This is a genomic window from Veillonellales bacterium (genome assembly GCA_039680175.1).
Lineage (GTDB): Bacteria > Bacillota > Negativicutes > JAAYSF01 > JAAYSF01 > JBDKTO01.
On sequence record JBDKTO010000067.1, the window covers coordinates 1 to 57,671 of the forward strand.

The window sequence follows — 57,671 nt, forward strand, 5'->3', positions numbered from 1 at the left end:
TATAAACAGCTCGCTTATTGACCATGCTCCTAAGCGGACCGACATTACCGCTTATAAAATTCCGGCAAATGATATCGCGGCAGAATTGGGGAATCCCAAGGTAACCAATATGGTGGTTCTTGGCGCAATCATTGCCGCTGCCGGAACAGTGAAGGCCGAGTCAGTACGTAAGGCCTTTGCCAAAATATTTGCGAAAAAACCGCAGCTGTTTGCAATCAATGAAAAAGCAATTCAAAGCGGTATTGATTATATTTCCGGTAAGCGTTAAGTCAAAAAATGCTTTGGCTAAAATGCCAAAGCATTTTTTGTAAATTAGTATACGTCTGCCTTCACTTAGAAGAGAAGGATTCTTATTTTGTTTAGCGAACATAGTGTAATGTAAAATTCTAAATTTGAGGTGGTAGATTTAGGTGTCCGATGTCCTCATTGACATGGCCATGATAGAAGCAGTAACAAATGTCATTCCCTCCGCATTTCTAGCTGTGAATATCTCCGGCAGAATATCCCATGCATATATCTCCCGGCAGTCACCCAACGTACTGCAGCGCCTTATTGGCAAAAAATTCCATTGGGGAATCAATAGGGTATTCCACAGTACAACCGCCGATACTGTTCTTGAATATTACGAAAAATGTCTTCAATCTAAACAGCCTGTTGAAATAGCAAAATTAAAACATATAGATAGTCATGGATTACTAGAGTATTTAAACTGGCAATTTCTTTTTGTTCTTAGCTGTAACAGTGTTGTAATCTATGTCCGTAATATTACTGAAAGTGTATTAATTGAAGAAGAGTTTACGGATATATCGGAACAGTATGAATCGGTTAACCGTGAATTATATGAGGCTATGTCAAAATTGGATCTTCATTTAATGGATATCGAACAGGCACATAAAAAAATTGCCGCATTATATCGAGTAACGTCAATTGTACAAAAAACAGTAAATGAACAAGAGGTTTTGGAAGGAATTCTGGATGGTATTAATCGTGAGTTAGGATTTAACGATGTTGCTATTATGCTATTGGATGAATCCGGTAAAGCGTTAAAAGTTACTGCCTATCGTGGGTGCCAGGATATGAGTATACGAATTCCATTAGGAACAGGAATTGCTGGTCATTCGGTTTTAAGCCGGGAATTAATATATGTTGATGATGTCAGTAGAGACACGCAATATAATATGATGGATGAACCTGCCAATGGTAATAGTGAAGTTGCTGTCCCCTTGATCGTAGGCGATAAAGTGCTTGGTGTGTTAGATATTAGAACGGAAAATGCTCGAACGCTGCAGCCCTATGATCTTGATTTATTGCGTTCTCTGGCAAGTCATATTGCGATGACAATTGATCATGCTAATCACGTTTCTTATATTGAAAAGCAAGCAATAACCGATGGACTGACAAATTTATATAATCATTGCCACTTTCGGACAGTACTAGCTCAAGAAATTAAGCGAGCGAATCGCTATAATCGTCCATTAGCCATGCTGATGATTGATATTGATTATTTTAAGCATTATAATGATACTAATGGGCACTTAATGGGTGATGAGGCGTTAGCTACGGTTGCGGCTTTAATAAAAGAAAGCTGTCGTGATGTTGACGTTGTTGCCCGTTATGGCGGCGAGGAGTTTTCCATATTGCTGCCTGAGACCACAGTAGAAGAAGCCAAAGTGATAGCAGAAAGAATTCGCTTGTCAGTAGAGGCACATACATTTCCTAATGAAATAACTCAGCCTAATGGAAAGTTAACGATAAGTATCGGCGCAGCGGAATATCCTAAAAATGCCAAATCCCTGGTAGAGCTTATTGATTATGCGGATATGGCTTTATATCATGCAAAAAGCTCAAACCGTAACTGCATTTCTATTTACCATAGTTCATAAGTTTATTGCAATCTCCTGAAGACGTACCTTGCATTCCATACATAATAGTGAATATGTGGTGATGGAAAAATGTTGTCCCAACAAAATTCTGTTGATAATTTAAAATCTTTTTCATTGGCGGGAACTGAGCAGGAAATTAAATTTATTACTACTGTTCTCGATCTTCCGCCTCAGGCTGCAATTTTAGATTTATATTGCGGTTATGGCCGTCATGCTATTGAATTGGCGAAACGCGGCTACAATGTAATTGGCATGGATGCGACACAAGCTTTTTTAGATATGGCAAGTCAAAAAGCTCGCGAAGAAAACGTTAACATTGTTTTTCGTCAATGTGATATGCGAGAGTTAGACTATACGCGAAAGTTTCATGCCGTAATTAATATGTTTGCTGCATTCGGCTACTTTTCCGATAAAGAAAACCAAATGGTACTGCAGCGAATAGCCAATTCCTTAAAGGACGAAGGATTATTCCTTATTGATTTATTGAATCGGGATTGGATGGTCCGCAATAACCTGAATCGTTATTGGCGCGAGCCAAACGGCGATTGTGTCTTGTCTTATAAAGTGGAGTTAGTGCATGGCATTGCCACAATGAAACGGCAGCTTATAAATCAAATAACTGGCGCGAAGACGCAATATGAATTTACTTTACGAGCCTATTCTCTTACGGAAATGGCTTCTATTTTACAGCAAAGCGGTTTTCAAATCCAAACTACTTACGGTGGATTTGATAAACGAGAGTATGGTCCGGATACCCCGAGAATGATTATCGTGGCCACACGGCAATAAAAACACTGTTGAAAGGTTATAAAGCCGATTCAACAGTGTTTTTTGCACCATATCCGCTTCTTATGTCATAACATATACAAGAGATATAAAGGGGAGGATAGGATGCTGGTAAAAATTGGTGGCAGAAAACTATCATCAATACTGGGAAAAAGAGTTGGGCTTGCGCTAAGCGGGGGAGGAATTAGAGGTACAACACATATAGGCGTGCTAAAAGCTTTGACTGAAAATAATATTCCAATTGATATTATTTCAGGAACGAGTGCAGGAGCAATTGTAGCAGCGATGTATGCTTGCGGTTACACTCCACGGCAAATGCAGCAGATTGTTCATACTATTAAACCATCACAATTAATTGATCTAAAAATTACGGTAACTGATCTTTTTAAACACGGCGTAAAATGGTTTATGAGCGGGATGTTCCGTTTTTGGTCTGTATTACCAACAGGAATGATAAAAGGCGATAAAATTGAACAATTTTTTTCAGAGATATGGCATGAACATACCGTCCGGGATACGAAAATTCCAATTGCAATCACTGCTGTAGACATTAATTCAGCTGACACGGTGTTTTTTACTACACCGATTCCCGGCAGCCGGGAGATACTGAATGCCCGCTACTACCACAACACTCCGTTGACGGATGCAGTCCGCGCCAGCATTTCTATACCGGGGATTTTTTTCCCTAAAAAATACCGCAACATGACATTAGTGGACGGTGCAGTAAAAAACAATCTGCCTACTGACATTCTGCGCCACATGGGAGCGGATGTTGTTATCGCTGTTGATTTAGGCTATGCAGGACAGCCAAATTATGATATTAAAACTGTGGGAGAAATAGTAATACAATGTATTGAAGTTATGGGCCGCGAGGTGACTCTTCTAAAATCAGAACAATATGCCGATGTTATCGTTCGCCCCCCAATTTATGATATTGATTTTAAAGATATCAATCAGGCGGATCAATGTATAAAACGCGGTGAAAAAGCATTAAAAGAAAAATTAGCGGAAATAAAAAATTTATTATAAAAATTCCATTGTGTAAACGGCAGACTTTTCCTGGCCGGATTATGATTTTAAAAATTCAGCTATAAATTTTGTCGATTTCAACTTCCGATAATTTATAGTTATCGGAAGTTGAACGTAATTTTAAAAGGATTTTGCTAATTAAAGCCAGAATTATATGAGTAGCTGGATTGATTGCTATATTATACGAGGTGTTTCTTTATGACTATGGACAATAAAGATTTTGTTCTCCGTAAAAATGATTTTATCCAACAAAATAAAAAGCTTTCGGAAAAAAGTAAAAAACGAATGCAGAAATCCAAAGCCGAGAACACACTGCGTGCGTATGAAGCCGACTGGCTGGATTACTATGATTGGTGTTCCCACCATAATTATCAAGCACTGCCAGCCGAACCGGAAACGATCGTGAACTATATCAATGACCTGGCTGATAATGCCAGGGCGAATACTGTATCCAGACGATTAAGCGCTATTTCTGAAAACCATAAAGCTGCCGGTTATCAGAGCGATAATCCTTGTCGCAGTGGCCTTGTACGGAATGCACTGGATGCTATAAAACGGGAAAAAGGCACAATTCAGCAAGGAAAGACCCCCCTCCTACTGGAAGATTTACAAGAAATTGCTCCCTATTTTGATGATTCCGATATGATCGGAATGCGAGACAAAGCACTTATGCTCACTGGATTTATGGGGGCGTTTCGTCGTTCGGAGTTGGTTAAAATCAATGTTGAAGATTTAACATTTTCCCCTGAGGGCGTAACCATTTTAGTCCATCAATCCAAGGGAGATCAAGAAGGTCAAGGTGAATACGTTGCCATTCCCTGTAACTCCGATTCTACTGTGTGTGCTGTCGCTGCCTTGAAAAATTGGTTGCAGGCCGCTCAACTTAAATCAGGAGCGTTGTTTCGCCCTTTTAATAAATATAAGCAAATACGGGCAAGACGCTTGACAGATAAATCTGTAGCTCTCATTGTTAAAAAATATGCTTCACTAGCTGGCCGCAACGCCGAGAACTTTGCCGGTCATAGCCTGAGACGGGGCTTCGCCACCAGCGCTGCCCAACATGATGTTGACGAGCGCACTATTATGCAGCAAACACGCCATAAATCCGAAAAGATGGTTCGCAGATATATCGAACAAGGCAACTTGTTTAAGAATAATGCGTTAAATAAGATGTTTTAGAAAAACATTATTTCCATTTTATTTTATCAAATACAACCTCTTCCACCTCGTGAGTTTTAACACGGGTCATCAAATCAGCAACGGCTTCCCGCGGTGACTTTCCTTCGTATAAAGTAAGAAAAATTTGTTCAGTGATGGGCATTTCGATTTCAAGTTGTTTTGACAGCTCATAGGCGGCTTGGGTTGCTTTAATCCCTTCGACCACCATATTGCTTTCAGTTTCCACCTGTTGAACTGTTTTCCCCTGCGCCAGCAGTATTCCCGCCCGGCAATTCCGGCTGTGCCGACTAGTACATGTAACTATCAGATCGCCAACACCGGATAAACCGGCAAAAGTTAAAGGCTGAGCCCCCATAGCTATACCCAAGCGGGAAATTTCGGCAAGGCCTCTGGTCATCAAAGCAGCCTTGGTATTATCACCAAAGCCTAACCCTTCTATCATGCCGGCTCCTAAGGCAATAATATTTTTAAACGCCCCACCTAATTCCACTCCGATGATATCCGGATTGGTATAAACTCTAAAATACGGCAGCATGATTAAATCCTGGATTTTTTCGGCAACCCGGCGAACTGGCGAAGCAACAACAGTAGTCGTTGGAAATCGAAGCCCCACTTCTTCGGCATGACTGGGCCCTGAGAGAGCTGCAATCCGATCCGCCGAAGCGGGAATCGTCTCTGCTATGACCTGAGACATTCTTTTCAGTGTTGGGAGTTCCAGCCCCTTAGCAGCAGTAAGAATAAGCGCATCCTTTGCAACTGATTTTGCAATTTTCCCGGCTGTGGCCCGCACAGCCTGAGATGGCGTGGCAATAACAATTAGATGGGCATTGGCAACTGCTTCGTTGATATTTTCTGAATAGGATACAGTAATCGGCAAATTCACATCGGGTAAATATTGTTGATTTTGTCTGGCTTCCCGCATTTGCTTTACCAATGCTTCATTACGGGCCCATAATACAACATGTTCGTGCTGCTGACCCAAAACTCCGGCGATAGCAGTTCCCCAACTGCCAGCGCCAATCACAGCTAATTTCAAGTTATCATTTCTCCTTTTTGCCTTCCGGTTTGATAGCCGTGGTTTTAATTTTCAGTTCTTCACCTTTTATGAGCCGTTGTATATTCGGTTTATGACGGATGATCACAAATAAAGCAGCCAAAATACCAAATAATAAATACTCCGTTCTTTCACTAAATAACCACATAAGCAACGGCACCAAGGCAGCTGCGACAATAGATGCCAACGAAACATAACGTGTTAGAAATACAATAATTGCCCATACAATAAATACGATAACCGTTATTTTGGGAACAAGCACAGCGATTATACCCAGCCCGGTAGCTACACCCCGTCCGCCCTTAAATCCAAGAAATATTGACCAGTTATGTCCGGCAATGGCGGCAATTCCGCCGCACAATAAGGCGAAAGGCGTACCCAGGAGGAACTGCCCCACATAAACGCCGCCAATCCCTTTAGCAGCATCAGTGACAAATACCAGCAACGCCGGCCAAGATCCCAATATCCGGTACGCATTGGTAGCCCCAATATTTTTACTGCCAAACTGTCGCAGGTCAACCCCCCTTAGCGTCTTACCGATAACCAGCCCATTAGGAATGGAGCCAATAAGATAACTAATTAAAATAATTAACGCGTACATGTTCTCCCCCTTGATACAGCACTTATTCGTCTTCCTTACGTCCGCGCATGATAAGTTTGATTGGCGTTCCTTCCAATCCCAAATTTTCACGCAGTTTATTTTCTAAAAACCGCAGATAAGAAAAATGCATAATCTCAGGATCATTAACAAAAAGAATAAATGTAGGTGGTTTAACTTCCGGCTGCGTGGAAAAATAAATTTTTAACCGTTTACCACGACTTACCGGAGGAGGATTAATTGCTACCGCATCCTCAATGATTTGATTTAGAACACTGGTAGAAACTCGCAGTGAGTGCTGATCGGCCACATATTTTACTAATTCGGTTACACGATGTACTCGCTGACCGGTCAACGCCGACGTAAAGAGTACTGGTGCATATTGCATAAAGGCCAATTCATTACGGATCATCTCAGTAACGCGCAAAGATGTTTTGCTTTCTTTCGCTACTAAGTCCCATTTATTCACAACAATAATACAGCCTTTGCCGGCCTCATGGGCGTATCCGGCGATCTTTTTGTCCTGTTCCGTCACACCCTCAACCGCATCGAGAACGATCAGCACGACATCAGCCCGGTCAACGGCCCGCAGAGAGCGAATAACACTATATCGTTCTACCGGCCAATCAATTTTACCTTTTCGCCTCATGCCGGCAGTATCAATGAGTACATAAGGGACTCCGTCTTTGATAAAGTGTGTATCAATCGCATCCCTTGTTGTACCGGGAACAGCGCTGACTATAACCCTTTCCTTCCCAATAAGAGCATTAACTAATGATGATTTACCTACATTGGGACGACCAATCACAGCGATCTTAATTTGATCCGCCAGTTCATCAAGTACTGTTTCCTGCGGTAGACATTCAATCACTTTATCCAAGAGATCACCAATATTCAACAAATTAGCCGCAGAAATGGGAATCGGATCCCCTAAACCTAACTTATAAAATTCATAAATTTCATTGGCGTCTTTCATGCTGTCTACTTTATTTACTGCCAGAACAACCGGTTTGCGAGTACTGCGTAAAATGGCAGCGACCTCTTGATCAGAAGAAGTCAGTCCGGCTTTTGCATCGACAACAAGCAGGACGGCATCCGCTTCTTCAATAGCTAATTTAGCCTGATGGCGCATGGCGGTCAAAATATGATCCGCCGTCTCCAGTTCAATTCCCCCGGTATCCACTATGGTAAAATTCCGGCCTAACCATTCAGCATCCATATAGATTCTATCCCGGGTTACTCCCGGGATATCTTCGACTATGGACACTCTTTTTTTACCAATATGATTAAAGAGTGTTGATTTACCCACATTAGGGCGACCAACAATAGCAAGAATCGGTTTGCTCATAACATCACCTATACCCCTTTATTCTCCTATTTTTAAAAAAAGCAAAACGTAAAAACGTAGGATTATGGTTGCCATGCGCTAAGCAACTGCCGCAAATCCTGCGCATTATAGGCAATACGAACGGAAACATCAAGCTGCTGCGCCAGTTGATCGGGTGTTGTATTATCCAAAAAAACGATTTCACCTTTGCGGAGAGCCACACCGGGAATAATGACTCCGGTACGGGGACCGATCAAAGATTGCAAAGTATGTAAAATATCCTGCCCGGTCAGCAAACCGGTTACCGTGATAGTTGAACCAAAAAAGCAGTTAACTACCGGAACGATTCGAATCATTAGATTGGGAATTTTTAACTTTGACAACAACGGCTGCAAAATTTTTTCGGCAGAAGTCCCGCAAATAACATCAATATAATGGGGTTGTTTATATTCGAAACTCGCTGCTGAGCTACTCCGCTCCCACTCATCTAAGAAATTGCGCACCATTCCGATGCCATTTTCCAATTGGGGAAAATCATCATACATTACCGTATCCGGTATCAATAAATTAGCGGCTAAATAAAATTCATCAGCTAAATAAGCAAAAGATTTACCCGCTTCCTGCCGATACTTTTTCTGCATATCTGTAATCATTTCAACCACTTGGGCAGCTTCAGCCGGTTCAAATCCCTGCAGGTGATGACAGTTCTCCCGATAACGGCTTAAGCCTACGGGAACCACAGCCGTTGATAAAATATTCGGGTGCAGTTTATACAAATCATCAATAGTCTGCTTTAATTGCTCGCCATCATTAATACCCGGACACAATACGATCTGGGTATGAAATTCAATGCCATAATCAATTAATTCTTTCAGTTGACGTAAAATCTTATCGGCGTTTTTATTGCCTAACATTTTTTGACGCAGGGATCCATTGGTAGTATGCACCGAAACATACAACGGAGATAAGTGAAACCGTCGAATCCGGTCAATGTCCTGGGGAACAAGGTTGGTTAATGTTATAAAGTTTCCATACAAAAATGAAAGCCGGTAGTCGTCATCTTTCACATACAAGCTTTTTCGCATATTGGGTGCCATTTGGTCGACAAAACAAAAAATACATTGGTTGGCACAGCAACGAACCCCATCAAACACAGCGCTTTCAAATTCCAGCCCTATGTCCTCATCGTATTCCTTTTCAATTTCCAGGATTTCCTGTTCATCATTGACTTTTTTAATCAATAACTCTATATGATCATCGGCAAAGGCAAAACTCAAATCAACGATATCTTTTACTACTTGTCCATTTACTGTTATAATCTGATCACCTGGCTGAATTCCAAGTTCCCAGGCGATACTATCCGGCAATACACGGGAAATTACGCCGCAACCTGTCAATACTCTCACCTCGTTTCTACATATTCATTATGTCGGCTGTATTTTCCTGCAAACAAAGAAAGAGTGATGGGAAAAAGCATCACTCTTTCTTGCGGTAGCGGCATATGTTACTGTTTGTCCTCTTCCTCCTGGTTTTTCCCATCACCCTTTGTTGTTTTACTTCTCGGTCCAAAAAAATTGGTAAACTCAGTAGTCGCAAATTGTTTAAGCTTAGCCCTCGCTTCTTTGAAGCTGCCTGTACTTAAGAATAAAAATCCGGTTACTCCAACAACAAGCAAAATTAAAATCCAGCCAATCGACTTACTGGCACCGGAAAAGCCAGCAGCGGCAGTTCCCAAGCCAGTTGCACCATTAGTCGTACCGGCAGCCGCCGCGTTTTTACCAATTATGGATGGCACAATGTCGGCAAATAAGGCAATCCCCCGTTCGGCTGATTGGCGGTCATTGGTGTGCGAACCTACTTCCAGCAACATAGAGCGGGGAAATAAATCCTGGTTGTAATCACCGCCCTTGGCGAAAAAAATCCCTTTTATCAGCCCGGGATGCTGATTATCCGCTGCAGCTTTAATCTGTAATGCATAATCTTCAATTTGCTTGCCAGTTGCTCCATATTTTCCTACAACCAGCTGAACTTTGGTGACATCTTGTCCGTTAATAGTCGTTTTATATACTTCGGGCGGTGTAGAATCACGATGCACATCAAAAATAGCGTCAGGATTCTGTTTTAGCAAGTCCACCGCCGTACGGCGTGAGCGTTCATACGCCATATCATCATGAGGATCATGTTTGGCAGTAGAATGAACGACTTCCATTCCTTTGGCCTGCAGCGCAGTAGTAAAGGCATCGCCGACTTTATAAATTCCGCCGGCACCATAGACACTTTCTTGGCCGTCAGTCGGAACATAAGATTCATCAGAATGAGTATGATAGATCGCTACTTTGCCATTTGTCTGGGCTTGAGCACTACGGATTTCAAGGAATTGCTTTCCCCATCCATGGTAATTCATTCGGCCATACTGCGCTAAGTTTACTTCACCGATAAAGACAGCGTGAGCAGTATCACCTTCGATACTTTTTACTTCATATCTTTTATTATTCTCGGTAAGGCACTGATCACCTGCCTGGACCTTCCAACCGGTCAAATATACCACGTTGCCTGCTTCATCGACAATGCTATAATACCCTCCATCGCTTCGTTCGTGCGCATATCCGCCGATACAAATAAAGCAACTTAACACGAATACAATCATCGTTGCAGTAATCCTAGTCACGTTGTTCACCTCTACCGCTTCGTTCTTCTTCTGCAGGTGAATCTACTTCCTTGGATTCAGTTGTATGTTCAATCGCTTGCTTTTTATAGCGATTTTGGCCAGTAATATCTTTGCTAAATTCATACAGGCCTTCCGGACGATTCGGTCCAAGAATCGGTCCACCCTGTATTTTTTCTCTTGTTTCACCTACCAGTTCGGCAACCATAACTGCTACGATCCCGGCAATAATCACCACGTCAAACGCTCCGGCGCCACCAATGTCGGTAGTTCCCGGGATACCCAGACGCATAATCGTAATCATGTGCACTATATCACTCAATACAATACCCAGAACACCGCCGACAAAAGCGCTGCGCCGGGAACGTCCGGCCAAATAGGCTATAAGACCGGCCGAAATACCATAAATTAATTTAGGATCAAGGAACATATTTTCCGGTTCATAGGGCAAGTATCGCGAACCTAAGGATACGGCAGCAGCAACTAATACTACAGCGATAACAGCCCTAACTTTTTCAAAAGTTTCATCTGCCTTACCAATAAGCCAGATAGCAAGCAATGATGGTAATAAGGCGCCACCTACGTTAACACTTACTTCTACCGGACTTGACATTATTGGGATATCAATAAAAGTACCAATAATGATGGCGCCGATAAACAATAAGGCTTGTTTATCTGTCAGACGCATCCTGTCAAGGATCCTATGGGCTATGCCAAAATAAACTAGTACTCCAATCACCAATAGAAGAATCATTCCTATTGGCATATTCATACATTTCACCTCTTATGATATGACTTCATAGTATACTGAAGCTTATTTTGTCCGCTAGCCCATTGTTTCATACAAGAAAAGCACGGTATTTAACCGTGCCAGCCTCGCGAAGCATATTTTGTTAGATCAATATTTCGACTGGTCAACCATTCTTTGGTTTTGCCGCTAATAACCAAAGGTACTGTAGACAACTGAGCAATGCTGGTTGCACCCATTAATAACATAAACCGTTTTATATCGGTTAATAAAAGCTGAAACCACTCCAGCGTACCTTCCATTCCCAAGGAATGCAGCGATCTAAGAATCGGATTAGCCATTCCTACAGCCGCAGCACCTAAAGATAAGGATTTTACGATTTCCAGTGGAGTTCGTATGCCGCCAGACACAATTAAATCCGTATTCTGAGGCGTTAAACAGGAAGAAACTTCAATCGCGCTAATCGCTGTGGGAATTCCCCAATGTAACGTTTCAGGTGTTAATTGCGTACAGCTTCGGGCAGCTTCAATTGCTAAAAAATTTGTTCCCCCGGCTCCCCCGACATCAATGGCTTTGACGCCTGTCATCGCAATTTGGTAAGCCTGTTCCTTGGCTATACCGCAGCCAACTTCTTTGACAATAACCGGCACATCAACCTCACGGACAATTCTGGCAATATTATCCAGATAGCCGGAAAAATTCCGGTCTCCTTCCGGCATAAACATCTCCTGAGCAACATTCAGATGTATTTGAATGGCCCGGGCGCCGATCATGTCTATCGCACGCTTTGCCTGTTCAGAAGTCGCATGTGCCCCTAAATTGGCAAATACGATACCATCAGGATTTACTTGGTTGACTATGGTATAAGAATGCCACACCTCCGGATTTTCCAAGGCGGCAAATTGAGAGCCTACTGCCATAACCGAACCGCTTAACCGAGCAAACTCCGCTAATTGGGCGTTGAAAGGCTGAACATCTGCACCACCGCCGGTAATGGCATTAAGAATTACTGGATGCGGCAATGATATGCCGGCAACTGATGTGGAAACATCAATATCAGCCCAGGATATATCCGGTAGACAGTTATGAATCAGTGAAATATCATCAAACCCAGTGACAACCGGCCCGTCTTTTAGCAGCAAAGCATATTTCAAATGATCCAGCTTGCGTGATTGACGCATAATGAATCCTCAATCCTCACGCTTAAATAAATGACCAAACTTCTCACCCAAGGTAACATGAATTTCATGATGATCATCTAAATAAGATTGAAATTCACTGCGTTCGGCATCCTGCTGGGCTTGTGAAATGCTAAGGCCAATTCGTTTATTTGATTTGTCAATATCTGTAATTTTAACTTTTACTTCTTGGCCTGCCTTTACTACTTCTTCCGTATTTGTCACTCGGTGATCTGCCAGTTCAGAAAGATGCACCAATCCTTCCACACCGGGACAAATTTCCACAAAAGCACCGAATTTAGCAGTTTTACTTACTTTTCCTGTTACAATCATGCCGACGGCAAACTGCTCTATCTTGTCAAGCCAGGGATCACGTTCGGCATATTTCAAGCTTAAAGAAATTCTCTTTTTTTCCGGATCAACTTTTAGTACTTGTACAGTCACTTCATCACCCACACTGACCACATCGGAGGGTGACTTCACTCGCTGCCAGGACATATCGGAGATATGTACTAAACCATCGACACCGCCAATATCAATAAAGGCACCAAAATTAGTAATACGTCTGACAATACCTTTTATGATTTGTTTTTCAGCTAAAGTGGCATAAACTTCTGCTTCTCGCTGTTGACGTTGCGCTTGCAGCAGCAATTTGCGAGAAAGTACAATCCGTTTTTTGCCTTGATCAATTTCCAGCGGAATGAATTCCAATTTCTGTCCAACATAGGAGGATAAATCTTCCACAAATCGCAATTCAACATGTGAAGCCGGCACAAAAGCCCGCTGGTCAAAAACTGCAACCAACAAGCCTCCTTTGATTACTTCCAGCACCGTACCTTCTATTGGCTGTTGATTCTCCAAGGCAGCCGCAAGTTTCTCCCAAGCTGCTATTTCTTCTGCCTTTACCTTGGATAATTTAATAATTCCCTCGGCAGAATCCGCATCCTCTACCAATACATCAATGGTTTGTCCAACGCTAACGATATCTGCCGCATTTTCAGGAACTGGATAAGCCAATTCGGCCAGTGGAATAACCCCCTCTCCTTTATAACCAATATCAACGAAAATCTCATCTTGTCTAACGTCTACAATTGTACCTTTTACTACCATTCCTGCTTCCAATTTTGTAATATCTTGTTTTATTATTTGGTCAAATTCTGCCATTTTGCGATATACCTCCTCAATGATCCAGTCAGGTGTTGAAGCCCCGGCGGTAATTCCTACCGTATCGACTCCTTGAAAATCCTGCTGGTCTAGCTCTTCTGCTGTTTCTATAAGGAAAACCTTACCACCGGCTTGTCGGCATAGATCGGCAAGCCGGCTGGTATTAGCACTGTTTTTTCCACCTACCACGATCATCGCATCTACCTCGGCCGCCAATTGAACGGCAGACTGTTGTCTGATTTCGGTAGCAGTACAGATGGTTTTATTAATTTTGAGATCTTCTGTTTTTGTTTTTAAAATAGCGGTAATCTCTGTAAATAGTTTTCCGGCAAATGTTGTCTGCGATACAACTCCCAGGCGAGGATAGCAAGAAAGGGCCTGAGCCTGCTCCGGCGTTTCTACTACTAAAGCCTGATTATGAGTCCACGCAACGATACTTTTTATCTCCGGATGATGTGCCTCACCGACAACAACGACAGTATAGCCATCCTTCAAAAGCTGCTGAGCTGCTTGCTGCGCTTTTTTGACATGGGGACAAGTGGCATCAATAATTTTAATTCCATTTTTCTCTGCCGCAGCGTAGACTTGTGGTCCTACTCCATGCGAGCGAATAATGATCGTTCCATCGGAAACTTCAGCTACATCCTTTACTGCCCGTATTCCCTGTTCCTCCAGCTTTTTAACGAATTGAGGATTATGGATGATGGGTCCAAGTGTATAGTGTTTTCCCTCACAGCCAATGCAATTCCGGGCCATTTCCACTGCGCGTTTCACACCATAACAAAATCCTCGGTGTTCTGCTAATAAGATTTTCATGTAAGCCCCCCGCTTTTTAGAATATCTATAGTATTCGCATACAGTGAATACTATTCCTTTTTTTATGAAGGAATGACCGTGATTATTTAGTCTCACCCAGCAGCAGCACAAAAAAAGAGAGCCATAAGACTCTCTTTTAAAGCAAGTCAAGATTTTGTCGGTGCGGTCACGGAGTAATGTTAGGACGGGTATTATTATATTCGCAATAATTTGTAATTTCAGTATTCATGCCAACCGGTTTATCAAGCTTCAACAGTTCAGCCCATTTACGGAAGGAATCGAACAAGGTAATAACAACCAAAATGATCAACACAATGCTGATTATACCGTTCGTATTGCCCAGTGTATCGCCCCGCGTAAAAAACATTCCAATGTTCATAACGCCGGCGGCAATTACGGTAACGGTTAGAAATGCTAAGGGGGCCGCGGTTACCCAGGCATAAGATTTTTTCGGAGCAATCTTAAGAATAATGGTGGTCCCAATAGCCAGAGCAATAACGGCCAGCAGCTGATTGGCAACCCCAAACAACGGCCAAATGGAGGCAACATCACCGCTATACAGCAGATAACCCCACAAATAGCTTACTAATGCACTGGTAAACAGGATACCGGGCCACCAGCTGGTTTTTTTAAGGGGAGCGTACAGATAGGTGCCGATAATATCCTGTAGGATGTATCTGGCAACACGGGTTCCCGCATCAATCGTAGTCAGGATAAATAAGGCTTCAAACATAATCGCAAATTGATACCAATAGTTCATTAAATGTTTCATACCACCAATGCTGGAAAAAACATGAGCCATACCAACCGCCAAAGATACAGCACCGCCAGGGCGATGGGCCACATCCATACCAACCAAGCGGGATAATTCATTTAATTCTACCGGCGGTATATTCAATTTTGCGAATACGGCTGCCGGTGTGTTGATGGCGAAATAGTCGCCAGGCAGTAAAACTACGGCAGAAATTAACGCCATTATGCCGACAAATCCCTCTACAAGCATACCACCGTAAGCAATCATACGGGCCTGTGATTCCAATTCAATCATCTTAGGGGTAGTACCGGAACTGATTAAAGAATGGAACCCGGAAATAGCACCGCAGGCAATAGTAATAAATACATAGGGCCACCATGGACCGGGAATAATAGGTCCGCCGCCATCCATAAAACGAGTAGTCATACCCATGTGTACCGTCGGCTGAACAATTAAAATTCCAAGAGCTAAAGCGCCGATTGTTCCAATTTTCATATATGAACTTAAATAATCACGCGGTGCCAACAGCAGCCAAACTGGAAGTACGGCGGCAAAAAAACCATATAAGGGCAGTGCCACTGCTAATTGGTTTTTCGTAAAATTAAAGGCGCTGGCAAGAGCTTCAAAGGGTTGACCAGGACTCAGCCAGTGTCCGGTAAAAACAGCCCCCAGGACTAATAAAAAACCTATAATGGATCCGGAACGAATGGACCCGGGAGCGATCTTGAACATGTACAATCCGATGACAATCGCAATGGGAATCGTCATGGTCAAAGTATATAAACCCCAGGGATTCTTAAATAAAGCATTCACGACAACAATAGCCAGACCCGCTAACGCAACGATGATAATAAAAAAGATCGCCAAAGAGGTGGTAACACCGGTAAGCGGTCCAACTTCACGACGGGCAATCACTGCTAAAGACTGACCGTTATGCCGGATGGAAGCAAACAGAATAATGAAATCATGCACCGCACCGGCAAAAACAGAACCCAGCAAAATCCACACAAAACCAGGACCCCATCCATACTGAGCAGCCAATACCGGACCTACCAAAGGACCGGCACCGGCAATTGCCGCAAAATGATGACCAAAAAGAACCCATTTATTCGTAGGTACAAATTCACGCCCATCATTACAGCGATACGCAGGTGTCACATAAGAATCATTCAAGGCAAAAATTTTTGCAGAAATGAATGCGGAGTAATAGCGATAAGCCAAGACAAATACACAGGCAGAAACAATCAGCAAGAGAACTGAATTCATAAACATCCTCCTTTTTTCTTTTTTACCCGACCTGTGTGCTAAATGGCACCTCCCTTCAATTATTTTTGTAAAGTTCTGACTATTATATTTAATCATATGCGATTTTTTTGAATCCAGCAATACATTTTGGTTGAAATGCATCAAATACAGGCTGAATAACAACTATTACCGTCTTAATTACACTAGAGAGCAAATATTTTTTTTAAATAGGCAGCTTGCTGCCGGCTGACAGGCACTTCCATATCAGGGATCCCCTCCATAACCAAATTATAAGTTCCGTTAAACCAGGGGATCACTTCTTTAATTTTTTCTAGATTCACTAAATAAGAACGGTGACTGCGGAAAAAATTGTGGGATAAAAGTTTAGCCTGTAAATCCTGCAGCGCCATATTGCACTTGTAGTTCTTGTTTTCAGTGTATATACAAAGCTGTCCATCCGAGCAGCAAGCTAAAATAATATTATTTATGTTAAGTATAACAGCTTTACCATGATTCTCAATGGCTAATCTTTTCCAGGAATTTAGAACTGGATTGTCGGTTGTTCCCTTGGATCCATAAGAAAATTCTATTGGGGCATAATTCATTAACAGGCTACGAACGCGATTAAGACATTGGTCAAGCCGTCGCTGCGAAAAAGGCTTTAATAAATAATCTACCGCATCCAGGTCAAAAGCTTTTACGGCAAACTCATCATGGGCAGTTGCAAAAACCAGTAGCGGGGAGATATCCGCAGCAAGAATTTTTTCCACCAGTTTAATGCCATTCATTCCCGGCATCTGAATATCCATAAAAATCAGATGAGGCTGGCAGCGCTGAATGGAATCAAGGGCTTGTCGATAATTGGCAGCAACGCATACTAACTTTACATCCTGGTACTGGTTTAATAAATACTGAAGCTCATTACGGGCATGCTCTTCATCATCAACAATCATGACCCGGATTGTCCGTATTAATTCCCTCACGGGCTTATCCCCTCACTTTTCATAGGAATAGACAACTTAATTACTGTTCCTTTACCAACAACGCTATCAATTGCCAAAGCATATTGAGGTCCATATATTGTTTTTAGCCGCTCATTTACATTGCTTAAACCGACACCCGTTCCTTTGCCAAAACCGTGAACCAGTACTTTTTGTATAATTTCCGGCGGGATTCCTACCCCATCGTCACAGATAGTAATTTCAACATGTATGTCGGATCTTTGGGCTGAAATACGAACTGTTCCTCCATGTTCCTTAGCCTGCAATCCATGTTTAACCGCATTTTCTACTAACGGCTGTAATGTAAAGCAAGGAATTTGAGTATCCAGTACATTCTCATCGATCTGTTTTTCGATAATCAGTCTCTGACCGAATCTGGCTTTTTCCAATATTAAATAAGAATCTACATGATCCAGCTCTTCTTGAAGCGTAACAAAATCCCGTGCAGTTTTTAAACTCCGGCGAAAAAAGTCGCTTAATTCTACTAGTAATCGTCTGGCCTCCTCGGAATTGGTACGGCACAAAGAAACAATGGTATTCAGCGCATTAAATAAAAAGTGAGGATTAACCTGGGCCTGTAACGCTTTTAGTTCCGCTTTGGTTGTTAATTCCGCCATATGCTGCAGCTTTGCCAATTCCAGCTGCGTACTGAAAATTTGTCCCAAGCCCTGGGTGAATTCTATATCTAATTCGGACATGGCATCTTCTGAGGTATAATAAATTTTTAGCGTGCCAACAAGTTCTTCCTGGCAATAAAGCGGAGCAATCAATGATGATTTAAAGGGGCAGTTTTTATGTCGGCAGCCGATTTCACCGTCATGCTGGAGTTTAATAGTTTCCCCGGCTGAGAAACAGTCTCGAATATCAGTGGCAAGCAAGCTGTCACCGGCCCGATGGTGATCCTCGCCTAAACCGACATGAGACAAAACCTCATCACAGTTGGTGATAGCAACTGCTGCTGCAGAAGTCATAGTTTGAATGGCAGCGGCTACCTTACCGGCAGAATGAATCGTCAAACCTTGTCGAAAAAAAGGTAAAGTAGCATTGGCAATGCGCAGCGCTTTATTCGTCTGCAGCGCCCCAATTTTAGTTTGATGTTCTCTGGCGTTATGAACAATAATCATGAAAGTAGCGATCCCCAGGATATTTGCCAATACCATGGGGATAGTAATTTGATATACTAATGACACTGCCGCGGCATGGGGTTCGGCAAAGAATAAAATAAGGATCATACTGAGTAAAATAATGCTGATGCCAATTAGAATTCCGGTAATAAAATCCGGCGTTTTGGGTTTCATCCGCTGATGAATGCAACCGGAAATAACGCCGCCCAGTATAGTGACTACGCCGCATTGTACCGCCGTAAATCCCCCCAGGGATATCCTATGCAGGCCACTGATCAATCCGGTAACAGTACCAACCAGAGGACCGCCTAATAATCCGGCAACAATACTGCCTGTATCCCGGACATTTGCCAGTGCATCTCCCACAGGTATGCCAAAATAAGTACCGGCAATCGATATGCCGGAAAAAGCAATCACTAAAATAACCTGTTCCCGCGAAGTAATCTGCTCTTTAAATAAAGAACGAAAAGCCCGCGTTTGAGAAAAGACATAAGCAATAACAGCGATAAATGCAATACGCTGGAGTAATATCATCGACAAGCTTTCTTGCATAGTATCTTACCCCTCTTCAAGTAAGCGGGAAATTGCTTCCATCATGCGGGTACTAAGATCCTCCAGCATTTCTTTATCTACTTTCCCGGCTGCAGCATAAATTGGCTGACCAAATTTAACCCGAAACTGAGGTAAAAAACAGCCATGAGAAAATACCCTGTTCGTACCGATCACTGCTGCCGGAATAATCGGAGCACCGGCCTTGGCAGCGATTAGCGCGACTCCGGGAGCTGGGTTCCCCAGCTTACCTGTTCTACTGCGTGTTCCTTCAGGGAATATGCCCACTATTTTTCCCTGATTCAGTAATTCAATGGCAGTCCGAATAGCGGTGCGGTCAGCAATTCCCCGTCGCACTGGAAAGGAGTTCAATTTTCGAATGATCCAGCCCAATACAGGTATGTTAAACAATTCTTTTTTTGCCATAAAATAAACTGGTCGGGGACTGGGGGTGCCAATTACCGGTGGATCCCATAGACTGATATGATTAGCGGCAATGATTACACCGCCATTGAGCGGAATATTTTCCAAACCGGTAATTTCCCAGCGAAAAAGTACTGTAAACAAACAACAGAAAAAATTTCTAATCAAATTATACAATTTCTGCTCTCTCCCTGCAGATTTGCAAAATGGCCTGTACGGTTTCTTCAATTGATAAATGAGTAGTGTCTAAAAAGACGGCGTCTGGCGCTTGAACTAGGGGGGCAATGTCCCGCTCACAATCCATCTGATCCCGACAGGTAATTTCTTGTTTTAACTGTTCAAAGTCAACTTCCATCCCCTTTGCCCGCAGTTCCCGCCAGCGGCGTTCAGCCCTTTTCTCAATGGATGCAGTCAAAAACAGCTTAATATCTGCATTCGGTAATACATAGGTACCTATGTCCCTGCCGTCCATTACTACCCCGCCAGCCTTTGCCATGTCCCGTTGTAAATGCAGCATCGCCTCCCGTACTGTCGAAATTTGAGCAACTCCTGCAACCATCCGGGTAACTTCCGGGCTGCGAATTTCCAAAGTTATATCCTTTTCTTCCAGTAATACTTTCGTTTTACCACCTACATATTGTAACCGAATAGCATAATTACGGGCAATCCTGGCAATTTGTTCTGTCTGGGCGCAAGTTAGATTATGCGCCAGGGCCTGCCACGTTACTGCACGGTACATAGCCCCGGTATCAATATAAGTATAATTAAGACGCTGGGCTACGATTTGAGCCACTGTACTCTTGCCAGCTCCTGCCGGACCATCAATAGCCATAATTAACTTTTTCATAGACTCCTCCATCGCCTTCATAATGATTGATCCTGAGCCTCCAGACAAATTAAGAAGCAAAAAATCATTATATATATTTCCCTGTAAAATGCGAATATCCTCTTCGTTAAGAGAATCCTGTGGTGTAATCATAACAGCAGCACTTAATTTTTAAATTTCACCTTACCAACTGCGGTAATGGTTCCTCGACTTTCCACTATAAGTCCATTCAGGGGTGAAACCACTTTACTGCCGGGAACATTAACAATATATTGAGATGGCTGCTGTAACGCAGTGGCGTTTATTTCGACATAGTCGCCATCATAAACATGCAGCTGGACTTCACCCTTGTAGAAATCTTCCGCTTTTTTACCGTTAATAGCAGCAAAGACGCCATGATGATTTACCGGGGTAATCATACGGATAATTATGACCTGACTGTTGCGAAAAAGCTGTAGAGGATTTGTTACATTCTGCGAATCAATGATTTTTATTGGCTCATTATAGCCAGGGGGAATGTCTAAGGAAAGTTGTTCTCCCTCCAATTGGTCAATTCTTGACAATTGAACTCTGCCAGCTTGAAATAACAATATAATTTGGGAAACAAGCAGCAGGCTTAAACAAAAAAAAGTTAGATACAATAATAAACGGTCTCTTTGTTGAATCCATTGCCAATTGGAGTTTTTCACTACTTATCCCCCATCAATTTACTTATTTAGTTGTATTATGCTCACATTCTGTTCTGCCTAGTACCTCTTTCCCCTTCCAATTAGTAAGCTGCGTTCTTCCCTGCCACATATCCGGTGGAAAAAGCCGCTTGCAGATTAAATCCACCGGTATATCCGTCAATATCAATCACTTCACCGGCAAAAAACAATCCTTGTACCAGTTTTGACTGCATAGTGGCCGGATTGATCTCCTTAGTACTTACCCCACCGGCAGTAACAATAGCTTCGTTAATAGACCGTGTCGAAGTAACGGTGAAAGTCAAATGGGAAAGTGTAGCAACTAACCGAGAACGTTCTTGTTTAGTAATTTGATGCACCGGTTTATCGGGATCAAGAAAGGCTATATCCATAACCACCGGGATTATTTTTGCCGGTAATAATTCGTGGAGTGAGTTTTTCAGCTGCTTACGAGAAAATTTTTCAAAATCCCGTTGTAGGCGTTTATCGAGAACTTCTTCCGTTAATGCCGGTTTCAAATTGACTTCCAAAAGCGCTTCCTTTTTTTTACTTAGCAAGTCGGCAACCACTTTGCTGAGTGACAAAATAATCGGTCCCGATAAGCCAAAATGAGTAAACAACATTTCACCAAATTCTTCAGCAGTCTTACGTCCCTCGGTTATTACGGCAGCTGTCACATTTTTTAATGACAATCCCTGTAATTCAGTAATCCACTCCTCTGCAACTTCTAAAGGCACCAGTGAAGGTTTTAATGGAACAATATGATGACCAACCTCCCGGGCCATAACATACCCGTCACCCGAAGATCCGGTTGCCGGGTAGGATGCACCGCCGGAGCAGAGAATAACCGCATCGCTATGATAAACAGTACCCGCTGTCGTTATAATACCGGTAATCCGGTTATTTTCAACAAGGATTCGTTGAGCCCTCTGCTCAGTTAAAATTTTTACTTTGTGATTCGCCAGAACTCGAAGAAAAGCGTTGACGACATCAATTGCCTTATCACTTACCGGGAATATACGACCACCTCGTTCGCACTTAGTAGGTACATTATATTTTGCCAAAAAATCAATCATAGCCTGATTATTGAAAGCATTCAGTGCACTATATAAAAAGGACCCATTCCCCGGCATGTTCTTTATAAATGTTTGCATATCGCCGCTATTGGTCACATTGCAGCGTCCTTTTCCGGTTATTAATAGTTTTCGACCGACTTTAGGCATTTTTTCCAAAATGATTACTTCGGTATCATTTTCTGCTGCCGCAATAGCTGCCATCATTCCCGCTGCACCGGCACCAATTACAATTACTTTTTTCATTGTATTCACCTTTATATCGCAATATTTTCTTTTTTATTATAAACATAAAACCCCTATTTGTATAAATAGGAGTTCAAATTTTATTCATTTTCAGCTAACTTTTTTAGTTCCGCTATTTCTTCAGGAGTAAGGTGGCGATACTTACCTCTTCGCAAACCGCTCAAGGTCAAAAAAGCAAATTTCACCCGCTTCAATTGTTTTACCGGATGTCCGATAGTATCAAACATCCGGCGAATTTGCCGATTTTTCCCTTCATGAATGGTGATTTCTACCGTTGTAATGTTCTTTTCGCGATCAATATCCATTCGCTGCATCTTGGCCGGAGATGTCATTCCATCAGATAATTTTATTCCCATGCGTAATAAATCCAGTTTTTCTTCTGCCGGTATGCCAGTGACTTTGGCTAGGTAGGTTTTATCTATTTTTTTACTGGGGTGAATCAATGAATGGGTCAACTCTCCGTCATTGGTCATGATTAATAAGCCCTCAGTATTATAATCCAGCCTGCCGACGGGATAAATTCTCTCGGGAATATCGCGAACCAGGTCTATAACCGTTTTTCGCCCCTGAGGATCCTGACTGGTAGACATGACACCCTTAGGTTTGTATAGTAAAACATATACGCTTTTTTCGGCGGTGATAGGGTTCCCATCAATTTTAATCCGATCTCTTCTCGGCTGTGCTTTCGTTCCAAGTTCGGTGACAATCTTTCCATTGACCGAAACGCGCCCTGCCAGGATTATTTTTTCAGCTTCACGGCGGGAAGCGATACCGGCCTGACTTATTATTTTCTGTAATCGTTCCAGCATAAATTACTCCTTTTATTCAATCATTCAATAGTTCCTCAAAACGGGTTTGAACTTTACAAGTTCTAATTCTGCCATCACGACGTGTTTCCTGTTCACAACTGCCGCAAATTCCTTCACCACAGCACATCGTAGCGTTATTGGTTGCAGCCATTGGTATATTCACACCTGCATTCCCCATGGCTTCCATAATACCGTAATGCTGTTCATCCGGTCCGGCACTGACGATTAAGTCCGGTACCGAGGAAAGTTTTTGCTTTAGCAGCGTCATGCCTTCTCGTCGCAGGGATTCAACGACATGCACCTGAACTCCTAATCGGCGCATCTCATCTGCAATAAAAACTTTTCCCATATGTCCGGGAGCAAGAATAGCAAGCACTTGATTTCCCCGGCTTACCAATTTACTGGCAATCGCGAAAGCCGGCGCCTGGCCAATTCCTCCAGCTACCAATATTATCTCACCATGGGTAACATTGTCAATCCATGGCTGGCCAAATATTCCGTTATAGTAAGGTCCCCTCACCAAAAGAAGGTGCTCTTTGTCATCAAATATTCGAGCTGACTTCGGGCCTACCGTTTCCACTACTAGCTGTATCATAGTATTGGAAACTTTCATTACTCCAACTGGAAAATGATAAAAATAGGGATCCTGCGGTCGACGTAAAAATACAAACGCTCCAGTCTTATTCAGTTGATTGGTAAAATCAGCAGGAAGGGAAAGCTCCAAAAGAAAGGCAGTCTCACTAATCTGCTGCAAAAGTTTAAACTTAGTTTCTACCTCAGTCCTTATGGGAGCACTTTCCTCATCGCGCCAACGATTTTTCTTAGACTGCCAATGTTTCTCATATAATATACATACGCCGGTCCAATTACAATCACAGGTTATTTTCCCCTTCAGATGACTGCAAAATACGCAGTGATTGGTTTCGGCTAATAAACAAGGACAATATTGAGTATTAATGTCAATACAATGGCTAATTATATTATTCATATTTTGCTCTTCCTCCTAAACCAAACACATATTATATATATCCGTTAGCTTTGCTTTTGCCACACGTGCATTAATCTCTGCCCGGCTTGTAGAATATAACGATAGATCTTTCATCCGTTGAAAATATACCGACCCGGCAAATGTATAGCGCATGCGCAGCCCTTTTTCTGATGCCATTTGTTCGCGGGTAAAAGTAATAAAATCACCACTGGCCAAGCTGCGTGGTAGCTCAAGATACTGCATATCCAAACAATGACGTACAGTATATTATACAAAACGGGATGCAAAATGCATCATATATTATCACTTTATTAACTCACAGGTGTGTAATTATTCCGAGAGGTTATAAAAATAAAATGCCAATCAAAATATATACTTGTTAACCATGCTACTTTATCTTAATATCTTTACAGTCAATTCCTTCGATACATATTCTTTCCTTTTGCAGATTCAGAATATCGCCATTATATAAACAAACAAGTGGCTTAATAAAACATTTTTCTTTGGTATTAAAACCTATAATTTTTGCTTGCTGTCCATTGCTTAATATTACGCTATTCCCTATAAAATAATTTTCCATATGCTCCATGAAGGTCATACAGACAACAGGATCCAGCTTTTTAAACATATCTTCCGCCAATATGTCAAGTGCTTCTAGTGGTGTTTTTTTATGGTGATATATCCGTTCAGATGTTATTGCATCGTATGCATCAGCAATGGAAATAATTTTTGCGACAGCAAAAATCTCATTCCCGACCAGTCCACGCGGATATCCGCTACCATCCAACCGCTCATGATGCTGCCAAATACCCAGTTTAATATCATTAGAAATCCGAGCATCCTCGTTAATCATTTGATAACCTTCTTGAGGATGCTTCTTAATGACAGCGAATTCTTCATCCGACAAACGTCCTGGTTTATTCAGTATAGATAACGGAACACTCAATTTGCCGATATCGTGGAGCAAGGCGCTTAAAATTATATTTTTCAATTCAGCATTTCTGTAGTTGCACCATTTACCCAAAATCCCGGCAATTACAGCAACATTCAATGAGTGTGAAAAGGTATTATCACTATAAGACCGCATCTCGTTAAAATGCGCTATACCACCTATTGATTCAACCAAAAGAATAATTTTTTGATCCACAAGCTCATTCATTTCAGCAATTGGAACCTCGCCAAATCTTTTAATATGCCGAAATCCATGAACAATTCTATTAAGCGTTTCTGCATAACCATATGTAAACTCGGCCTTTGTCATTTGAACGCCCATTACTTGTTCCTTCATATTCTCAGCAGAGTCTTCAATATAAATAGATGACAATCCCCAATTTCTGATGCTGTCTATTTGCGATTGGTTAAGAACAATTCCTTGGGCCAATAGCTTTATTACGCCATCCTGAGCGATCACTTCTTCACCTGTACACATACCAGGAATTAAATTTTTCGTAAATATCAATTTCATAAGGAACCTCCTGATTTAACATAAAGCAATAATCAGTCAGCGTTGATATCCATTTTAACTTCATAATCAAAAATGGCACCAGCCTTTTTAGATGCTGATACCATTCTACACTTCATTTAAAGCGGCAACTTGGCAATCATAGACCATCGTCTTTAGACCCATAGCTTTGCGCCCCTACCTTTCGATAAGTTAGCCAGATATTAATAATATTTATATATATTACCATGAATGTATTCAATTGTAAAGTATAATTTTTATAATATATCTATGAAAATGTTCGAGGTAATCAGTCAATAATCCCATTCCTTTAGACGTGTGTAATGCAGATTATTTGTCATTTCATTTAACACAGCATCGTTAATCACGACCCCGCCGAAAAGCTGCAAAAAAAGAGTTTCTGTCTTATTGACTTCACATTATAGTAATTTTTATAAAGCCCCAGGAAATTTTGAAGGAAATAAGCGAAAACATTAATGAAAGCATTAAAGATAAACCATCCTGAAAATAATATATACTTTGATTATTCTTCGACTGGCCTAAAATATTGAATGTACTATTATTTGAATATTACTCAATGTTTACCACTAGTTTACAGGAATGATAATTTTAAATTGTGTCATACTAAATTATGAATCTACAGTATCCAAATTATAAGGAGGAGATATAATGCTTTTTAAAGCAAACAGCAACGAGTATTTAGCCAATAGTGTAATTGTCAGCCCGACTAATCCCCATCCGGGTGAAGATGTGAAAATCAGTTATAATGGATTATTGCCCCAAAGTGGTGCTTCCTGTATTCAGGCCCATGTTGGGTTTGGCTTTGAGTGGCAGAATACTCAAGATGTGCATATGACTAGAACACCAGCTGGTTTTGAAGCTACTGTTATAGCTAACAATAACGATGCATTATGTGTCGCTTTTAAAGATTCAGCAAATAATTGGGACAATAACAACGGACTGAACTATAATTTTAATATCCACCAATGAGTGTAAAAGCCTGCCGCTTAAACTTGCGACAGGCTTAGTTTTTATCATGCCTCTTCGGTGACAAAAAAAATCCCGACAGCATTGTGCCGGGATAAAAAGAGTGGATATGAATATTGGGGTGTCTAAGGTTTATAATAGACGGTGATTTTTAGAATTAATTTAGAATTCGCTAGCTAAAATAACAGTATGATAGGATATTAAAGCCGCAAGTCACAATTTAATACAAAAAAATCGCCCCATCCCGAAGGACAGAGCGGTAACTCTCATTTGTTGTCTAAGTGATCGGCAATACGTTTTGGCGTTGCTATTGGTTATTTATTTGAAGAAATAAAATCATGGATTGTTATATGTAAAAATTTATATTTTTTACTAACACTGCAGGGATTTATTACCAAATGTAGAATTATGGAAATCAGGAGGTGGTTATGTGCATAAAAGCACTTTATTTTTGTTAGTGGCCTGTTTAGTAGCTATGATTTAATTGAATATGCGAAAGAACATCCAAGTAAAGTAAAGTTTGGCCATGCAGGCTTGCACATTCTACTAATACTAATATAGAACAAGTTCCCTTCCGCAGTGCAAGTGAATCAACCGCGGCTTTACTTGGCGGACATATTCAAGCAGCCCTTGCGTCTCAAACTATATTCAATGAATACATAAAATCAGGCACTATTAAAATTCTAGCAACAACAGGAGCAGAACGAGCAAAGGATCCATTATGGTCAAAAATACCTACTTTTAGTGAATAAGGATACAATATAATTATTAGCAACCGATTTGGAGTAGCAGCGTCTAAGGAATTGCCGATGGAAGTAAAAACCAAGCTGCTTAAAGGATTAAAAAAGATGATCGCTGATCCCGAATTTCAAAAGGATGTAGAAGGTCTAGGGTTGCAAGTGGAATATTCTGAATTGGATGAAACTCAAGCATATTTATTATCTGATAAACAAAATTTAGACAAAGCCGTGAATGAATCAGGTGTTATCGACCTAATCAAGAGTCAAAAAAATAGTAAAAACTAAACCCATACACAGCTGGGGAGAGGGGGGTTGTTTGTTGCTGCAACTGATTCGGCCAATACATAAACGCTCACTTTTACATCTTCAATATTTATAAGGTCCCTAACCGTGCGGGTGCTATTCCCAACATAGAGTAAGCTCCCTATTAGCAACGGCCAAACTATTTCCTGGAAATTATTTGCATTAACAATAGTTGTAGCGTCCGATTTTTTCATATCGCTGCCCAGTTTGCAAATACTTTATTCCATGAAACGCCGACGGATGAGGTTAGCCCGATTTCACTTTTAAACCGCTGCCGATTTTATCTGCGATTTGCTGACCATAAACTAACATCCGCACGGAACCGTGTTCACATCGATGTAGGCTAAGTACATAGCGCTTTACTATGTGTGTCGCCATCCAAAGTCCAATCAAACGCCCCCCTCTCCTTATGAATGATTTTCCGCAGCTGTAAGTATCAGCGCAACTCCGGACCATTTTTTCCTGTTGGTAGTTGTCCAAGTTTTAAGCTGGCCGATTACTCGGCCTTTTTGAGTAAGTCCTTAGGCTCCGGGGTAAAAGCCCGTTCTAAATCATCCCAAAATATTTGTGGAGGCTTTTCCGGGGGATAACTCACTCCGTTTACAATAAAACCTTTAAAGACAATCTTTTTATCTTTCATCCTCACCCCTCCCATAAAAGATATGCGGCTGATGATTGTCCACTTGAACATAATTTTTTAAAATCGGAAAATATCCGGTAACAATTATTTATAACTTGTATTTATAACTTGGTAGGACATTTTTACTGATTACAGGAATGCTCCTCTACCCTTAACAGGATGAAATTCACGCTCAAAGCTGCTCGGGATCACTCATCCCGTCTACATCTGGTCAATCAGATTTTGAAGGTAGCCTCATCGTTCGCCGTGAGAAACGGATGAAAGCAGCGGATAAACTACTAGGAATATGTCCACCAAAAAATGATGCCAAAATATAAAAAAAGACACAGCATAATATATATGCATCTGGAGGTTATATCAATGAACGCAATATACTGCCGGGTGTCAACCGATATACAGGCCGAACAAGGGTATTCTATAGGTGACCAGATAAGAACATGCCACGCCCATGCTGCCAAACTCGGCCTAGAAGCTGTCGAATATATAGATGATGGGTATTCGGGCGAGTATCTAGAAAGGCCGGCACTAGACCATCTTAGAGATGATTTAAGGGCCAAACTAATACAGAACGTTATTATATATGACCCGGACCGGTTGAGCCGTAACCTGACAAACCAGCTCCTGCTTGCCGATGAAATAGAGAAAGCCGGCGCAAAACTATTTTTCGTCACTGGGGATTATGATGCCAGCCCTGAAGGAAGGCTATTTTTTTCTATTCGCGGAGCCATATCAGCATTTGAGAAGGCGAAAATCCGCGAACGTACTCTTCGGGGAAAGCGTTCAAAAGCACTATCAGGCAAGATCATTCAGAATGGAAAAGCCTATGGTTACAATTGGGATAAAGAAAACAGCATTTATATTGTCAACGATGAAGAAGCCGAAACGGTTAAGATTATCTACGAACTTTATTTAAGTCAGCGATTAACGGTAAAGGATATCGCAATATTGTTTCGCAGCAAGGGTATTGTAAACCGGCAGGGTAAGCCTTTCAGCATTTCCCATATTCATCGTATATTGAGCGACGAAAAATACGCCGGCACAAAGTGGTCATTCAAATATTATGAGAAAAAAATAAGCCAGTATAAAACTCATAAGACGAAACGGGACGAAAAAGAATGGATCCGAATTTCTATCCCCCCTATCGTCACAGAGGAACAATTTAGAGCGGCCGAGAAAATATTAGATGCAAACCGCAGACGCAGCCCCCGTAATACAAAACAGGAATACCTGCTCCGGGGATTTTTAAAGTGCGGCGTGTGCGGATACGGGTTGTCATCACACTACAAACTAAAACCATCGGGGAAGGAATACCGCTGGTACTCATGCAACTCAGGAACGATCGACAAAGCTCTCCACCCTTGCGGAAATCCTACTATTCAGTGTGAAAAGTTAGATAATTTCGTCTGGGAAATCTTTTGCAAGTACGCAAAACAAAAGGAAGGGATTTATTCTCTTCTGAGCGAAGAATCAACCGATAACAGCGAAAATTCCAGCAAGTTGATAAAGTATCAAGACCAGCTAAAAAAGCGTCAGCAAACGCTCACCAAGTGGGTTAGAACCGGAATGATTGAACCGGAAGATGCTGACAAAGAGATAGTAAGCATCGCAAAAGAACTGCGACAGATAAATGAAAGCGTCGCAAAATTATCTGTTCAGAAAAAGGAAAAGCAGCTCAAGGTAACAGCCAAAGAAATACTTGCGGCAAAATCATTTCAAGAGCGCCGTACCATTATAGAAAAACTAAATTGGGTGTTCGTGGTGGACAACACCGGACTCGAGACGATAGTTGAGTTTACCCTTGGTACCGTTTGAATTGTACGGCTTACCATAATAGCCATTGTGCCGCAGCCGAGTCCCAAAGTAATCGGAATCACGGCGCGCCCATTTAAGCCAAAATATTTGAATAATTTGTCAACCAGCATCGCCAACCGAGGCAGATAACCGCAGTCCTCCAGAATGGCAAAAACAAAAAAAAACGTACCGACAATTGGTAAAATAATGGCAACAGCATACCGAATCCCCAGTGAAAATATACCGTATTCTCCGACCAGCATGGACTGAACCCATTCCCAAGGAATATAATCATCTGCCATAGCTTCGGCGATAGGATTTATAATTTCGGAAAAAAGATAGGTGTCTAGATAATCAACTAAGAATCCGGCACCAAATTTACCAACAAATTGATACAAGCCAAAATATAAAATCAATATCAAAATGGGAATTCCTGTTGCCGGCTCCCGTGCCCAGCGACCTAACTGCTCATATTTATTTTCTCGTTTTCCCTGACTATATTTCACAGTGCAACTTAAAATTTTATCAATCATTTTCTGCCGTTCTAACGTCAATACACATTCCAGATTATGTTGATATTGCTCTGCCAGGGTTTGAATAATCGTTGTTATTTCAGCAATTCTTTCTTCCTGCTGTACAAATTTTAGCATTGCCTCATCCTCTTGAATCAGAAGCAACGATACCATGCGTTTTGATATTCCATAATCCGCCAGCAGTATACTGCTGATTTCGGTAATGCTTGCTTCAATATCTTCAGAAAAATTCAAATGGAGGGCCGCCCCATATTTATATTGGTAAACTTCCTGCTTCAATTTGCCAATTCCAATTTTTTTAACTGCCACAGTAGCATTTACGGGAATCCCTAACAGGGAAGCTAATCGCTCACTATCAATATGTATTCCCATTTGACGGGCCTCATCGATCAGATTAAGATTTAAAATCACCGGAAAACCTGCATCCAGCAACTGCAGCGTTAGAAACAGCATCCGGCGAATATTTTTCGCATCAATTACATGAATGACTATATCCGGATGTTCCCGGCAAAGCAATTTACGGGTTACCCGCTCCTCGTCAGTAATAGGCATGAAGGAATAGAGCCCCGGAGTATCAATAACTTCATAGGTTTTACCATAAATTCGACATTGACCGCGAGACACATCAACGGTTGTCCCCGGATAGTTAGATACCGTTACATACGTTCCTGTCAGCTCATTGAATAGTACACTTTTTCCCACATTCGGCGACCCCACCAGGACAATCTTCTCCAACTTCATTCCCCCGCCCATTCTTCAGTGATCCGATATCCTGCTATTTTCTATTCAATCGTCACCTGAAATATGAACAAAGAATGATCAATATAAAAGCGCGCATTCCGTGTGCGGAGATACGCGCTTTTATTTCCTGATTAGAGAACAGCCAACAAAGACTGAATCTGCGTAATATAATCTTCCCTGCCATAATAAAAAACTTCACCGGTACGACGCACTTTTACTTCGATTGCGTTTTCATTCATGGCTTTCGGACCAATAGTAACTTTTAGCGGATAACCAATCAGATCCGCATCTTTAAATTTAACGCCAGGCCGCTCATTGCGGTCATCCAACACGGTTTCGACTCCCGCGTCGCTTAATTCCTGGTATACTTTTTCAGCCAATGCCATTTGTCCGGCATCCTTACTGCTGATGGGTATAACAGCTGCATGAAAAGGCGCTATCGCTGCCGGCCAGATGATCCCATGTTCATCATTATTTTGTTCAATCGCCGCCGCCATCGTTCTGCTGACTCCAATGCCATAGCATCCCATAACCATCGGTTTTTCCTTGCCGTTTACATCCAAATAAGTGGCTTTTAGTGCCTCGCTATATTTTGTATGCAGTTTGAATACTTGTCCCACCTCAATTCCACGGGCAGTTTGGAGTGGAGCGCCGCAATGAGGACAAGGATCGTTTTTTTGAATCAGGCGAATATCGGAAACTATCGTAGCGCTAAAGTCACGGGCAGGATTGACATTAACATAATGTTGATCCTGCTTATTGGCGCCGCATACGGCATTATACATTCCCATAACGGTCGGATCCGCAATAATGGTGGCGTTCTGTATTCCAACCGGTCCGATAAATCCGGCGAAACTCCCAAGAACATCATGAATCGCTTTCCCCGAAGCCAGTTCAATAAACAGACAATTCAAGGCGTTTTTCACTTTGATGTCATTCACTTCATGATCGCCCCGCACCAAGGCTAACACCAAACCTTTATCGGTCTCATACGCAATTGTTTTTATGGTTTTCTCCGGTTTGATTTTTAAAAATCCGGTAACATCATGAATGGATTTTGTTCCCGGTGTATCCTTGATTGTTAGGGGATTTAACGGCTCTGCTGCCGCAGGGATCAGCTGTAGTTCAGCCTTCTCAACATTGGCGGCATAATCACACTGAGGACAATATACGATGGCCGCCTCACCGGAATCGGCGATCACCATGAACTCATGAGTACCGCTGCCGCCGATTGCGCCGGCATCCGCTTCTACGGCACGGAATTTCAGTCCGCAGCGAGTGAATATTTTAGTGTATGCATCATACATCTTTTTATAACTTATATCCAGACCGGCTTCATCCAAATCAAAAGAATACAGATCCTTCATCACAAACTCCCGACCACGCATTAATCCAAACCGCGGCCGGATCTCATCCCGATACTTGTTCTGAATTTGATATAACAGCAGCGGCAATTGCCGATAAGAACGAACATCTGTTCTTACTAAAGCTGTAATCATCTCTTCATGGGTAGGGCCAAGACAAAAGTTACGGTCATGCCGATCTTTTAACCGGAACATCTCGTCCCCATAGACACTCCAGCGCCCGGTTTCCTGCCACATTTCAGCCGGTTGGATAATCGGCATCAACAATTCTTGCCCGCCCTGCGCATCCATTTCTTCTCGGACAATAGTTTCAATCTTTTTCAAAACCCGCCAGGTTAGCGGCAGATACGTATAGATGCCACCAGCTGCTTTACGGAGCATGCCGGCCCGTAACATAAGCTGATGACTTACCACTTCGGCTTCTGCGGGCGTTTCCCGCAAAGTCGGAGCATATAGCTGTGAAACTCGCATCTTTTATTTTTCCTCCTTGAGTATTTTATCAATTTCCTGAAAAAGTGCTGACAATAATTCGTTTTCCGGTACTTTTTTAAGAACTTTGCCCTTTCGGAACACCAAGCCCTCGCCTTTACCACCGGCGATACCGATATCTGCTTCTTGGGCTTCCCCCGGTCCATTGACTACGCACCCCATTACAGCTACTTTCAATGGAGATTTAATCCGGGCAAGACGTTCCTCCACCTGGCGGGCTATCACCGCCAAATCAATTCCGCAGCGACCGCAAGTCGGACAGGATATTAAAGTAGGTCCATATTCTCTTAGACCTAAAGATTGCAGGATTTCTTTAGCAATATAAACTTCTTCCACCGGATCACCGGTCAGTGAAACCCGGATGGTATCACCAATGCCCTGAGCCAATAAAGCTCCGATTCCAACTGCCGATTTGACTACTCCTGATTTAATGGTTCCTGCCTCAGTAATGCCTAAATGAAGTGGATAATCCACCGTCTCGGACATTAGCCGATAAGCACCGATTGTTAAGGGCACGTCATGGGCTTTTAAAGATACTTTTATATCATGAAAATCCAATCTCTCCAAAATAGCAATATGGTGCAACGCACTTTCCACCAATGCTTCGGGAGTCGGATGTCCACCATGCTTCACGAGTATTTTTTTATCTAAAGAACCGGCATTTACACCAATTCGAATGGGAATATGCCGTTTTTTTGCCATTTTAACAACAATGGCAATCTGTTCCGGATCGCCAATATTCCCGGGATTCAATCGTAGTGCATCAATACCGCTGTCCATGGCTGCCATTGCCAAACGATAGTCAAAATGTATATCTGCAATCAACGGTAAATCGACGCAATTTTTGATTTGTTCCAGTGCCTTTGCCGCTGCCATATCCGGCACCGCCAGCCTGACAATATCGCAGCCTGCCTGAGCCAGCTGTTTAATTTGGGCTACGGTTGCAGCGACATGATCCGTCTTGGTATTTGTCATAGATTGTACGGAAACAGGAGCGTTCCCACCTACCGCTACTTTCCCGATATATACAGTTTTTGTCTGTTTACGTTCTATCATTTCATTCATCCCGTTTCAAAGTATTAAAAGAGCTTTAATCTGGCCACATCACTAAAAGTAGCAACCACCATGAGCAGCATCAGCAGCGCAAAGCCAATCATCTGGATAATTTGCATACTGGATTTGTTCATAGGCTTACCGCGAATTCCCTCTATCGTAAGAGCAACCACATGCCCTCCATCTAACACCGGCACTGGTAATAGATTGATTAATCCTAAATTAATGCTTAAAAACGCCGTAAACTGCAGCAAGGGAATCACTCCCAGCTGAGCAACCTCACCGGCCATCTGGGCTACGCCAATAGGGCCTGCCACTTCAGCCGCGATTTTCCCAGTAATCATCTGAGCAATACCGACTACCATGCTGTTAGCTACCATATAAGTCTGTTTTAATGCCAGTCCAACCGATTCCAGCACCCCCGGCTGATAATTATTGATAATCGGCATAATACCAATAATACCCCGATTGAGTTTTTGATCATATTCCGGCACAAGGGTTACATCATACGCTGACCCGTCACGTTGAAAACGAATCGCCAGATTGTTACCGGCATTGCTTTGAATAGCGGTAACAAAATCCTTCCATTCTTCCACCGGAACATTATTAATTGTCAAAACTTGATCACCGGGAAGCATACCAGCCTGAGCCGCCGGCTTATCCGGCATAATACTACCCACAATCGGTTGATTGGAAGGCGTATCAATACCCGCACTGACAAAAACAAGAAAAAATAAAATGACCGGTAAAATAAAATTCATCGCCGACCCTGCCACGATAACAATCATCCTGGACAAAACCGATTTGGCAAAAAAAGAACGCTCATCCTGCTCTTCATCCGGATCCATGCCCGCAATTTTATTGAAACCGCCTAACGGTATAATTCGCAGTGAATATAAAGTTTCACCATATTGTCGGCTCAATAATTTAGGACCGAACCCAATTGCAAACTCATCTACCCGCATTCCCACAAGCTTCGCCGTCATGAAATGCCCCAGCTCGTGAAAAAAAATCAAGATACCAAACACAAAAATGGTGGCAATAAGGGTTGTCGACATGAACAATCACCTGCCTGCTAATATTTTTTCAAGATCACTTCATCATTTTTACAAGTTCCCTTGCCTTATGGCGAGCCCAAAAATCGGCAGTACAAATAGCCTCTATATCCGGATGCTGCATGGCAGAATGGCTGTGCATTGTTTCCTTTACCACTGCCGTGATCTTAGAAAATCCAATTTTCTCCTGTAAAAAAGCGTAAACCGCCACTTCGTTGGCAGCATTAAATACACAGGGTAAAGTACCTCCCACACGTCCTGCCTGATAGGCTAATGCCAAGGCAGGAAAGGTATTTTTATCCGGTGATTCAAATGTCAGTGCCGATAGTGTTTTGAAATCCATTTTAGGAAAATCAGCTGTAATCCGTTCCGGATAAGTCAGGGCGTACTGAATCGGTACCCGCATATCCGGTCTGCCTAATTGAGCCATAACTGCTCCATCGACAAACTCCACCATGGAATGAATCATGCTTTGGGGATGTACGACCACCTCAATTTGATCATAATCAATATCAAACAGCCATTTTGCTTCCATAACTTCCAGCCCTTTATTGGCAAGGGTAGCAGAATCAACTGTAATCTTTCTACCCATAGTCCAGGTAGGATGACAAAGGCAATCCTCAACGGATACATTCTCCAATTGTTCAGTTGTAAAACCGCGAAACGGTCCACCGGAAGCGGTAACAAGCAAACGACGGATACTCTTGTTCTCTTCTCCTTGTAAACACTGCAAAATGGCACTATGCTCACTGTCAACCGGTAATATTGATACATGATTGGCTTTTGCGGCCGCAGTAACAATTTCACCGGCGGAAACGAGGGTCTCTTTGTTGGCCAAGGCGATCGTTTTACCGGCACGAATAGCCGCCATGGTTGGCTTAAGTCCCGCAAAACCAACTATGGCAGTCAATACGGTATCGGCTTTATGATAGGTGGCTGCTTCCAGCAGTCCTTCTTCACCAGCTAAAATCTTTGTAGTCCCCTGATAGCGCCGTGCCAAACGATCAGCAGCCTGCTTATCAACCAACACTGCCACGTCAGGATGAAATTTTTCAATTTGTGTTTCCAGTAATTGATCCTTTTGTAAAGCAGCCAACGCTGAAACTGCAAACCGGTTAGGGTTTGCGGCAATGACGTCTAACGCCTGCCTGCCAATTGATCCAGTACTGCCTAAAATAGCGATATGCCGCATAGAAACTCTCCTTTATAACAGGAACTACTATCACTAATACTGATATAACAAAATAATCTGAACATAATAATAAACCGCCGGAACCGTGAATAAAATACTGTCAAAACGATCCAAAATTCCCCCGTGGCCAGGTAAAACTCTGCCTGAGTCTTTTACCCCGGCAAATCGTTTCAAAGCCGACTCAACTAAATCACCGACCGGTGCGATAATAGCGATTAATACTCCGAGAAATAGGCTGTGAATAGTCGAAAGCTGCATCCAAATACCCAAAAAGGTTATAATCAATATACAACCCGCTATGCCGCCAATAGCACCTTCTACTGTTTTTTGGGGACTAATCGTCGGACATAATTTGTGCTTACCAAATTGTGTCCCGATAAAATAGGCAAAAGTATCACTTGACCAAGTTCCGATCAATGCAACCCATAAAAAAGCGGTTCCCGGTGATAAAAAATTCAATGTATTCGGTAGTTGTAAAGAAAGATCACTAAATCGCAATAAAACTAAATAAGTAAATAACAGCCCTATATAAATAAGTCCGAATATCGTAAGCCCTGCATCTACAATGCTTATACCCTTGGCAGAAATAACTGTATGGAGTAAAGCGAAGACAGTAACAGCCACAATAACCAGCACAGTCTCCTGAGAATTTCCCAGCCAAGCACACCCAAACAATAAAAGGATCGCACAAAATCCCAAATTACGCAGTATACTGAATTTTTTAACTTGCAGCATGGCACAATATTCATACCATGCTGTTAATGAAAGACCGGCGACTGTCATCGTAAATAACCACTGTCCGTATTGAATAACGAAAGCAGCAACAGCTACACCGATGATAGCCGTTAAAATTCTTTTGCTAAGCATATGACACCTACTTTATAATCTGTACCTCTATTTTTTTAAGCCGCCAAAGCGGCGGTCGCGCTTCTGAAAATCAACTATTGCCTGAATGAAATCTACCGGCTTAAAATCAGGCCAATTGATTTTTGTAAACCAGAATTCCGTATAAGCCAACTGCCATAAAAGAAAATTACTGATTCGCAAGTCACCGCTAGGCCTGATCAACAAATCCGGATCCGGTAAATCACTGGAATATAAATACCGCTGAATCGTAGCCTCATTAATATCCTGAAGAGTCATTTCCCCTTTGCCGACTTTCCCGGCAATTATCTGAACAGCGCGCGTAATCTCAGATCGTCCGCCATAATTGACAGCCAAGTTAAGAACTAAGCCTGTGTTAGCAGCTGTTTGCGCCTGAGCCTTTTCAATTTTATGCTGTAAATAATCAGCCAATCCATTAATTTTTCCAATAAACCTAATTTGTACATTATTTGCATGTAATTCATTAATTTCACTATCCAAATAATCGGATAACAACCTCATTAATAAATTAACCTCATCAATCGGCCTTTTCCAATTTTCCGTAGAAAAAGCATAAGCAGTTAACGCCCCCACACCAATTTCAGAAGCTGTTTTCACAATTTGCCGCAAACTTTCCACTCCGGCACGATGTCCGAAATTACGGGGCAGTCCACGTTTTTGCGCCCAGCGTCCATTGCCATCCATAATGATGGCAATATGCCGGGGAATTCTGGATTGGTCCAGTAATCCATATGTTTGTGCCCTATTTTGCTGATTCTGCTTACCAAACCACTTTTTCCACCACACAGGCCAACCCTCCAACTCCAAATAACCGGATAAGAAACTAAACCCCCTCACTAGAGAGGGGGTCCCAATCACGGAGCCTGAATTGCACCAACCGGGCAAACTGCCGCACAGGCACCACATTCAACACACTCATCGGAAATTACATATTTATCTCCTTCTGAGATTGCGCCAACCGGGCAAGAAGCAGCACAAGTACCACATGCAATACATTCATCACTAATTTTATAAGCCATGACTTAAAACACCTCCTTTCCCATTTTACCAGCAGCTACCAAATGATAAATACCATCAGCATCAATATGCTGCCGAATAACATAGAGACAATCTTCCTGCAATTTAAAGAATTTGCGTGTAGGATGGGTTACTGAAACTGTATATTGAATCTTTGCTTTGTCCAATTCTTGCTGAACCAATGCCAAAGATTGAGCAACTGTATCCAAATTTTACACTTCCATTATTTCCTTTTCCTTAGCTGTCATAATATGATCGACTTCTTTTATATACTTATCGGTCAATTTTTGAATCTCTTCCTGGGATTTTTTCGTTTCATCTTCCGAAGTTATTTTATCCTTCTCCAGCTTTTTCGCTGCATCGTTGGCATCACGCCGCAGATTGCGAATCGCCACCCGGCTTTCTTCCGCCTTTTTGTGAATTACTTTTACCAATTCGCCGCGCCGTTCCTGGGTCAATTGGGGGATGGAAAGACGAATTACGATTCCATCGCTGTTAGGAGTAAGGCCTAAATCCGATTTTAAAATTGCTTTTTCAATCTGTGCTACCATACTTTTTTCCCATGGCTGGATGGTAATCATCCTTGGCTCAGGAATCGAAATATTAGCCACCTGATTCACCGGAGTCGGCGTGCCATAATAATCAACGGTAATCTTATCCAGAAGTGCCGGCGTAGCACGTCCGGCCCGCAAAGTGGCCAATTCTTTGCGCAATGCATCCAGGGCCTTTTTCATTCTTGCTTCGTGGCTAGAAAAAACCTCTTTAATCGTCATCACATTTCCCTCCCACAACAGTGCCGATATCTTCGCCGAGGGCTGCCTTTAAAATATTACCTGGCTCATCGATACTAAAAACAATAATGGGAATCTTATTGTCCATACACAAGGTAGTTGCCGTAGAATCCATAACACCCAATCCAAGCTTTATTACCTCGAGATAATCCAATTCTTTAAACTTCTTAGCCTCCGGATTATGACGCGGATCGGAATCATATACGCCATCCGTATTCTTTTTGGCCATTAAAATAACATCTGCTTCAATTTCAGCAGCACGGAGAGCCGCGGTGGTATCAGTTGAAAAATAGGGGTTTCCGGTTCCCGCAGCAAAAATAACTACTCGACCTTTTTCCAAGTGCCGAATTGCACGACGTCGGATATAAGGTTCGGCAACCTGACGCATCTCAATTGCAGTTTGCACGCGAGTATCTACTTCGCAATTCTCCAGTGCATCCTGAAGTGCTAATGAATTCATCACTGTAGCCAGCATCCCCATATAATCGGCAGTTGCCCGATCCATTCCTTTAGTACTGCCGGCTAATCCACGCCAAATATTACCGCCGCCTACTACAATCGCAACTTGCAGCTTGGTGGCTTGTACCGCTTTAATTTGACGGGCGATAGAGTCAACAACGACTGGATCAATACCATATCCTTTGCTGCCGGCTAACGCTTCGCCACTCAGTTTAAAAACTACGCGTCTATATTTTGCAGCCCCCAAAATTCAGCCCCCATTCTTCCGTTAAATTCTACATATTTCAATATAATCCTTTCAAGCTGCGCAGGTAAATTCTAAAATAAGAGAACACTGAGGGTGTTCTCTTATTTTTTAACTGCCGCCATTACTTCCGCAGCAAAATCATTCGATCTTTTCTCAAGCCCCTCACCAAGCTGATATCTGGTAAATCTACGGATAGAAATATTTTCGCCAATTTTTGCGATGTTTTCATTAATCAATTGAGTAATCGTTCTATCAGTATCTTTTATAAACGGCTGCTCCATCAAACAAACTTCTTTATAATATTTTTCGATTCGTCCCACAATCATCTTCTCAACAATTTTAGCCGGTTTGCCTTCATTTAAGGCTTGTGCTTTCAACACTTCTCGTTCATGATTCAAAATTTCTTCCGGAACTTCTTCCCGACGAACATAACTGGGATTTTCCGCAGCAATCTGCATCGCAATATCTTTTGCTAACGCTTTAAAGCCATCGGTTTTGGCAACAAAATCCGTTTCACAATTAATTTCAACCATAACGCCAATGCGACCGGCACCATGTATGTATGCTTCCACTAACCCTTCGGCTGCAATTCGTCCAGCCTTTTTGGCTGCTGCCGCCAGTCCTTTTTCTCGCAGAAAATCAATTGCTTTATCAATATCACCATTTGTTTCCGTTAAAGCTTTTTTACAATCCATCATGCCTGCGCCGCTACGTTCGCGCAATTCCTTTACCATGCCAGCGGTTATCATCTTTGAAATCCTCCTGTCTACTATTAAAGGTAAGGGTGCAACTCACTGTCCCCTTACCTTTATATCTATGAATTACTCAGCCGCAGCAGTTTCCTGTTCACCTTGGTGACCCTCTAAAACAGCATCCGCCATTTTAGCGGTAAGCAGTTTAACTGCACGAATTGCATCGTCATTTCCAGGAATGACGTAATCAATTTCATCCGGATCGCAGTTGGTATCAACGATTGCCACAATAGGAATACCAAGATTGCGGGCTTCAGTAACGGCAATCCGTTCCTTCCGCGGATCAATGATAAATAAAGCACCCGGTAATTTGTTCATATTTTTAATACCGCCAAGAAACTTTTGCAGTCTTTCCATTTCATGACGCAGTGTAAGCACTTCTTTTTTCGGTAGCACTTCAAATATTCCTTTTTCTTCCATACCTTCTAGTTCGCGTAACCGACTAATCCGTTTTTGGATTGTTTGGAAATTAGTCATCATACCGCCTAGCCATCTTTCGTTCACGTAGTACATATCACAGCGGAGGGCTTCTTCTTTTACTGCTTCCTGTGCTTGTTTTTTGGTACCAACAAATAAAACAGTCTGTCCCTGTTCAGCGACTTCACGCACAAAATTGTAGGCGTCCTCCACCTTTTTTACTGTTTTCTGTAAATCAATAATGTAGATACCATTACGCTCCGTAAAAATATAGGGAGCCATTTTAGGATTCCATCTTCTTGTTTGATGACCGAAATGAACTCCGGCCTCCAAAAGTTGTTTCATTGAAATTACTGACATATCTGTCACTCCTTCTGTTAAATTACCGCCGCAAACCGCATTTTCTGTCTTCACCAAGTATTCTTGGCACAGCAACAAAATTAATCTGCGTGTGGATTTACAACGAAAATTAGTATACCATACCTTTTAAAATATCACAAGCCAGTTTCTTGCTAATTCATGATTAGTATGCATATTTTTCTCACTTTTTATTCAACTGCAACAGCAGCATAATGGCTCCTTTTCCCGTACCGGTCGCTTTTGAAATTTCAGTGACATTATAGCCTTGATCGGCCATTGCCAAAATAAGTCGCTGCTTATCATCGCTCACATTCTGTTTCATACTACCCTGGGTTTCGCTTTCCGGATTTTTTTCACTGTTCTCAAATTTAGAATCTGAAATCGAATGATTCCAGATTGCCCCGTATTCTTGGCCGGTATATGCTTTCACAATCTGATGCGGTATTGGTATTTGCGGTAAGCCTGCCGTTACCGAATGTGTTTGTGTCATTTCTTTGACCTCTATAATTTGCTTTTCCAATTTAGCTATCTTTTCATCGGCAGCTTCCAATAAATATTCCAAATGAGCAATTTTATTTTCCATCTGCTCAATGACGGCATCCCCTGTCTGCTCTAACTGCTGCTGCAATTGAGTGGTCGGTGCTGTCATATTGATCGACAGCACCCGTAATAATAACTTTCTCTTATATACAATAAAAAAGCCAGCAAAAAAAACAAGTACAATTGTAAGAATTATAGTGGTAAGCATCATAACACCTCAAAAAAAGCTGTTTTATTACAGTTTAATATCAATGACATGACCGCGTACAGGATCAGAACTCAATACTTGATTAGATTGCTTTTCTGAATCCTGTGATTTTTTGTCGGCAGAATGACTTTGTTGACTCGTTCCCTGCCCCTGATTTTGCGATTGCTCAGACTGACGGCGAATTTTTCCGCCTTCACTCTTAGGCGTATTTTGAACTTTCTGCTGACGACTATCGGTAATTTGCTGCCATTGTTCGGCAAACTGCTGTTGTTGATTTATGGTTTGGTGATCGGTTACTTGCTGTGCTTTGCCAACTTCAGTTGCACGTGGGATGAGGACCTGCAAGTCGATTGGTCTAATGCTCATTTGTCCCACCACTCCTGTCCTGTTGTACTGACGAACAACAATTATTTATAGAGGCCACTCTTAATTTCTCCTTCTTCCGCAAAAAAAGAAACATATTTGAGCGGCTCACGAATCGGTTTAATTAATGTTCCAATCATGATCTTCACGCCTGGATAAATATTTTCCGCTACCCTGATGCGGCCATGACGCATTTCATCCAATAACAATTCAATATCCGTGATTCGGTTATGCTTTGCTTCAACCTGGCCGACAAGATGAAACTGCGCTTTGGTAAGTTTTAGCTGCATTTCCCGTTTATCCTTTGGCATTGTTGCTGGATTCATAATCTTTAAAATATTCAAAGCTTTCTGCGTCTGTTCTAGACTCTGCTCCAGTTTTTTGATTTCCTTGCGAATCACTTGATATTCCTCACGCAATAAAGGATTGATGCCAACTCCCAACTCTGTATTGGTTGCCATATGTGTCCCCACGATTTTAGCGCGAATTTCATCACCGGCAATGATACTTCCGCCGGCAATCAATCCCCTGCGTCCTTCCACCACTACCTTTTGTCCGGCATTTATTTTCGAGTGCAAAATAACATCACTAGCCACTACGTCATTTCCGGCATAAACTGTCGCATTCTCAATAAACTTTGCAGTAACATTCTCAACCGCTTTAATATAACCCCGATGCATTCCCTGTATGCCCATTCTTACCACAACATTTTTACCTTCAACGATACCACCGCTTACCGTTCCGGCTATTTCCACATCGCCTTCCGCTTTTACGGTAAACCCTTCCTGTACAGAACCCCGAACAACCACACTACCGACAAACTCAATATTTCCTGTCGATAAATCCACATTTTCCTTAACTTCAATTACCGGCACAACACTAAGTTTTTTGTTCGCAATAAGAAGTTGACCGGCAATCGCTGCTACCAGCTTATTTTCTTCAAGAATTTTAACATTTTTCCCTGCCGGCGGTATCATATCCTTGCCATGCTTGGCAGCCACTGTTTGTCCCAAAACATCTATTCCGGCAGTTCCCGCCGTAGCAGGAATTTTTTCTGCTAGCAATTCTCCTTCACGTACCGTAGTAAATACATTGAGATCCTTAAAATCTACCCGGCCGTCTTCTTGTTCAACCGGACGACCTTTATTTTCCATGTCCACATGATATTGAATATAAGCATTCTCGCCATTGACCGGCTGCTGGCCGCGAGCGCAGACTATACGCCGTCCCGGCTGTTCAAATGCCTTTTTAACGGCATTATCGTCTACGCCAAATACGACGCCGCTTTGTGCCAATTCATTTACGACTTCTTCAAATTGCAGCGGCCGGCAATTCTTGGGGATAACAATTTCCAACGATGCTTCCATTCGATCCCGGGCTACCAATATTTGAACCTCAGGTTCAGCGTCCGGTTGAGGCGGTTCAGCAATTTTTACCGCTGTTCCCGCTGCCTCTCTAACGGTACGAATCAATAAGGCGTTGTCAAATTCCTTGATCTGCCGCTGCTTTAACTCGGCATAAATTGCCGGCTCAACAACTCGTGCACCGTCACCCTCCGGCGAAAAAACGGTCAAATGTACACCTGTATCATTGATTGCAATTACGTAATACCCATCGAGCTGAGCGACCGCTTGTTCAGCTTCATTTATAATGCGTTCGTCTTGCATATTATCCCCTCAAATTAAACTCGATTTTATTCGCGACAAAGCACCTCGAAGCCGAAACACTGCTTTCGTATGAAGCTGCGATATACGTGCTTCCGATAATTTTAAAACCAGGCTAATTTCCTTTAACGTTAATCCTTCATAATAATATAAAGTAATTACTATCCGTTCCTTTTCCGGCAACTTGTCAATTGCCTTGGCTAATGTGTCCTTTACCTCTGCTTCTTCAATATTCTGAGTTGGATTCACTTGTGAATTGGCTAGCGACTCCGTCATGGAAAATTCTTCCAACGGCATAATAGTTGCGGTATTTAGTTTATTCACTAGGGTTGTTAATTCCGTTAGAGAAATTCCCATTGCCTCCGCGATTTCAGCATCAGAAGCCGATCGTCCTAAACTATTTTCCAATTGTAATACCGTTTTCTCATACTCCCGGGCCTTTTGCCGAATGGTAGTAGGAACCCAGTCTTGAGCCCTTATGGCATCAAGCATAGCACCCCGGATACGCACCACAGCATACGTTTCAAATTTGATCCCACGGTTTGGATCATAACGTTCAATCGCTTCTAGCAGTCCAAAAAAACCATTACTAATCAAATCGTCCTTGTCTACATGCTGTGGTAATCCAATTGCAAGCCTTCCGGCTACCAGTTTAACGAGCGACAAATAATTTTCAATCAACTTATCGCGTACCGAAGAATTTTGATTTTGTTGATATTCCAGCCATGCTTTCGTGATCTCTTCATTTTGAGATAAAATTTTTTCTGTCACGCTCCATTACCCCCAAACTACTTGCAATCACTTATCAGGGCGCGAAACCCGTTCTAGCTTTTCCGGGGCCAATGGAACAAACGCACTTTTGCTATCGCCTGCATGAACCGGTTGCTGTTGACTGACAATATCAACTTTTTGCCCTTTTTCTTCCTGCTCCCGCAACAAAGTGCCAATAAATTGCTCACCGAATTTTCCAATAAGATAACCAAAAGCACTAAAAACTAAAAGGGACATACAGGTACGATAGAGAACAGTCATCAGCCTGGCACCCAACAAAATACCGACGAGACAGGTCATGGCACTGCTAATGAGTGCTAAATACAAAGCAATCCGCAACTTAGCCATTTTCTCACCCCTACAATTCCTTCTCGCCCTGATTAATCGTTTTTATTCTATACTTTCCTGCGTCCAGCTTTAACTCTACCGTTCGGCCATAGTTTCCTCCCGTATCATCGGCAATAATCCGAATATCAAGCTTTCGCAACACTGCGCGCACAGCTTCGGCATTCCGTTCACCGACCCGCATGATATCAGTAGCATTGGCAAAGGTAAACATTTGCGCCCCACCGGCAATCTTAGCAGTAATACGCGATTTGGAAGCACCTAGCTTCATCATCTCATCCAGCATCAACGGCAATGCCGTATCGGCAAATTTCGCCGGATTTTCCGCTGAACGGGCTTGTTTGCTGTCAGGAAGCATAATATGAGACAAGCCGCCAATTTTTGTCATTGAATCATACAGGGCTATGCCGACACAAGATCCTAACCCATAACTAATCAAGCTGTCTGGGGCCCGCCCCACCTTATAATCTGCCATTCCAACTTTAATGAGTTCTGGCATTATTCCTTCACCCCTATTGCAGCCAAAATGGTACTTAATGATCCGGGGTCCGGAATAAGAAAGAAGTGACCTTTAACGCCATTCGAATCAGTGGTAAATTCTGTCTCAATAACCAAGGCATGATCACCCATTTGCCCCAACTGAGCCAAAATAACACTCAAAATTGCCCCAGCCATATCCATGGCCAGTGCAGGAATCGACGGCAACATTGTCATGTTTGTAAAGTAAGATAAAGCATTTAAATAAGCTCCGGCTAATATATTGCCAATTTCCATAAGGGCAGATTCGTCCATAGAGCTTAATGACGTCGTATATCCTTCCTGCCGTCCCATAAGCATATCGACTAAATAAAATGCACTGTCCCGGGGAAGTAAAAACAAGATACTACTTGGTGCTGCGCCAAAAACGCGCAAATATACACCGGCAACCATTGCATCTGGCCCTCCCACCACATCCGGCACTTCCCCCAGTGGCATAATGGCAACCTGCGGAACTGTCATATCTATTTTCTGATTGATAATTTGAGATAAGGCAGTAGCCGCATTCCCTGCACCAACATTGCCGACTTCCCTCAGTGCATCTAATTGCAGCGTCGATAATTTTAACATATCATCGGACAATCTTTCCACCCCACTTGAACTAAAATTCTTGCTTTTTTTAGCGCTTTTTAACGTTAGCTTACTTTAACCTCTTGTCCAATTCCAATAATCGCTTCTAAATTCAACAAAATCAGCAGTCGGTTGTCCTGTTTTCCCACGCCGCTGAGATATTTAGTCGAAACGCCACCGACAACAGTATCCGGCGATTCGATATTCTCCCTGCTAATGGCAATCACTTCCGACACTGCATCCACAATCATTCCCACTGCAATGTCCTCGACTTTTACAATAATAATGCGAGTATCTTCCGTATCATCCTGATGCGGTAAATCAAGCCGTTTTTTTAAGTCAATTACCGGTAAAACACTGCCACGTAAATTAATAACTCCTTCAATATAATCCGGAGTACGGGGCACCCGGGTAATATCCGTCATCCGTTTGATCTCCTGCACCTGTAAAATACTTATCCCGTATTCCTCGCGTCCTAATTTAAAAACAACGAGCTGTATTTCATCAGATGAATAAGTTTGTTCAGCCATCATTATTCCTCCCTTTACTACATTAAGGAACCAATATCCAGAATGAGCGCTACTTGCCCGTTACCAAGAATGGTGGCACCGGCAATTATTTTAATCCCCGCTAATAATTTCCCTAAGGTTTTGATTACAATTTCCTGCTGACCAATCAAGTTGTCAACGATAATTCCTGCTTTACTTTCTCCCATATGAACAATGACTACAAATAATTCTTCCTGCGGCTGACCGGATTCCTGGATATTCAAAACATTTGCCAGACGAATAATCGGAATAATCTGTCCCCTTAATAAAATGACTTCCTGATTTTGAATCGTTTTAATATCATCAGTCGTAATATTTATGGTACTGTCAATGGACCCTAAAGGAATCGCATAGATTTCCTTACTCACCTTAATAAGCAGGGCTTGAATAATGGCGAGAGTTAAAGGCAATCGAATCTTAAACCGGCTTCCCCCATTAATTTTTGTTTCTACGTCAACCATCCCGCCTAACGATTCAATTTTATTCTTGACAACATCCATCCCCACACCACGTCCGGAAACATCGGTAACGACCTCTGAAGTTGAAAATCCGGGCAAAAAGACTAACCGGACAGCCTCATTAGTATCCATTTTATCCGCATCTGCCTGAGAAATAAGCTCCTTTTCCACGGCTTTTTTCTTAATGATATCCGGATTAATACCCTTGCCGTCATCTTCCACCATAATAATCACATTATTACCTTCGTGGCGGGCGATCAGGCGAATTTCACCAACAGGATCCTTCCCCTGTGCCTGCCGCTCTTCAGGATGCTCAACGCCGTGATCAATAGCATTTCGCAATAAATGCACTAAAGGATCGCCAATTTCATCAATAACTGTACGATCCAATTCCGTTTCTTCCCCCTGCATAATGAAATTTACTTCCTTATTTAATTCCCGTGACAGATCTCGAATCATCCGGGGAAAACGATTGAAAACCTGTCCTACAGGAACCATGCGTACTTTCATTACAACAGACTGAAGATCCGTTGTTACACGATCCATCTGCTCAATGGTTTCTACTAAATCAGTCAACCGGTGAGTCAAGCCAATCTGCGCCAGCCGTGTCTTATTGATGACTAATTCTCCTACCAGGTTCAACAGTGAATCCAGCTTGTCAATATCAACTCGAACCGACTGCCCGCCTTTGAGTCTTTTCTCCGTCCCGTTATGAACTACCGGGCGATGATTGGAATTATGCTCTGGCGTATGTTGTTCATTTTCCGCTTTGGCAGCTGCCTTAGCTTCAACCTTTTGTTCGGTAGGCGTTTCAGGCCGACTAGTCTCAGTCGGCTGCAAAGAAAGAACCGTAACTTCCTCTATTTCGGAAATAGATAAAATCGTTTGACGAACTTTATCCGGCTCGGAAGCAGTAATAAGAACAGCCTGGAAACTAAAATCAAAGTTCTCTTTTTCCAAATCTTCTACCGGTGGTATACTGCGGATTACTTCACCGAGTTCATCCAATGCGTTCATCACCATATAAGCCCGCGCCGATTTAAGCAGGCAGCCCTCACGCAGATTGATCTTCACTTCATAAGTTGCAAGGCCCTGCCCTTTCGCTGTTTCCATCAAAGAAAGCTCTTCCTCACTCAGCGTAAGCTTTGAAGTCCCAGCCGCCTCTTCTTTTTTTATCACCGGCTGCTGCGATGGTTTAGCTTCTTCCGTCTTGGACAGCAGCCGCAGTTTATTTAACAGCGGCTGGATATCTGCTGCCGAATCCTCGCCATTTGCCACACTTTCGATTAACTGTTCCAATGTATCAACACACTTAAATATTGTGTCAATAATATCGTGCCCGGCTTCCAGTTCCCCCTTGCGCAACAAATCCAAAACATTTTCCATCTCATGGGTTAGTTCCGCAATCGTATTGAATCCCATCGTTGCCGACATTCCCTTGATGGTGTGAGCACTGCGAAATATTTCATCAAGCACTGATAAATTGCCAGGATCGTTCTCCAAATCAAGTATGCTGCGATTGAGTGCTTGCAAATGCTCACGCGATTCTTCGAGAAACATCCCCATATATTGATTCATATCCATATTGCCAACCCCCAATATTATTTAGTCACTGACCTCACAATTTCTGCTGCAATATCAGATAACGGCGCCACTTTGTCGATTACACCAAGCTCAATAGCCGACTTCGGCATGCCGAAGACCACTGCAGTGGACTGATCTTCAGCAATCGTATAACCGCGTTGCTGTTTAATCAACTGCATCCCTTTTGACCCATCATGTCCCATACCTGTTAAAATTACTCCCACTGCCCGCTGCCCATACACTTTTGCCACTGATTCCAGCATAGGATCAACGGCCGGACGATGACCGCCTACAGACGGATCCCGATTTAGCTTAACTACTTTCTGATTTCCCTCCTGCCTAACAATCATGTGATAATCGCCTGGCGCTATCAAAACCACTCCTGGCCGAATCACATCATTATTTTCAGCTTCTTTTACCCTTAAGGATGATAACGAATTTAACCGTTCTGCTAAAGATTTTGTAAAACCGGGAGGCATATGCTGCACAATAACAACACCGCAGGGGAGACTGCTTGGTAGCTTAGTAATAATCTCTTGCAAAGCTCGTGGTCCACCGGTTGATGTCCCAATTGCAATAATCTGATCACTATTTGCCATAGCCGGTGAAGGCGCAGCCTGCATCGGTCGAACAACTGCCGGCTCATCCGGTGATCTCTTCTTCAATTGTATAACATTCGCTTTTACAGCAGCACGACATTTAGCCAATATCTCCGTTTTAATTCCGGCGATACTGGATATCGAGCCTGCCGTCTTGGCCACAAAATCAACGGCACCCAGTTCTAACGCACGAATGGTTGCATCCGCACCATCACGGGTCAGACTGCTGATCATAACAACCGGGGTTGGCACATCCCGCATAATCACTTCCAGTGCCTTGATACCATCCAAAACTGGCATCTCTACATCCATAGTGATCAAATCCGGCTTAAACCATTTTACTTTCTCAATTGCATCCTTACCATTTCGCGCCGCATCGACTACAGTAAAATCAGGTTCAGCGGTAAAAAAATCCGACAATAGTTTACGCATAAAGGCAGAATCATCAACAATTAATATTTTTATCATATATCTCCCACCATTTAATAAATTATAAGCCTTTTTGCCGATGCTCCAATTGTTTTTTAAATATAAATTTAATGATTTTACGGCGAATCCCTTCCGGAATATCGATAAATTTTATACTTATCCAAAATAAATTTCTTAAATCTTGAGGTTGTTCCATTCGAACAACTTTTCCTATCGTTTCTACTCTGCCAAATTCAGGAATATCAATCTGCAACCGAAGCTGAGAACCCAGTTTAAGCGGTTCTTTACAAATCGCCTGTATTCCTCCACCGCTAATATCTCTGGTAAAAACTTGCAGCAGACGCACCGAATTTTCCTCTGCTTCATCCTCAATTTCAATATTTACTGGTAAAACGGCATCAATACGGACAAAAGCACGTTGCTGGATTTTCCGGATATCCCGTGGCGGCGATGCAATCCATACTGGCAGCGGTAAAATTTTTTTATCAATAAATGTGCTGGTAAAATGATATACAGCGCCATTATCAATCGCTTTTCCAAAAAATACAGTACCAGGACTTAGCAAAACAGGAACACTTTTATCCATTGGCATTGCCAGAATGATAGTTGTCGGGGTAATATCTTCAATACGGCTATGGTATTGCTGCTCACTTTTTTTCCCAAACATAATTTCCACTCGTTGATTAATTTTTAGAATGCGTTCCTCCGTAATGACATTTCTCCTCCTTGCCAGATTAAAATTATCCCAGCATTCCCAAAAATCGGCGAAAAAATCCTTTAATTCCATTCGGCTGCGGCACATTGTCACCGTAGAGTAATCGGTAGGCAATATGTTCAATACAGCGAGCCGAAATTGTATCGGGAAAAGACAATAGCAGGGGTATTTGCTTTTTTACCGCTTTAATCATATTTCTATCTTCATAAATAAAACCTAGACTGTCTAATGGTAACCGCAAAAAACGAAAAGCGACTTTTATCAGTTTATCGACAACGACTTGTCCTTCGTCCATTTCTACAACACGATTGATTACCAAACGCAACGGAGCTGTGCCTTGATGAGTCGCATAAGTTTTCATCATAGCATACGCATCCGTAATCGCCGTTGGCTCCGGCGTTGTAACAATAATCACTTCGTCGGCCGCCGTCACAAATTTTAACACGTTGCGATTTAAACCTGCCCCCGTATCAATCAGAATGATGTCCGCCCACTCGTCAAACGAGATGATTTGATTCATGAGATATAACAGCTGAGAATCGTTTAAATTAGCCAGGTGGTAAATCCCGGAGCCGCCGGACATAAACTTTATACCTCTAGGTCCATCGGTGATTACATCAACCAGCTGCACTCCCTCTTCCAATAAATTCAAGATATTATAGGGTGTCGAACATCCTAAGACAACATCTACATTTGCCATGCCTAAATCAGCATCAATCACCAGCACCTTTTGGCCTAACCCAGCCAGCGCCAATGCCAAATTAACGGTGAAATTAGTTTTACCAACTCCGCCCTTGCCGCTGGTAACAGTAATTACCCGTGATTTGGATTCATGATGCTTTATAATTGGACTCTTCAAACCCGCATTGGCGTTTTGCGCCATTTGCCGTAATTTCTCTGCTTGATCTCGCATATTAATCCCTCAAAATCAGATTTGCCAATTTATTCGGGCTGGCCAATTCAATATCATCAGGCACATTTTGCCCTGTGGTTACATATGACAGAGTCGTTGGAAACCGATACAGCAAATTTAAGACCGTCCCCAAATTACTGGCCTCATCTACCTTAGTAAATAAAAACTTTTGGGGTGAGCAAACAGAAAATTTATTGACAATTTCCAAAGCATCCTTATACTTGGTCGTTGTACTCAGGACAAGATGAGTTTCAATATAAGGATCTGCCCCTAGCAATGCTTGCAATTCAGCAAGCTGATACTGGTTGCGGGGACTTCGTCCCGCCGTATCAATCAGAATTAAATTTTTGTCCTGATGACGGTACAATGCAGCTTTCAATTCATCGGGAGAATATACAATCTCCAAGGGAACGCCAATAATATCCGAATATGTCTTAAGCTGCTCGACTGCGGAAATGCGGTAAGTATCGGCGGTAATTAAGGCCACCTTGCACCCTTCTTTTAAGGCAAAATTTGCCGCCAATTTTGCAACAGTTGTTGTTTTTCCTACTCCGGTGGGCCCGATCAGCGCCACTGTCTTACATCCGGCAACCGGAATTGTAATTCCATCAACCTTTTGCAGGTAATTCATGATACGGTCAATAAGCAGCTGGCGAATCATTCCGGAATCGCTGCCAATAATCGATTTTTCATCCGGCAGCCCTTTGATTAAGTTCTCAGCAATTTGTCTATCAATATCATTTCGGACCAATGTATCCAAAAATGGTGAAATTTGTTTATCCGAATTAGGCATTTTATATAATACCTGTTCCAGCATTTTACGCATATTCGCAATTTCCAGCTGAAGTGCCGTAACTTTTGTATTGCTTTCTTCTCTTACAGGTTGTGCCCCACGCGATTCTTTTACTTCCATAGCAGCGGCAGCAGGCGTATCAATCGCAGCCATCACCTCCACCATTTCTTTGGAAAAAAATCCTAAAAAGCCTCCCTTACGCAACCGCCTGGTGTGAAGAATGACGGCATCGCGGCCTAAATCACTTTTTACTTGGGTCATTGCATCCTGCATGGAGCAAGCGGTGAATACTTTAACTTTCAATTTATAATTTCACCATCCCCAGTGCCTGCACCTCTATTTTTGATTCCAGTTCGGAGTAAGACAATACAATCAGATTCGGTGCAACACGGTCAGTTAATTTATGAAAATATAGTCTTACAGAAGGATTTGTCAGCACAATGGGCTGATAACCCAATCCGGTTAATTTAGGAAGTTCCTTGGTGAGACTGTTTATAACTGCTTGCATGGTATTAGGTTCCAAAGCTACATAGGAGCCGCGTTCCGTACGCTGAACCGCGGCAGAAATCTTCTCTTCCAGCTGGGGATCAACCGTTAAGCAAGTTACCATATTGTTTTGCGCATATTGACGGGAAATCTGCCTGCCTAAAGCATGGCGAACATATTCGGTTAATATTTCCGTATCTTTGGTTATCTGGGCATAGTCCGCCAATGTTTCCAGAATCGTAACCATGTCCCGTATGGAAACTCTTTCCTCTAAAAGGTTTGCCAAAACCTTCTGAATATCTCCAATAGATAATAGACCGGGCGTCAACTCTTCTACAACCGCAGGGTTACTCTGTTTTACCGCATCAACCAGGGTTTGTGCTTCCTGGCGGCCAAGAATTTCAGCTGCATGAGCTTTAATCACTTCTGTCAGATGAGTCGTCAATACAGAAACCGGATCAACAACCGTATACCCTGCCAATTCCGCTTGCTCCCGGCTGGCTTCCTGAATCCAAAGAGCCGGCAAGCCAAAAGCAGGCTCGACTGTCTCGACTCCCGCCAGTTCTTCGGTAACCGATCCGGGATTCATTGCCAAATAGTGATCAAGTAATAATTCGCCCTTGGCAATCTCTATCCCTTTTAATTTTATAACATATACATTGGGTTTCAGCTGGATATTATCGCGAATACGGATTGTAGGAACAATAAGTCCCAATTCCAAAGCGCACTGGCGACGAATCATAACAACCCGATCCAGCAAGTCGCCACCCTGACCGACATCAACCATGGGAATTAAACTATAGCCAATCTCCAGCTCCATGGGATCTACCTGGAGCAGAGAAATAATATTTTCCGGCTTGCGGACTTCTTCTTTTTCCTGTTCCTCCTGCTGGGCTAATTCGGTTTGAGTAGCGGAATGAACCGATTTATGCAAGGAATAACCGATGCCCCCGGCTAAAAGGCTGAGCACAAAGAAAGGAATTCCGGGTAATCCTGGTACCAGCCCTAATAATGCCAACACTCCGGCGGCAACGAGAAATACTCGGGGATTCGTAAAAATTTGGCTGACGATATCATAACCGAGATTCGCATCAGAGGACGCTCTGGTAACAACAATCCCAGTCGCAGTAGAAATCATTAATGCCGGTATTTGATTGACCAGGCCCTCGCCTACTGTTAACAGCGTATAACTCTGCAAAGCCTGCAGCACATCCAAATGGCGCTGCACCATTCCAATCACAAAGCCACCGACAATATTAATAATAATAATAATAATGGCAGCGATGGCATCCCCTTTTACAAACTTACTGGCACCATCCATAGCTCCATAAAAATCAGCTTCCCGTTGAATCTTTTTTCTTCGCTGCCTCGCCTCGGCATCCGTAATGGCGCCTGAATTCAAATCGGCATCAATGCTCATCTGCTTACCGGGCATGGCATCCAAAGTAAAACGAGCGGCAACCTCGGCCACCCGCTCTGCCCCGCGGGTAATTACGATAAACTGAATAATAATAAGAATAACAAATACGATAAATCCGACAACCGCATTACCACCTACAACAAAATTGCCAAAAGCCATAATGACTTCTCCCGCATAGCCATTCAGCAAAATCAAACGGGTGGAAGAAACATTAAGGGCTAAACGAAATAATGTGGTAATTAATAATAAGGAAGGAAATACGGAAAATTGCAGTGGTTCCACATTATAAATAGCCACCATTACAATAACGAGAGCAAAGGTGATATTAAATGATAATAACAAATCCAGCAAAAAGGCCGGCAGCGGAATAATCATCATGATAACTACCGTAATAATGGCAACTGCGATCATAATATCACTATATTTTAACAGCTTGGTAAATGGTGAGGCTTGAGTAGCCAAATGACTTCGCTCCTTCTATTATGACAACCGTTTTTTGAGGCGGTATACATAGGCCAGAACTTCGGCGACCGCCTTATATAATTCCGGCGGTACGCTGTCCCCGATTTCAGCTGCGCTGTACAGAGCCCGGGCCAAAGGTTTATTTTCAACAATGGCAACACGATATTCCTTCGCCGTTTCTTTAATCCGCTGTGCCATAAAATCCTGCCCTTTTGCCACAACGATGGGTGCCGCCATGCTTTTTTCGTATTTCAGCGCAATGGCAAGGTGAGTAGGGTTGGTCACAATTACATCCGCTTTTGGTACTTCCTGCATCATACGCTGCATGGCCATTGCCCGCTGGCGTTCTTTAATCTTGCCCTTAATTTGCGGATCACCTTCGGATTGTTTAAATTCCTGTTTGATTTCGTGTTTTGTCATTTTAATACTTTCACGATACTCCCAGCCTTGATATAAATAATCCAATGCAGCCAGAATAATCATAACGGCACTAACTTGAAAGGCTAAATCAAGTATTAACTCAGCCACAAAATGTAGCGAATCAATCAATTCTATCTCAATTAAATTCGGCAGCTCCACCGTTTCTTTTGAAATAAAGCGATAAATAAAATATCCGATAATTGCTATTTTAAATAAAGACTTAAAAAGTTCCACAAGAGATCGTTTGGAAAAAAGTCTGCCAAAACCGGATATGGGATTTAACCGATCAAGCTGGGGCATTAAAGGTTCGAGGGAAAAAACAAAACCGACCTGAACAAAATTCACCGCTAATGCTGTGACTAATATAGCCAGCATCACCGGCAGCGCCGTTTTTAGAAGAACAATAGAGCCGTTAATAAATAGAAGCTGTACCGAATTGATTGTGAAATCTGCAGTGTAACAATTGGAAAATATTAACTGCATGTACCCGGTAAGCTCCTCATAGATAAAGGAACCTACCACCTTAAGTGTAAAAAAAGCTACTAATAAAATAAAGGCTGAATTCAATTCCAGACTGTGGGCAACTTGTCCTTTGTTTCGTGCTTCCTCTTTGCGTTTAGGTGTTGCTTCTTCGGTTTTTTCCTCGTTAAAAAGCTGTAAATCAAAAGAGTAGCCCCTAACTTCATTGAAAACTGGATAAGAGACGGTAAATGTCTTTATACATTCCATTAAATGCCACATCCAAAAAGGTGATATAAACCGGTAATGCAAGGGAAAGAACAAATAAGCCCACTAAAATCTTTCCCGGAATCCCCACCATAAAAATATTCATCTGGGGCATAGTGCGGGCTAATATTCCCAGTGCAATATCGGTGAGCAGCAGCGCTACCAGTACCGGCAAACTTATTTTTAAAGCAATAACAAAGGTTCCGGCAACCATGTCGACCATAAGATCAGCCAGACTTTCTGCCTGAAACACCGCTCCTGTAACCGGAATCAGTTTGAAACTGCCAAACAATGCGGCCAATAACAGATGATGACTATTGGTAACCAAAAAAATTAATAGGGCCAAGATATATTGGAAATTACCAACAAGCGGTATTTGCTGTCCTGATTGGGGATCAAAAATATTGACAATACCAAAACCAATCTGCATATCTAAAATTTGCCCTGCCATTTGAACGGCGGAAAAAACCAGTGAACTGGCAAAGCCGAAAATTAAACCAATTAAGAATTCTCCGATTACCAGAAATATATAGCTGAAAAAATTTTCTGGCAGTACAGCAGCCGAATTAAATACTAAAGGAAACAGAATAAAAGCAATCAGCAGTGACAGTCCTGCTTTAATATACACGGAAACATTACGGCTGCCAAAAACAGGAGCAGTGCTGAAAATTCCGCTGATACGAGTAAAGATTAATAAAAAAAACCCAATTTGATTTTGCATCAGCTGAAATAAATCCAAGGCAATACCACCCTAACTCAACGTATCATCTGCGGCAGACTGATAAATATCTCCCGGGTATAATCTACCATTATACTTAACATCCATGGACCGAAAATTAAAATAGCAACAAAAACAGCGATAATCTTGGGTATAAACGCCAGTGTCTGCTCCTGAATTTGTGTTGTAGCCTGGAAAATACTGACTAGGATGCCAACCAATAGCCCCAACCCCAGCATCGGCGCTGATACCAGCATAACCATTGATAAAGCGTCACGGCTAATTTGAATTGCCATATCACCTGACATACTCTTCTCCTTTAGTTAAAGCTGGTTATCAGCGACCGGATAATTAAATGCCACCCGTCGACTAAGATAAACAGCAGTATTTTAAACGGCAGTGAAATCATCGATGGCGGTACCATCATCATGCCCATTGACATCAATGTACTGGCAACAATCATATCAATTACAATAAAGGGAATATAAATCAAAAACCCAATTTGAAAAGCTGTCTTCAGTTCACTGATAATGAACGAAGGTATTAACGTAGCCGTTGGCACATCCTCCTGAGAGTTCGGACGGGGCAGCTCCGACAAATTTACAAACAAGGCTAAATCATTTTCCCTGGTTTGCTTAAACATGAATTCCCGCATCGGCTTCATAACTTCCGTCATCGCCGACTCCTGGGAAATCGTGCCCGCCAAATATGGCTGCAGCCCATTTTGATTCGCCTGACCAAGATAGGGAGACATCGTAAAAAAAGTCAGAAAAAGCGCTAATCCAACCAATACCTGATTGGGAGGCATTTGCTGCGTAGCCAGAGCGCTGCGCAAAAAAGACAGCACCACAATAATCCGGGTAAAAGAAGTCATCATTATTAAAATTGACGGTGCCAAAGACAGCACTGTCAAAGTAAATAGCACCTGTAAACTCAAAGCAACATCTTGCGGCGTATTGGCAGATTCCACACC

Annotated in this window: 59 protein-coding genes and 1 riboswitch (1 of these 60 running past the window's edge); of the genes, 8 read left to right on the plus strand and 51 right to left on the minus strand. The window is 42.4% G+C overall.

Annotated features, from left to right (window positions below):
• From ABFC84_10260 to ABFC84_10280, 5 genes are all read left to right on the plus strand, one after another.
• A partial coding sequence (locus tag ABFC84_10260; protein ID MEN6413121.1) for a 2-oxoacid:acceptor oxidoreductase family protein occupies positions 1–268 on the plus strand: 268 nt, incomplete at its 5' end.
• 163 nt (positions 269–431) lie between these two features.
• Positions 432–1,883, plus strand: a complete 1,452-nt coding sequence (locus tag ABFC84_10265; GenBank protein MEN6413122.1) for a sensor domain-containing diguanylate cyclase — start codon at positions 432–434, stop codon at positions 1,881–1,883.
• Between the two features lie 69 nt (positions 1,884–1,952).
• Positions 1,953–2,672, plus strand: coding sequence for a class I SAM-dependent methyltransferase (locus ABFC84_10270; GenBank protein MEN6413123.1), 720 nt, complete (start codon positions 1,953–1,955; stop codon positions 2,670–2,672).
• A 102-nt stretch (positions 2,673–2,774) separates the two neighbouring features.
• Positions 2,775–3,698 (plus strand): patatin-like phospholipase family protein, encoded by a 924-nt coding sequence (locus ABFC84_10275; protein ID MEN6413124.1) that lies wholly within the window; start codon positions 2,775–2,777, stop codon positions 3,696–3,698.
• A gap of 198 nt (positions 3,699–3,896) precedes the next feature.
• Positions 3,897–4,877, plus strand: a complete 981-nt coding sequence (locus ABFC84_10280) for a site-specific integrase (GenBank protein MEN6413125.1) — start codon at positions 3,897–3,899, stop codon at positions 4,875–4,877.
• 7 nt (positions 4,878–4,884) lie between these two features.
• On the opposite strand, the gene ABFC84_10285 is transcribed toward ABFC84_10280, so the two are convergent.
• From ABFC84_10285 to ABFC84_10375, 19 genes are all read right to left on the minus strand, one after another.
• A complete protein-coding gene (locus ABFC84_10285; GenBank protein ID MEN6413126.1) occupies positions 4,885–5,913 on the minus strand; it encodes an NAD(P)H-dependent glycerol-3-phosphate dehydrogenase in 1,029 nt (342 codons plus the stop codon).
• A 4-nt stretch (positions 5,914–5,917) separates the two neighbouring features.
• Positions 5,918–6,532: a glycerol-3-phosphate 1-O-acyltransferase PlsY gene (gene plsY, locus ABFC84_10290; GenBank protein ID MEN6413127.1), complete on the minus strand. Its 615-nt coding sequence runs from the start codon at positions 6,530–6,532 to the stop codon at positions 5,918–5,920.
• 22 nt (positions 6,533–6,554) lie between these two features.
• Positions 6,555–7,877 (minus strand): ribosome biogenesis GTPase Der, encoded by a 1,323-nt coding sequence (gene der / locus ABFC84_10295; protein ID MEN6413128.1) that lies wholly within the window; start codon positions 7,875–7,877, stop codon positions 6,555–6,557.
• A gap of 62 nt (positions 7,878–7,939) precedes the next feature.
• A complete protein-coding gene (locus ABFC84_10300) occupies positions 7,940–9,262 on the minus strand; it encodes a DUF512 domain-containing protein (GenBank protein ID MEN6413129.1) in 1,323 nt (440 codons plus the stop codon).
• 98 nt (positions 9,263–9,360) lie between these two features.
• Positions 9,361–10,524, minus strand: a complete 1,164-nt coding sequence (gene spoIIP, locus ABFC84_10305) for a stage II sporulation protein P (GenBank protein MEN6413130.1) — start codon at positions 10,522–10,524, stop codon at positions 9,361–9,363.
• The gene (locus ABFC84_10310; protein ID MEN6413131.1) at positions 10,517–11,293 is read right to left on the minus strand and encodes a DUF1614 domain-containing protein; all 777 of its coding nucleotides are present in this window, start codon (positions 11,291–11,293) and stop codon (positions 10,517–10,519) included. The genes spoIIP and ABFC84_10310 overlap by 8 nt, the downstream gene beginning before the upstream one ends.
• Positions 11,294–11,382: 89 nt before the next feature.
• Positions 11,383–12,450, minus strand: coding sequence for a type 2 isopentenyl-diphosphate Delta-isomerase (gene fni, locus ABFC84_10315; GenBank protein MEN6413132.1), 1,068 nt, complete (start codon positions 12,448–12,450; stop codon positions 11,383–11,385).
• 9 nt (positions 12,451–12,459) lie between these two features.
• Positions 12,460–14,427 carry a bifunctional 4-hydroxy-3-methylbut-2-enyl diphosphate reductase/30S ribosomal protein S1 gene (locus ABFC84_10320; protein MEN6413133.1) on the minus strand — a complete coding sequence of 656 codons (1,968 nt, stop codon included), beginning with the start codon at positions 14,425–14,427 and terminating at the stop codon, positions 12,460–12,462.
• Positions 14,428–14,593: 166 nt separating this feature from the next.
• A complete protein-coding gene (locus ABFC84_10325; GenBank protein MEN6413134.1) occupies positions 14,594–16,447 on the minus strand; it encodes a carbon starvation protein A in 1,854 nt (617 codons plus the stop codon).
• A gap of 182 nt (positions 16,448–16,629) precedes the next feature.
• On the minus strand, positions 16,630–17,409 hold the full coding sequence (locus ABFC84_10330; GenBank protein ID MEN6413135.1) for a LytTR family DNA-binding domain-containing protein: 780 nt from the start codon (positions 17,407–17,409) through the stop codon (positions 16,630–16,632).
• Positions 17,406–19,103: a LytS/YhcK type 5TM receptor domain-containing protein gene (locus ABFC84_10335; GenBank protein MEN6413136.1), complete on the minus strand. Its 1,698-nt coding sequence runs from the start codon at positions 19,101–19,103 to the stop codon at positions 17,406–17,408. The genes ABFC84_10330 and ABFC84_10335 overlap by 4 nt, the downstream gene beginning before the upstream one ends.
• Positions 19,104–19,109: 6 nt before the next feature.
• Positions 19,110–19,667, minus strand: coding sequence for a lysophospholipid acyltransferase family protein (locus tag ABFC84_10340; GenBank protein MEN6413137.1), 558 nt, complete (start codon positions 19,665–19,667; stop codon positions 19,110–19,112).
• 25 nt (positions 19,668–19,692) lie between these two features.
• Positions 19,693–20,370, minus strand: coding sequence for a (d)CMP kinase (gene cmk / locus ABFC84_10345; protein ID MEN6413138.1), 678 nt, complete (start codon positions 20,368–20,370; stop codon positions 19,693–19,695).
• 143 nt (positions 20,371–20,513) lie between these two features.
• A complete protein-coding gene (locus tag ABFC84_10350; GenBank protein ID MEN6413139.1) occupies positions 20,514–20,912 on the minus strand; it encodes a hypothetical protein in 399 nt (132 codons plus the stop codon).
• 206 nt (positions 20,913–21,118) lie between these two features.
• Positions 21,119–22,354, minus strand: coding sequence for an NAD(P)/FAD-dependent oxidoreductase (locus ABFC84_10355; protein MEN6413140.1), 1,236 nt, complete (start codon positions 22,352–22,354; stop codon positions 21,119–21,121).
• Between the two features lie 80 nt (positions 22,355–22,434).
• Positions 22,435–23,163, minus strand: coding sequence for a pseudouridine synthase (locus ABFC84_10360; protein MEN6413141.1), 729 nt, complete (start codon positions 23,161–23,163; stop codon positions 22,435–22,437).
• Between the two features lie 16 nt (positions 23,164–23,179).
• A complete protein-coding gene (locus ABFC84_10365; protein ID MEN6413142.1) occupies positions 23,180–24,151 on the minus strand; it encodes a hypothetical protein in 972 nt (323 codons plus the stop codon).
• A gap of 15 nt (positions 24,152–24,166) precedes the next feature.
• Positions 24,167–24,394 carry a hypothetical protein gene (locus ABFC84_10370; GenBank protein ID MEN6413143.1) on the minus strand — a complete coding sequence of 76 codons (228 nt, stop codon included), beginning with the start codon at positions 24,392–24,394 and terminating at the stop codon, positions 24,167–24,169.
• Between the two features lie 145 nt (positions 24,395–24,539).
• On the minus strand, positions 24,540–25,616 hold the full coding sequence (locus tag ABFC84_10375; GenBank protein MEN6413144.1) for an HD-GYP domain-containing protein: 1,077 nt from the start codon (positions 25,614–25,616) through the stop codon (positions 24,540–24,542).
• A 120-nt stretch (positions 25,617–25,736) separates the two neighbouring features.
• A riboswitch (cyclic di-GMP riboswitch) is annotated at positions 25,737–25,821 on the minus strand.
• A 461-nt stretch (positions 25,822–26,282) separates the two neighbouring features.
• Here ABFC84_10375 and ABFC84_10380 point away from each other — a divergent pair.
• Entirely contained in the window at positions 26,283–26,603 is a 321-nt protein-coding gene (locus ABFC84_10380) for a carbohydrate-binding protein (protein MEN6413145.1), read from the plus strand.
• An 806-nt stretch (positions 26,604–27,409) separates the two neighbouring features.
• Positions 27,410–27,625, plus strand: a complete 216-nt coding sequence (locus ABFC84_10385; GenBank protein ID MEN6413146.1) for a hypothetical protein — start codon at positions 27,410–27,412, stop codon at positions 27,623–27,625.
• A gap of 514 nt (positions 27,626–28,139) precedes the next feature.
• Here the strand turns inward: ABFC84_10385 and ABFC84_10390 are convergent.
• Entirely contained in the window at positions 28,140–28,283 is a 144-nt protein-coding gene (locus ABFC84_10390) for a hypothetical protein (GenBank protein MEN6413147.1), read from the minus strand.
• Between the two features lie 360 nt (positions 28,284–28,643).
• Here ABFC84_10390 and ABFC84_10395 point away from each other — a divergent pair, with 360 nt between their 5' ends.
• On the plus strand, positions 28,644–30,095 hold the full coding sequence (locus tag ABFC84_10395; protein ID MEN6413148.1) for a recombinase family protein: 1,452 nt from the start codon (positions 28,644–28,646) through the stop codon (positions 30,093–30,095).
• Here ABFC84_10395 and feoB read toward each other — a convergent pair.
• From feoB to fliP, 31 genes are all read right to left on the minus strand, one after another.
• Positions 29,996–31,342, minus strand: a complete 1,347-nt coding sequence (gene feoB / locus ABFC84_10400; GenBank protein MEN6413149.1) for a ferrous iron transport protein B — start codon at positions 31,340–31,342, stop codon at positions 29,996–29,998. The genes ABFC84_10395 and feoB overlap by 100 nt on opposite strands.
• A 137-nt stretch (positions 31,343–31,479) precedes the next feature.
• Positions 31,480–33,183 (minus strand): proline--tRNA ligase, encoded by a 1,704-nt coding sequence (locus ABFC84_10405; GenBank protein ID MEN6413150.1) that lies wholly within the window; start codon positions 33,181–33,183, stop codon positions 31,480–31,482.
• A 3-nt stretch (positions 33,184–33,186) separates the two neighbouring features.
• Entirely contained in the window at positions 33,187–34,266 is a 1,080-nt protein-coding gene (ispG, locus tag ABFC84_10410) for a flavodoxin-dependent (E)-4-hydroxy-3-methylbut-2-enyl-diphosphate synthase (GenBank protein MEN6413151.1), read from the minus strand.
• Between the two features lie 14 nt (positions 34,267–34,280).
• On the minus strand, positions 34,281–35,312 hold the full coding sequence (gene rseP, locus ABFC84_10415; GenBank protein MEN6413152.1) for an RIP metalloprotease RseP: 1,032 nt from the start codon (positions 35,310–35,312) through the stop codon (positions 34,281–34,283).
• 34 nt (positions 35,313–35,346) lie between these two features.
• Positions 35,347–36,501: a 1-deoxy-D-xylulose-5-phosphate reductoisomerase gene (locus ABFC84_10420; GenBank protein MEN6413153.1), complete on the minus strand. Its 1,155-nt coding sequence runs from the start codon at positions 36,499–36,501 to the stop codon at positions 35,347–35,349.
• A gap of 33 nt (positions 36,502–36,534) precedes the next feature.
• Positions 36,535–37,368 carry a phosphatidate cytidylyltransferase gene (locus tag ABFC84_10425; protein MEN6413154.1) on the minus strand — a complete coding sequence of 278 codons (834 nt, stop codon included), beginning with the start codon at positions 37,366–37,368 and terminating at the stop codon, positions 36,535–36,537.
• A gap of 27 nt (positions 37,369–37,395) precedes the next feature.
• The gene (locus tag ABFC84_10430) at positions 37,396–38,172 is read right to left on the minus strand and encodes an isoprenyl transferase (protein MEN6413155.1); all 777 of its coding nucleotides are present in this window, start codon (positions 38,170–38,172) and stop codon (positions 37,396–37,398) included.
• 68 nt (positions 38,173–38,240) lie between these two features.
• Positions 38,241–38,405, minus strand: coding sequence for a 4Fe-4S binding protein (locus ABFC84_10435; protein MEN6413156.1), 165 nt, complete (start codon positions 38,403–38,405; stop codon positions 38,241–38,243).
• Between the two features lie 3 nt (positions 38,406–38,408).
• Positions 38,409–38,612 carry a hypothetical protein gene (locus tag ABFC84_10440; protein ID MEN6413157.1) on the minus strand — a complete coding sequence of 68 codons (204 nt, stop codon included), beginning with the start codon at positions 38,610–38,612 and terminating at the stop codon, positions 38,409–38,411.
• 3 nt (positions 38,613–38,615) lie between these two features.
• Positions 38,616–39,176: a ribosome recycling factor gene (gene frr, locus ABFC84_10445; protein MEN6413158.1), complete on the minus strand. Its 561-nt coding sequence runs from the start codon at positions 39,174–39,176 to the stop codon at positions 38,616–38,618.
• Positions 39,166–39,900, minus strand: coding sequence for a UMP kinase (pyrH, locus tag ABFC84_10450; GenBank protein MEN6413159.1), 735 nt, complete (start codon positions 39,898–39,900; stop codon positions 39,166–39,168). The genes frr and pyrH overlap by 11 nt, the downstream gene beginning before the upstream one ends.
• A gap of 101 nt (positions 39,901–40,001) precedes the next feature.
• Positions 40,002–40,649 (minus strand): translation elongation factor Ts, encoded by a 648-nt coding sequence (gene tsf / locus ABFC84_10455; GenBank protein MEN6413160.1) that lies wholly within the window; start codon positions 40,647–40,649, stop codon positions 40,002–40,004.
• A 72-nt stretch (positions 40,650–40,721) separates the two neighbouring features.
• Complete coding sequence (rpsB, locus tag ABFC84_10460) at positions 40,722–41,429, minus strand: 30S ribosomal protein S2 (protein MEN6413161.1); 708 nt, start codon at positions 41,427–41,429, stop codon at positions 40,722–40,724.
• 181 nt (positions 41,430–41,610) lie between these two features.
• The gene (locus ABFC84_10465) at positions 41,611–42,177 is read right to left on the minus strand and encodes a hypothetical protein (protein ID MEN6413162.1); all 567 of its coding nucleotides are present in this window, start codon (positions 42,175–42,177) and stop codon (positions 41,611–41,613) included.
• A gap of 27 nt (positions 42,178–42,204) precedes the next feature.
• Positions 42,205–42,543, minus strand: coding sequence for a hypothetical protein (locus ABFC84_10470; GenBank protein MEN6413163.1), 339 nt, complete (start codon positions 42,541–42,543; stop codon positions 42,205–42,207).
• A gap of 41 nt (positions 42,544–42,584) precedes the next feature.
• Positions 42,585–44,207, minus strand: a complete 1,623-nt coding sequence (locus ABFC84_10475) for a FapA family protein (GenBank protein ID MEN6413164.1) — start codon at positions 44,205–44,207, stop codon at positions 42,585–42,587.
• Positions 44,208–44,216: 9 nt separating this feature from the next.
• The gene (locus ABFC84_10480) at positions 44,217–44,975 is read right to left on the minus strand and encodes a FliA/WhiG family RNA polymerase sigma factor (protein ID MEN6413165.1); all 759 of its coding nucleotides are present in this window, start codon (positions 44,973–44,975) and stop codon (positions 44,217–44,219) included.
• Positions 44,976–45,002: 27 nt separating this feature from the next.
• Complete coding sequence (locus ABFC84_10485; GenBank protein MEN6413166.1) at positions 45,003–45,323, minus strand: hypothetical protein; 321 nt, start codon at positions 45,321–45,323, stop codon at positions 45,003–45,005.
• A gap of 10 nt (positions 45,324–45,333) precedes the next feature.
• On the minus strand, positions 45,334–45,819 hold the full coding sequence (locus ABFC84_10490) for a chemotaxis protein CheD (GenBank protein MEN6413167.1): 486 nt from the start codon (positions 45,817–45,819) through the stop codon (positions 45,334–45,336).
• Entirely contained in the window at positions 45,819–46,448 is a 630-nt protein-coding gene (locus ABFC84_10495) for a chemotaxis protein CheC (GenBank protein MEN6413168.1), read from the minus strand. Before ABFC84_10495 ends, ABFC84_10490 begins: the two co-directional genes overlap by 1 nt.
• Positions 46,449–46,492: 44 nt before the next feature.
• Entirely contained in the window at positions 46,493–46,957 is a 465-nt protein-coding gene (locus tag ABFC84_10500) for a chemotaxis protein CheW (GenBank protein ID MEN6413169.1), read from the minus strand.
• Between the two features lie 17 nt (positions 46,958–46,974).
• Positions 46,975–49,017 (minus strand): chemotaxis protein CheA, encoded by a 2,043-nt coding sequence (locus ABFC84_10505; protein ID MEN6413170.1) that lies wholly within the window; start codon positions 49,015–49,017, stop codon positions 46,975–46,977.
• A 17-nt stretch (positions 49,018–49,034) separates the two neighbouring features.
• On the minus strand, positions 49,035–50,084 hold the full coding sequence (locus ABFC84_10510) for a chemotaxis response regulator protein-glutamate methylesterase (protein ID MEN6413171.1): 1,050 nt from the start codon (positions 50,082–50,084) through the stop codon (positions 49,035–49,037).
• 22 nt (positions 50,085–50,106) lie between these two features.
• The gene (locus ABFC84_10515; protein MEN6413172.1) at positions 50,107–50,832 is read right to left on the minus strand and encodes a flagellar brake domain-containing protein; all 726 of its coding nucleotides are present in this window, start codon (positions 50,830–50,832) and stop codon (positions 50,107–50,109) included.
• Positions 50,786–51,673 carry a MinD/ParA family protein gene (locus tag ABFC84_10520; GenBank protein MEN6413173.1) on the minus strand — a complete coding sequence of 296 codons (888 nt, stop codon included), beginning with the start codon at positions 51,671–51,673 and terminating at the stop codon, positions 50,786–50,788. The genes ABFC84_10515 and ABFC84_10520 overlap by 47 nt, the downstream gene beginning before the upstream one ends.
• Position 51,674: 1 nt before the next feature.
• Positions 51,675–52,769, minus strand: a complete 1,095-nt coding sequence (gene flhF / locus ABFC84_10525; GenBank protein ID MEN6413174.1) for a flagellar biosynthesis protein FlhF — start codon at positions 52,767–52,769, stop codon at positions 51,675–51,677.
• 1 nt (position 52,770) lies between these two features.
• The gene (gene flhA, locus ABFC84_10530) at positions 52,771–54,834 is read right to left on the minus strand and encodes a flagellar biosynthesis protein FlhA (GenBank protein ID MEN6413175.1); all 2,064 of its coding nucleotides are present in this window, start codon (positions 54,832–54,834) and stop codon (positions 52,771–52,773) included.
• Between the two features lie 18 nt (positions 54,835–54,852).
• Positions 54,853–55,983, minus strand: coding sequence for a flagellar biosynthesis protein FlhB (flhB, locus tag ABFC84_10535; GenBank protein MEN6413176.1), 1,131 nt, complete (start codon positions 55,981–55,983; stop codon positions 54,853–54,855).
• Positions 55,937–56,719: a flagellar biosynthetic protein FliR gene (gene fliR / locus ABFC84_10540; protein ID MEN6413177.1), complete on the minus strand. Its 783-nt coding sequence runs from the start codon at positions 56,717–56,719 to the stop codon at positions 55,937–55,939. Before fliR ends, flhB begins: the two co-directional genes overlap by 47 nt.
• Before the next feature lie 17 nt (positions 56,720–56,736).
• The gene (fliQ, locus tag ABFC84_10545; protein ID MEN6413178.1) at positions 56,737–56,994 is read right to left on the minus strand and encodes a flagellar biosynthesis protein FliQ; all 258 of its coding nucleotides are present in this window, start codon (positions 56,992–56,994) and stop codon (positions 56,737–56,739) included.
• Positions 56,995–57,017: 23 nt separating this feature from the next.
• On the minus strand, positions 57,018–57,671 hold the 3' portion of the coding sequence (gene fliP, locus ABFC84_10550) for a flagellar type III secretion system pore protein FliP (GenBank protein MEN6413179.1). Its footprint extends 111 nt past the window's final position; only the last 654 of its 765 coding nucleotides appear in the window; its start codon lies off the right edge, out of view; its stop codon occupies positions 57,018–57,020.

Excerpts from the sequence above, each read along its gene's own strand:
- ABFC84_10265 (MEN6413122.1), top strand. The coding sequence starts at position 432 with ATGGCCATGATAGAAGCAGTAACAAATGTCATTCCCTCCGCATTTCTA.
- ABFC84_10270 (MEN6413123.1), top strand. The coding sequence starts at position 1,953 with ATGTTGTCCCAACAAAATTCTGTTGATAATTTAAAATCTTTTTCATTG.
- ABFC84_10275 (MEN6413124.1), top strand. The coding sequence starts at position 2,775 with ATGCTGGTAAAAATTGGTGGCAGAAAACTATCATCAATACTGGGAAAA.
- ABFC84_10280 (MEN6413125.1), top strand. The coding sequence starts at position 3,897 with ATGACTATGGACAATAAAGATTTTGTTCTCCGTAAAAATGATTTTATC.
- plsY (MEN6413127.1), bottom strand. The coding sequence starts at position 6,532 with ATGTACGCGTTAATTATTTTAATTAGTTATCTTATTGGCTCCATTCCT.
- der (MEN6413128.1), bottom strand. The coding sequence starts at position 7,877 with ATGAGCAAACCGATTCTTGCTATTGTTGGTCGCCCTAATGTGGGTAAA.
- ABFC84_10310 (MEN6413131.1), bottom strand. The coding sequence starts at position 11,293 with ATGAATATGCCAATAGGAATGATTCTTCTATTGGTGATTGGAGTACTA.
- fni (MEN6413132.1), bottom strand. The coding sequence starts at position 12,450 with ATGCGTCAATCACGCAAGCTGGATCATTTGAAATATGCTTTGCTGCTA.
- ABFC84_10320 (MEN6413133.1), bottom strand. The coding sequence starts at position 14,427 with ATGAAAATCTTATTAGCAGAACACCGAGGATTTTGTTATGGTGTGAAA.
- ABFC84_10325 (MEN6413134.1), bottom strand. The coding sequence starts at position 16,447 with ATGAATTCAGTTCTCTTGCTGATTGTTTCTGCCTGTGTATTTGTCTTG.
- ABFC84_10335 (MEN6413136.1), bottom strand. The coding sequence starts at position 19,103 with ATGCAAGAAAGCTTGTCGATGATATTACTCCAGCGTATTGCATTTATC.
- cmk (MEN6413138.1), bottom strand. The coding sequence starts at position 20,370 with ATGAAAAAGTTAATTATGGCTATTGATGGTCCGGCAGGAGCTGGCAAG.
- ABFC84_10355 (MEN6413140.1), bottom strand. The coding sequence starts at position 22,354 with ATGAAAAAAGTAATTGTAATTGGTGCCGGTGCAGCGGGAATGATGGCA.
- ABFC84_10360 (MEN6413141.1), bottom strand. The coding sequence starts at position 23,163 with ATGCTGGAACGATTACAGAAAATAATAAGTCAGGCCGGTATCGCTTCC.
- ABFC84_10365 (MEN6413142.1), bottom strand. The coding sequence starts at position 24,151 with ATGAATAATATAATTAGCCATTGTATTGACATTAATACTCAATATTGT.
- ABFC84_10370 (MEN6413143.1), bottom strand. The coding sequence starts at position 24,394 with ATGCAGTATCTTGAGCTACCACGCAGCTTGGCCAGTGGTGATTTTATT.
- ABFC84_10375 (MEN6413144.1), bottom strand. The coding sequence starts at position 25,616 with ATGAAATTGATATTTACGAAAAATTTAATTCCTGGTATGTGTACAGGT.
- ABFC84_10380 (MEN6413145.1), top strand. The coding sequence starts at position 26,283 with ATGCTTTTTAAAGCAAACAGCAACGAGTATTTAGCCAATAGTGTAATT.
- ABFC84_10385 (MEN6413146.1), top strand. The coding sequence starts at position 27,410 with ATGGAAGTAAAAACCAAGCTGCTTAAAGGATTAAAAAAGATGATCGCT.
- ABFC84_10390 (MEN6413147.1), bottom strand. The coding sequence starts at position 28,283 with ATGAAAGATAAAAAGATTGTCTTTAAAGGTTTTATTGTAAACGGAGTG.
- ABFC84_10395 (MEN6413148.1), top strand. The coding sequence starts at position 28,644 with ATGAACGCAATATACTGCCGGGTGTCAACCGATATACAGGCCGAACAA.
- ABFC84_10405 (MEN6413150.1), bottom strand. The coding sequence starts at position 33,183 with ATGCGAGTTTCACAGCTATATGCTCCGACTTTGCGGGAAACGCCCGCA.
- ispG (MEN6413151.1), bottom strand. The coding sequence starts at position 34,266 with ATGAATGAAATGATAGAACGTAAACAGACAAAAACTGTATATATCGGG.
- rseP (MEN6413152.1), bottom strand. The coding sequence starts at position 35,312 with ATGTCGACAACCCTTATTGCCACCATTTTTGTGTTTGGTATCTTGATT.
- ABFC84_10420 (MEN6413153.1), bottom strand. The coding sequence starts at position 36,501 with ATGCGGCATATCGCTATTTTAGGCAGTACTGGATCAATTGGCAGGCAG.
- ABFC84_10425 (MEN6413154.1), bottom strand. The coding sequence starts at position 37,368 with ATGCTTAGCAAAAGAATTTTAACGGCTATCATCGGTGTAGCTGTTGCT.
- ABFC84_10435 (MEN6413156.1), bottom strand. The coding sequence starts at position 38,405 with ATGGCTTATAAAATTAGTGATGAATGTATTGCATGTGGTACTTGTGCT.
- frr (MEN6413158.1), bottom strand. The coding sequence starts at position 39,176 with ATGACGATTAAAGAGGTTTTTTCTAGCCACGAAGCAAGAATGAAAAAG.
- tsf (MEN6413160.1), bottom strand. The coding sequence starts at position 40,649 with ATGATAACCGCTGGCATGGTAAAGGAATTGCGCGAACGTAGCGGCGCA.
- rpsB (MEN6413161.1), bottom strand. The coding sequence starts at position 41,429 with ATGTCAGTAATTTCAATGAAACAACTTTTGGAGGCCGGAGTTCATTTC.
- ABFC84_10465 (MEN6413162.1), bottom strand. The coding sequence starts at position 42,177 with ATGCTTACCACTATAATTCTTACAATTGTACTTGTTTTTTTTGCTGGC.
- ABFC84_10470 (MEN6413163.1), bottom strand. The coding sequence starts at position 42,543 with ATGAGCATTAGACCAATCGACTTGCAGGTCCTCATCCCACGTGCAACT.
- ABFC84_10475 (MEN6413164.1), bottom strand. The coding sequence starts at position 44,207 with ATGCAAGACGAACGCATTATAAATGAAGCTGAACAAGCGGTCGCTCAG.
- ABFC84_10485 (MEN6413166.1), bottom strand. The coding sequence starts at position 45,323 with ATGGCTAAGTTGCGGATTGCTTTGTATTTAGCACTCATTAGCAGTGCC.
- ABFC84_10490 (MEN6413167.1), bottom strand. The coding sequence starts at position 45,819 with ATGCCAGAACTCATTAAAGTTGGAATGGCAGATTATAAGGTGGGGCGG.
- ABFC84_10500 (MEN6413169.1), bottom strand. The coding sequence starts at position 46,957 with ATGGCTGAACAAACTTATTCATCTGATGAAATACAGCTCGTTGTTTTT.
- ABFC84_10505 (MEN6413170.1), bottom strand. The coding sequence starts at position 49,017 with ATGGATATGAATCAATATATGGGGATGTTTCTCGAAGAATCGCGTGAG.
- ABFC84_10510 (MEN6413171.1), bottom strand. The coding sequence starts at position 50,084 with ATGATAAAAATATTAATTGTTGATGATTCTGCCTTTATGCGTAAACTA.
- ABFC84_10515 (MEN6413172.1), bottom strand. The coding sequence starts at position 50,832 with ATGGAATTAAAGGATTTTTTCGCCGATTTTTGGGAATGCTGGGATAAT.
- ABFC84_10520 (MEN6413173.1), bottom strand. The coding sequence starts at position 51,673 with ATGCGAGATCAAGCAGAGAAATTACGGCAAATGGCGCAAAACGCCAAT.
- flhB (MEN6413176.1), bottom strand. The coding sequence starts at position 55,983 with ATGGAATGTATAAAGACATTTACCGTCTCTTATCCAGTTTTCAATGAA.
- fliQ (MEN6413178.1), bottom strand. The coding sequence starts at position 56,994 with ATGGCAATTCAAATTAGCCGTGACGCTTTATCAATGGTTATGCTGGTA.